At 64.8% G+C, this 57,671-nt stretch carries 36 protein-coding genes and 2 pseudogenes (1 of these 38 only partly in view); 14 read left to right on the forward strand and 24 right to left on the reverse strand.

The genetic code is table 11. The features are described 5' to 3' along the window. Positions 1 to 13 precede the first annotated feature (13 nt). On the forward strand, positions 14 to 343 hold the full coding sequence (locus tag F7R02_RS04210; protein ID WP_005924745.1) for a RebB family R body protein: 330 nt from the start codon (positions 14 to 16) through the stop codon (positions 341 to 343). 57 nt (positions 344 to 400) lie between these two features. Here the strand turns inward: F7R02_RS04210 and F7R02_RS04215 are convergent, their stop codons facing one another. Next, on the reverse strand, positions 401 to 601 hold the full coding sequence (locus F7R02_RS04215) for a hypothetical protein (protein WP_003482459.1): 201 nt from the start codon (positions 599 to 601) through the stop codon (positions 401 to 403). Between the two features lie 505 nt (positions 602 to 1,106). Here F7R02_RS04215 and xopK point away from each other — a divergent pair. Then, the gene (gene xopK, locus F7R02_RS04220; protein ID WP_268874986.1) at positions 1,107 to 3,758 is read left to right on the forward strand and encodes a type III secretion system effector XopK; all 2,652 of its coding nucleotides are present in this window, start codon (positions 1,107 to 1,109) and stop codon (positions 3,756 to 3,758) included. A 49-nt stretch (positions 3,759 to 3,807) separates the two neighbouring features. Here xopK and F7R02_RS04225 read toward each other — a convergent pair whose 3' ends face one another. The 14 genes from F7R02_RS04225 to F7R02_RS04290 all read right to left on the reverse strand — a co-directional run bounded on the left by F7R02_RS04225 (position 3,808) and on the right by F7R02_RS04290 (position 33,514). Continuing rightward, positions 3,808 to 5,649 carry a glycoside hydrolase family 35 protein gene (locus tag F7R02_RS04225; protein WP_078590230.1) on the reverse strand — a complete coding sequence of 614 codons (1,842 nt, stop codon included), beginning with the start codon at positions 5,647 to 5,649 and terminating at the stop codon, positions 3,808 to 3,810. A 293-nt stretch (positions 5,650 to 5,942) separates the two neighbouring features. Beyond that, positions 5,943 to 8,285, reverse strand: coding sequence for a GH92 family glycosyl hydrolase (locus F7R02_RS04230; protein WP_078590231.1), 2,343 nt, complete (start codon positions 8,283 to 8,285; stop codon positions 5,943 to 5,945). 86 nt (positions 8,286 to 8,371) lie between these two features. Then, positions 8,372 to 9,835: a glycoside hydrolase family 125 protein gene (locus F7R02_RS04235; RefSeq protein ID WP_078590232.1), complete on the reverse strand. Its 1,464-nt coding sequence runs from the start codon at positions 9,833 to 9,835 to the stop codon at positions 8,372 to 8,374. A 277-nt stretch (positions 9,836 to 10,112) separates the two neighbouring features. Then, positions 10,113 to 11,537, reverse strand: a complete 1,425-nt coding sequence (locus F7R02_RS04240; protein WP_078590233.1) for a family 4 glycosyl hydrolase — start codon at positions 11,535 to 11,537, stop codon at positions 10,113 to 10,115. Further along, on the reverse strand, positions 11,534 to 12,469 hold the full coding sequence (locus F7R02_RS04245; protein WP_235857429.1) for a carbohydrate kinase family protein: 936 nt from the start codon (positions 12,467 to 12,469) through the stop codon (positions 11,534 to 11,536). Before F7R02_RS04245 ends, F7R02_RS04240 begins: the two co-directional genes overlap by 4 nt. Then, complete coding sequence (locus F7R02_RS04250) at positions 12,448 to 13,815, reverse strand: APC family permease (protein ID WP_078590234.1); 1,368 nt, start codon at positions 13,813 to 13,815, stop codon at positions 12,448 to 12,450. Before F7R02_RS04250 ends, F7R02_RS04245 begins: the two co-directional genes overlap by 22 nt. Further along, a complete protein-coding gene (locus tag F7R02_RS04255; protein ID WP_078590235.1) occupies positions 13,809 to 15,722 on the reverse strand; it encodes a beta-galactosidase in 1,914 nt (637 codons plus the stop codon). Before F7R02_RS04255 ends, F7R02_RS04250 begins: the two co-directional genes overlap by 7 nt. Before the next feature lie 97 nt (positions 15,723 to 15,819). Beyond that, positions 15,820 to 18,708, reverse strand: a complete 2,889-nt coding sequence (locus F7R02_RS04260) for a TonB-dependent receptor (RefSeq protein ID WP_235857431.1) — start codon at positions 18,706 to 18,708, stop codon at positions 15,820 to 15,822. Positions 18,709 to 19,454: 746 nt separating this feature from the next. After that, positions 19,455 to 22,115, reverse strand: coding sequence for a glycoside hydrolase family 3 C-terminal domain-containing protein (locus F7R02_RS04265; RefSeq protein ID WP_078590236.1), 2,661 nt, complete (start codon positions 22,113 to 22,115; stop codon positions 19,455 to 19,457). Between the two features lie 286 nt (positions 22,116 to 22,401). Continuing rightward, the gene (locus F7R02_RS04270) at positions 22,402 to 25,092 is read right to left on the reverse strand and encodes a beta-mannosidase (protein ID WP_139371013.1); all 2,691 of its coding nucleotides are present in this window, start codon (positions 25,090 to 25,092) and stop codon (positions 22,402 to 22,404) included. Positions 25,093 to 25,113: 21 nt separating this feature from the next. Beyond that, entirely contained in the window at positions 25,114 to 27,564 is a 2,451-nt protein-coding gene (locus F7R02_RS04275; RefSeq protein ID WP_167520962.1) for a family 20 glycosylhydrolase, read from the reverse strand. Positions 27,565 to 27,821: 257 nt separating this feature from the next. Further along, positions 27,822 to 28,889 carry a glycosyl hydrolase family 18 protein gene (locus F7R02_RS04280; RefSeq protein ID WP_017155577.1) on the reverse strand — a complete coding sequence of 356 codons (1,068 nt, stop codon included), beginning with the start codon at positions 28,887 to 28,889 and terminating at the stop codon, positions 27,822 to 27,824. Positions 28,890 to 28,892: 3 nt separating this feature from the next. After that, the gene (locus F7R02_RS04285; RefSeq protein WP_078590238.1) at positions 28,893 to 30,578 is read right to left on the reverse strand and encodes an alpha-L-fucosidase; all 1,686 of its coding nucleotides are present in this window, start codon (positions 30,576 to 30,578) and stop codon (positions 28,893 to 28,895) included. 206 nt (positions 30,579 to 30,784) lie between these two features. Further along, positions 30,785 to 33,514, reverse strand: coding sequence for a TonB-dependent receptor (locus F7R02_RS04290; protein WP_078590239.1), 2,730 nt, complete (start codon positions 33,512 to 33,514; stop codon positions 30,785 to 30,787). Positions 33,515 to 34,234: 720 nt separating this feature from the next. Between F7R02_RS04290 and F7R02_RS04295 the strand changes: the two genes are divergently transcribed. Continuing rightward, on the forward strand, positions 34,235 to 35,233 hold the full coding sequence (locus F7R02_RS04295; protein ID WP_172397256.1) for a glucokinase family protein: 999 nt from the start codon (positions 34,235 to 34,237) through the stop codon (positions 35,231 to 35,233). Positions 35,234 to 35,375: 142 nt separating this feature from the next. On the opposite strand, the gene F7R02_RS04300 is transcribed toward F7R02_RS04295, so the two are convergent. Continuing rightward, positions 35,376 to 36,110 (reverse strand): 16S rRNA (uracil(1498)-N(3))-methyltransferase, encoded by a 735-nt coding sequence (locus F7R02_RS04300; protein ID WP_003482429.1) that lies wholly within the window; start codon positions 36,108 to 36,110, stop codon positions 35,376 to 35,378. Then, on the reverse strand, positions 36,101 to 37,519 hold the full coding sequence (bioA, locus tag F7R02_RS04305; RefSeq protein ID WP_078590241.1) for an adenosylmethionine--8-amino-7-oxononanoate transaminase: 1,419 nt from the start codon (positions 37,517 to 37,519) through the stop codon (positions 36,101 to 36,103). Before bioA ends, F7R02_RS04300 begins: the two co-directional genes overlap by 10 nt. Before the next feature lie 41 nt (positions 37,520 to 37,560). On the opposite strand from bioA, the gene nudE reads away from it, so the two are divergent. From nudE to gcvH, 8 genes and pseudogenes are all read left to right on the forward strand, one after another. Then, complete coding sequence (gene nudE / locus F7R02_RS04310) at positions 37,561 to 38,109, forward strand: ADP compounds hydrolase NudE (RefSeq protein WP_003482427.1); 549 nt, start codon at positions 37,561 to 37,563, stop codon at positions 38,107 to 38,109. Then, positions 38,106 to 38,906, forward strand: a complete 801-nt coding sequence (gene cysQ / locus F7R02_RS04315) for a 3'(2'),5'-bisphosphate nucleotidase CysQ (RefSeq protein WP_003482426.1) — start codon at positions 38,106 to 38,108, stop codon at positions 38,904 to 38,906. Before nudE ends, cysQ begins: the two co-directional genes overlap by 4 nt. A 187-nt stretch (positions 38,907 to 39,093) precedes the next feature. Further along, the gene (mazG, locus tag F7R02_RS04320; protein WP_078590242.1) at positions 39,094 to 40,113 is read left to right on the forward strand and encodes a nucleoside triphosphate pyrophosphohydrolase; all 1,020 of its coding nucleotides are present in this window, start codon (positions 39,094 to 39,096) and stop codon (positions 40,111 to 40,113) included. Further along, positions 40,110 to 40,445: a YnfA family protein gene (locus tag F7R02_RS04325; protein ID WP_008572067.1), complete on the forward strand. Its 336-nt coding sequence runs from the start codon at positions 40,110 to 40,112 to the stop codon at positions 40,443 to 40,445. Before mazG ends, F7R02_RS04325 begins: the two co-directional genes overlap by 4 nt. A gap of 153 nt (positions 40,446 to 40,598) precedes the next feature. Then, a pseudogene (locus F7R02_RS27475) lies at positions 40,599 to 41,371 on the forward strand (SPFH domain-containing protein). 3 nt (positions 41,372 to 41,374) lie between these two features. Continuing rightward, positions 41,375 to 41,817 (forward strand): annotated as a pseudogene (locus F7R02_RS04340) (NfeD family protein). 172 nt (positions 41,818 to 41,989) lie between these two features. Then, entirely contained in the window at positions 41,990 to 43,099 is a 1,110-nt protein-coding gene (gcvT, locus tag F7R02_RS04345) for a glycine cleavage system aminomethyltransferase GcvT (RefSeq protein WP_078590243.1), read from the forward strand. 143 nt (positions 43,100 to 43,242) lie between these two features. After that, positions 43,243 to 43,638 (forward strand): glycine cleavage system protein GcvH, encoded by a 396-nt coding sequence (gcvH, locus tag F7R02_RS04350; protein ID WP_078590244.1) that lies wholly within the window; start codon positions 43,243 to 43,245, stop codon positions 43,636 to 43,638. Here gcvH and F7R02_RS04355 read toward each other — a convergent pair. The 3 genes from F7R02_RS04355 to F7R02_RS04365 all read right to left on the reverse strand — a co-directional run bounded on the left by F7R02_RS04355 (position 43,632) and on the right by F7R02_RS04365 (position 47,130). Beyond that, positions 43,632 to 43,952 (reverse strand): hypothetical protein, encoded by a 321-nt coding sequence (locus F7R02_RS04355; protein ID WP_124632088.1) that lies wholly within the window; start codon positions 43,950 to 43,952, stop codon positions 43,632 to 43,634. The two genes, gcvH and F7R02_RS04355, sit on opposite strands and share 7 nt — an antisense overlap. 686 nt (positions 43,953 to 44,638) lie before the next feature. Continuing rightward, positions 44,639 to 45,058 carry a hypothetical protein gene (locus tag F7R02_RS26850; RefSeq protein ID WP_235857434.1) on the reverse strand — a complete coding sequence of 140 codons (420 nt, stop codon included), beginning with the start codon at positions 45,056 to 45,058 and terminating at the stop codon, positions 44,639 to 44,641. 692 nt (positions 45,059 to 45,750) lie between these two features. Beyond that, the gene (locus tag F7R02_RS04365) at positions 45,751 to 47,130 is read right to left on the reverse strand and encodes a serine hydrolase domain-containing protein (protein ID WP_033482753.1); all 1,380 of its coding nucleotides are present in this window, start codon (positions 47,128 to 47,130) and stop codon (positions 45,751 to 45,753) included. Positions 47,131 to 47,463: 333 nt separating this feature from the next. Between F7R02_RS04365 and F7R02_RS04370 the strand changes: the two genes are divergently transcribed. Continuing rightward, positions 47,464 to 48,825 (forward strand): NTP/NDP exchange transporter, encoded by a 1,362-nt coding sequence (locus F7R02_RS04370; protein ID WP_078590246.1) that lies wholly within the window; start codon positions 47,464 to 47,466, stop codon positions 48,823 to 48,825. 180 nt (positions 48,826 to 49,005) lie between these two features. After that, entirely contained in the window at positions 49,006 to 49,359 is a 354-nt protein-coding gene (locus tag F7R02_RS04375; protein WP_005933744.1) for a DUF1304 domain-containing protein, read from the forward strand. 318 nt (positions 49,360 to 49,677) lie between these two features. Here the strand turns inward: F7R02_RS04375 and F7R02_RS04380 are convergent, their stop codons facing one another. Beyond that, on the reverse strand, positions 49,678 to 52,152 hold the full coding sequence (locus tag F7R02_RS04380) for an acyl-CoA dehydrogenase (protein ID WP_005919044.1): 2,475 nt from the start codon (positions 52,150 to 52,152) through the stop codon (positions 49,678 to 49,680). Continuing rightward, entirely contained in the window at positions 52,149 to 53,072 is a 924-nt protein-coding gene (locus tag F7R02_RS04385) for an alpha/beta fold hydrolase (protein ID WP_016849240.1), read from the reverse strand. The genes F7R02_RS04380 and F7R02_RS04385 overlap by 4 nt, the downstream gene beginning before the upstream one ends. A gap of 136 nt (positions 53,073 to 53,208) precedes the next feature. Here F7R02_RS04385 and F7R02_RS04390 point away from each other — a divergent pair, with 136 nt between their 5' ends. Then, complete coding sequence (locus F7R02_RS04390; protein WP_003482399.1) at positions 53,209 to 53,817, forward strand: TetR/AcrR family transcriptional regulator; 609 nt, start codon at positions 53,209 to 53,211, stop codon at positions 53,815 to 53,817. A gap of 109 nt (positions 53,818 to 53,926) precedes the next feature. Here the strand turns inward: F7R02_RS04390 and F7R02_RS04395 are convergent, their stop codons facing one another. Both F7R02_RS04395 and F7R02_RS04400 read right to left on the reverse strand, forming a co-directional pair. Next, positions 53,927 to 56,827 (reverse strand): TonB-dependent receptor domain-containing protein, encoded by a 2,901-nt coding sequence (locus F7R02_RS04395; RefSeq protein WP_005919049.1) that lies wholly within the window; start codon positions 56,825 to 56,827, stop codon positions 53,927 to 53,929. A 243-nt stretch (positions 56,828 to 57,070) separates the two neighbouring features. Next, positions 57,071 to 57,671: the 3' portion of an XOO1806 family protein gene (locus F7R02_RS04400; protein WP_003482392.1), read on the reverse strand. Its footprint extends 233 nt past the window's final position; the window shows 601 of its 834 coding nt (coding positions 234-834); its start codon lies beyond the right edge, outside the window; the stop codon is at positions 57,071 to 57,073.

Consider the following 57,671-nt stretch of genomic DNA (forward strand, 5'->3'; position numbering starts at 1 on the left):
CAGGAGTGCATTGATGGCTTTTCCAACCGCAGTCAATCCGCAGATCACCGATGCCGTCACCCAGACCAACGTCAAGGTCGTTGGCGAAGCGCCAGCGGTTGCAATGAGTTCGATTTACCAAAGCATGGCCCATTCGAGCGGCATCCTGTTTCAGAATGCGGTCGCTGCACAACAGCAGCAAGACACCTTGGCGCAGGCGGCCACCAATCAGGGCGTGATCCAGACCTACGGTGTCGATACGGGCGCTTGCGCGGCAGATGTCGAGAACGTTGCGCAAGGTGGTGCCGCAGACAATCTGAACAGTCTGTTGACCGTGCTCAGGTCGTTCGACACTGCAAAGTAACCGCCTCTGGCGACAGCGTCACGGCTGTCGCCACGCTTGCTCGCGCAAACGCGTCGCTCAGGCGGCGTTGTCGTCGCGCATTTGCGGCGGCAGCAGCGTCTGCGGCTTCTTGGCCGATTCGGTCTGGCACAGGAACGTCATCAGGTGTGCGGCTTCGGCACTGCCCATGGGCTTGCTGTGGATCTGCTCGGCGAAGGCGTTTTGGGTGTGCTCGGCAACGGCGGAAACGGACTCTTGTGCAACGGTAGACGACGACATGCAACGCTCCTGGAACCTGCAATCAAGCCGTCTACGTCGCAAGCAAGCGCATCCGTAACGGAGTCAGCCGGTGATATTGCCTGGAATCTGTGCCGTCCGATACCTCGACGGTACGCGGGCGGCGCAGCGGCACCGGACGTTCTGATAACGGCGGCTGCGGCGAGGTCTAAAGCGCCATCGGCTGAAATCTGCTCCGTCGGTTATTTTTGATTGCCCAATAGGGCTGAAGGCGATGGGCGTCTTGCTAGAACGCGGGGGCTCAACAGCTGGATTGCTGTGCCGGCGCGTCCTGGCGCATCGCCAGCTCCGCCAGGCCATCCATGCGGCGGCTTGCATCTTGCCAATCCGGCGTGGAGGTAACCAATGGCGGGCTTTCTCCGGGATAAATCGCGTGACGCGTGGTTGGGCCGGAGCGTTCGTTTACGGAATCGCGTGTTCGTCCCAGCAAGACTGGATGGAAAGGACAGGCACACCATCGCCGCTTTGCACCGGTTGGAGTTTGCTCATGCGCGTCCAGCGATCCATTGCACAGCATCTTGTCACACGCGATTGTGCGGCCGTCGAAACGCCGCCCGCAGCGGAATCGCCGCAAGATCGACAGGGTTGGCCACTGGGGCTGAACGCGCTGCAGACGCGACCACTGCCCAGACGCACACATCGCGATGAGAGCGAGCGACGAGTGCACCACGGGGATGCCAACGCCCGAGTTGCCGAAGCGGAGACGGCCTATGACGTCTTCGTGCTCGCCAAGTACGTGGCCGACCCCTTGCACGGAACCGCGGACAAAACGGCCGAATTGATCAACGACATTCCCCGCCGCGGCGAACCCGAGCACTCCGCCGAAGCCGGGGAGTCAGCGCATCCGCCTGCGCACCCACCGGCCGACCATGCAGCGGCACCGGATGGCCACCCGTCACACCCACCGCAGACCGCACATCCCGCACAGCCGCACGCTGCCCATGCCCCGCATGCGCCGACGCCGGAGGGACACCAAGCGCCGCATGCCGGTGCCGGGCATCCGGCGGATCCGCAAGCGGTTGGGCATGCAAAGGAAGGCGTCCTGCACGCCCTTGCCGAGGAAGGCGCCCCGGCAGGCGCATTCGATCTGGCGATGAGCCTGGGCATCAGCGGCGCGATGCTGCCGCTGTCGAGTCTTGCGATCTATGCCGCGTACAAGGAAACCCGTGAAGTCGCCGAGCAGCGCACGCACTTGCGGCAGCGGGAACGCCGCCTGCGCTCGGAGCAGGCGGCACTGCAGTCTGCCTTGGGCACGGCAGCGCCTGCAGGCGCTGCAAATGCGCACGCGCATGCGCTGAGCGAGGCGATCGATACCAACGCCTATCTACAGCGGCGAAATGCGCGCGACGGTGCCATCGCCGCGACCTCCATGGCCTCGGCCGGGGTGATCTTCACCAAGGCAGCGAGCGAACTCGGCATCCAGGGCGGGCTGGCAATCGCCAGCAAGAGCGCAAATGCGGCGGGCCTGGTGGGCCACAGCGCCGCTGCCGCAGGTGCTGCCTCTGCGGCGGGCATCGCCGGCAGCTTCGTGCTCGCGCCGTTGGCGAGCGTGGCGGCGACCGCATTGGGGGGCACCTTCCTGCACCAGTCGCGTCGGGAAAGGGCGCGTGTTGCCGTGGATGTCGGCAGGGTCGAGCGCTTCCTGCAAGACCTCGAACCTAGCGAGCTCAGTCCTGGCGCACAGCGATACCAGTACTTTGTGAGCACCAAGTTGGGCAAGTACGACCGCTTTGCGCATCGGTTCAACCAGTGGAACAAGGGCTTTGTCGTGGGTGGAATCACCTACACCGCCAGTACGTTGACCAAGGTCGGCGTCAGCGCGGCCGTCGTTGCCGGCGCCACGGTGGCCGCACCGGTGGGCACCGGCCTGATCATCGGCGCAGGTCTGCTCGGTGCGGCCACGATGGGGGTCGGCAGCCATCAATTCCTACTGGCGCACGGCAAGCAGAAGCGCTACCGCAGGTACCAGACCGAGGACATGCCTGGCGTCGATCGCGCGCTACTGGCGGTGGCGGATCTATTGCCTGCACGCGAGGCGGAGAGTGCCGCAGTCCAGGAAACGCCCAGCGTCGCCGACCAGTTGCAGCCAACCGCGCTCGGCGTTGCACTGACGCCAGTGGCGGAGGAATCAGCGGGGAGCGATGAAGACGATATCGTTGCAGAAGCCGATCCCGGCCTGGAGCCGAAGCATCGCCAAGGCGCCTCTGCCGCAGGTGATGCTCAACCGGCAATGCCGCAACCCGATGCTTCGGCTGCCGACGCAAGAGCGGCAGGCAATGCTGTTCCCCAACACGGTTTCGAGTTGCGGAGCGCGCTTTACGCCTGCATCGACGGGCAGGAAAAGGCGTTGGACGCGTTTCTGCAGAGCGGCGCCGACGACCTGCAGAAACTGCATCCGGCCAAGCCGCGCTCGACAGATCAGAGCAAGGGCTCGGTTCGAGCGGCACATGCGGCGCCGCTGAGTCGGCGCGTCAATGCCGCCCTGCGCGCAGCCGCGAACTACGGACGCGCGGTAGTGACCGGTAAGCCGCATCAGGCGCGAGGCAAGGCGATGCGCAGCCATGCCAAGCACAGCGCGGTGCTGACCGAAACCGCGCTTGCGCAGTGGCTGCAAACGCCCGGCTCGGTGAAGTCGCAGATCGCCTACATGCAATGCTGCCTCGAACTGCAGACGAAGTATCTCGACGCCAAGCTCGGCGCGCAGGCGGACCTTCCGCAGCCCGACGTGCACGACGATCCGCATTCTCATGGCCAAACGCCTGTTGCGACGGTCGATCGGGCGCCGGCACGTCTGCTGGCGCAATTGCACCAGGTGCGCACGCGCGACGACACCCAGCAGCGAGCGGTCAGCCTGATGCTGCAGGAACTGGAGATGGCCGAGCAGGAACTGGCAAACCCCGATGCGCGAAGCCAGGCGCGCGCCGCCGCCAGGATGCCCGGTTTGCAGCAGCGCCTGATCCGGGTGCTGACTTCGAACGCGATCGCGCCGCAAGAGGGCGTTGCAGGGTTCGCCCGGTTCTGCATGAAACAGGCCCGTCAGCACACGACCCATGTGCGCGGCACGCTGTTGGCGACCGAAGTCCAGGCAGCACGCATCCGCGAACAGGCCGCTGCCGCGACGCCTGCGTCCACGACCTGATGGCGGCTGTGCGCGCGCACATGCGTCGGCCGCCGCCGCCTCGTGAGACTCACTCCTTCGGCTTGAGCCACACCTGCTGCTTCAGGCCGCGCACGCTGGGGGTGGCGACATCGTCCAGATCGAAGACCACCACCGTGTTGTCACCCTTGCGCTGGAACGGCGCGGGGAAATACAGCGCGGTCTGCGGGCCGATGTTCCATTGGCGGCCCAGGTTGACACCGTTGGCCCAGGCGAAGCCCTTGCCGAAGGCGCGCATGTCCAGATAGGTGTCGGTCGGCGTGCCGATGCGCAGGGTGCCGCGGTGGAACGCCGGGCCTTGCACGGCCTTGCGGGTCCAGCCGCGGATGCTGTCGGGCGTGCGCATGGGCAGCGGGAAGGCCTGCCAGCCGGTGAGTTGCCGGTTGTCCAGCACGACCGGGTCGACCAGGCCGGCGCGGCCGTCGGCCATGCGCGTGCCGTAATTGATGCGGCCGCTGTTTTCGACCAGGACATCCAGGGTGTGCTGGCCTGCAGGAATCTCTACATCGAGGGACACCTGCTGCAAACGCCGTTCGACGCTGCCGACCGGTCGTTGATCCACGTATACGCGCGCCACATCGCGCACATCGCCCAGATACAGCGGGCCCTTGCGCGGGCCAGTGACGGTGGTGCGGTAGAGGATGTAGCCGTAATCCTGGCCGAACTGCTCCATCGGCTGCGGGGTGTCGATGGCGATCGGTGCGGGCAGGTTGTCCCAGAGCGAGGCCGATTCGCGCAGCGGCGTGTCTGGCAGCGTGGTGGTCGCGATCGGCGCCGGTAATGCGGGCGGTTGCACGCCGGTCACGCGGGCGATGGCATCGCGCATCAACGCGAACTTGGGCGTAGGGTGCCCGGCTTCGTCGAGGATGGCGTCGTAGTCGTAGCTGGTGGTCTGCGGCGCGTAGTGGTCACTGGGATTGTTCTGGAAATTGGCGCCATTCATGAAGCCGAAACTGGTGCCGCCGATAAACATGTAGAGATTGGCCGAGTGACCCTGGCGCAGGATCCACTCGAACTCCTCGGCCTGTTGCCTGGCATCGGTGGCGGCGTGCGGCTTGCCCCAATGGTCGAACCACCCGGCCCAGTATTCGCCGACCATGCGCGGTTGATCGGGGCGGAACTTGATCAGTTTGTCGAATGCGCTCTTGGCCTCGCCGGGTGCGAAGTTCACCACCGCCAGGGTGTCGGGCAAGGTGCCGTTGGCGAGCATGTCGGCGCCATCGGAGGTGAACAGCAAGGCCTTGTCGAAGCCGGCCTTGACGTACATGGCGCGGTTGTCGGCCATGTACGCGTGGTCGTCGGCGTAAGAGCCGTATTCGTTCTCCACCTGCACGGCGATGATCGGCCCACCATTGTGGTTGAGCAGCGGCTGCACCTGGTTGGCCAGTGCGTCCAGATACGCCTGGCTGGCGGCGAGAAAGCGCGGGTCGCGGCTGCGGACGCGGATGTTGCCCTTGCCGAACAACCAGGCCGGGTAGCCGCCGGCTTCCCACTCTGCGCAGGCATAAGGGCCGGGCCGCAGGATGACGTTCAACCCCTGCGCGGCGGCTTCGCGCACGAACACGGCCACATCGTTGTGACCGGAAAAATCGAACTGGCCTTGCTGCGGTTCCACCAGATTCCAGAACACGTAGGTTTCCACCGTGTTCAAGCCCAGTGCACGCGCTTTTTGCAGGCGGTCTTTCCAGTAGGCGCGCGGAATGCGCTGGAAATGGATGGCGCCGGAAAGCAGTTGGTAGGGCTTGCCGTCGCGCACGAACTGCGTGCCCTGCGTGCCGAAGTTCGGCCAGCGTTCGGTCTCTGCGGCTGTGCCGGTGATAGGAAGCGCGAACGCGAGGGCCAGGACGAGCGGTGCAAGGGTGGTGCGCAGCATGAGCGATTCTCGGCGGTAACCAATGACGGGTGATGGCGGTGGATGAGGTTTTGGGTGGATCGGTGTTGATGGTGTCCCTCATCCGCCCTCCGGGCACCTTCTCCCGCTTGCGGGAGAAGGAAAGGCAGCGGGCGCCCGCTTGCGGGAGAAGGAAGGCAGTGGGCGCCCGCTTGCGGGAGAAGGAAGGCAGCGGGCTCCCGCTTGCGGGAGAAGTGAAGGCAGCGGGCTCCCGCTTGCGGGAGAAGGGAACTAGCGGGAGCTGTCATGGTCAAGCTGCCGCGGCTGTGCGTCCGCTAGGCGAACGAGGGCGGGAGATCCTTCTTGTTGGCACCGAAGCTCAGATTGGGCGTGGACCCCATCTCGAACTCCAGGGTGCCGCCTGCGGCAAGATCGGCATGACGCAGCCAGGCACGGTTGGTCGGTGCGCCGTTCCACTTCAGCGACTGCACGTAGACGTTCTTTTCGCTGCTGTTGTTGGCAACGATGCGCAGCGTGCGGCCGTTGCCCACATCCAGTGTGGCGCGCTTGAACAAGGGGCTGCCCACGATGTAGTTGCCGCTAACCGGATCCACCGCATACAGACCCAATGCGCTGAGCACGAACCATGCGCTCATCTGCCCGCAGTCTTCGTTGCCGGACAGGCCGTTGCGTGCGTCGTGATACTGCTCGCGCAGCAAGCGGCGCACCATCGCCTGGGTCTTGTACGGCTGGCCGGCATAGGCGAACAGATACGCCACGTGATGGCTGGGCTCGTTGCCATGCGCGTACTGGCCGACCATGCCGTCGATATCCGGCGGTGCATCGGCGGGCAGTTCGGAGCTGGTGGAAAACAGCTCGTCCAGCTTGGCGACGAAACCGTCGCGACCACCGTACAAGTCCATATACCCGTACAGATCGTGCTGATTGAGGAAGGTGGCCTGCCAGGCGTTGGATTCGGTGAAATCGCGCCATTTGGCGATGTGGCCCATGCCGCGCGGGTCGAACGGCGTGGCCCAGCTGCCGTCGGCGAGCCGCGCCTGTACAAAGCCGCTATCGCGATTGAACACGTTGCGGTAGTTGCGTGAGCGTTCGCGCAGCGCGCGCGCATCGTCGCTGGCGCCGGCGGCGTGCGCCAGATGTGCACAGGCCCAGTCGTCGTAAGCGTATTCGAGCGTGCGGCTGACTGCTTCGTCTACCTTGTCGGCGGGGATGTAACCGAGCTTGCGGTACTCGCCCAGGCCATGCGTGGTGTCGTCCATCGCGCGTTTGCGGTATGCCGGCCACGCGGCCTTGTAGTCGATCCCGGTAAAGCCCTTGGCATGCGCCTCGGCCAGCACCACGGCGGAGTGATAGCCGATCATGCAGCCGGTCTCCACGCCCTGCAGCGGCCAGATGCCCACCCCGTCCGGGCATTCGTTGGCGCCGCGCACCAGGCATTGCACCAGGTCGGGCACGCGCTCGGGTTGCACCAAGGTCAGCAAGGGGTGCAGTGCGCGATAGGTGTCCCACAACGAGTAGGTGCTGTAGTTGTGATAGCCGGTGGGCGCGCTGTGGATCTGCAGATCCATGCCGCGGTAGCGGTTGTCCACGTCGGAGAACAGCGTAGGCGCCAGCAGGCTGTGATACAGGCTGGTGTAGAAGATGCGCCGTTGCGCGTCGTCATCGCTGTCGATGCGCACGCGGGCCAGTTCCTTTTCCCAGGCGGCGACGGCTTGCGCATGCACGCGCGCGAAGTCGAAGTCCGGCAATTCGGCATCCAGGTTGGCCAGTGCATTGTCGGCGCTGACGGCCGAGATGCCGACCTTGATCAGCAGCGGGGCGTCGGCAGCATCGGGGTAATGCAACGCGGCCTTGAGGTGGGTGCCGTCGGCGCTGCGCGTGCCGGCGGCCAGCGGTTGGTCTTCGTCGTACAACTGCACCTGTTTGAAGGGGCGCGACAGGCGCATGGCGAAATAGATGTAGCGGCCCTTGGCCCATTGGTACACGCGGCGTCCGCCGGTGAGCGTGCGTTCGTCGACCACGCGCAACTGCGCATCGCTGATGCGGGTGGGAATGCCGGGTTTGTCCTGCATGCCGTGGCACAGGTCGAGCAACACATGCGCCGGTTTGCCCTTGGGAAAGTGGTAACGGTGCAGGCCTGCCCGCGCGGTGGCGGTGAGTTCGGCATGCACGCCGCTGTCCTTGAGGCGCACGCGGTAGTAACCCGGCGATGCGGCTTCATCGGCATGGTCGTAGCGCGAGCGGTAGCCGGCGTCCGGGTTGTCGAGCGGGCCGGGCACCAACTTGACCTCGCCGGTGGCGGGCACCAGCAGGAAGTCCAGCATGTCGCCGATACCGGTGCCGGACAGGTGCGTGTGCGAGAAGCCCATGATCGAGCCATCGGACTCGTGGTACCCCGAGCACGAATCCCACACTGCGTTATAGGTGTCCGGGCTGAGCTGCACCATGCCGAACGGCAACGTGGCGCCGGGGAAGGTATGGCCGTGGCCGCCGGTGCCGATGAACACATCCACATGCCGGGTGAGGTCGGCGCGGGTACGCGCATCGGCCGGTAGCGCGTAGTTGCCGGCGCGCGCGCGCGCCAGGCCGGGCAGGCCGACGCTGCCGAACAGGGCTGCGGCGATGGCGCCTTGGAGAAAACCGCGTCGTGTTGCCATGTGTGTGGTCTCGGAATGTTGCGGGCCGATGCCGGGGCACCCTCATCCGCCCTTCGGGCACCTTCTCCCAAAGGGAGAAGGAAAGGTCAGAGGCTACGCAGCAGCTGGGGTTTGCGTTGATGCAGGTCGATGATCAGTTCGCCGAACAAGGTGTTGGCCCAGGCGAACCAGTCGCGGGTGAAGGTGTTCGGGTTGTCCTTGTCGAAGGCTTCGTGCATGAAGCCGGTGCCGGCGTGGGTGGTTTTCAACCACTGCAGGCATTGGCGCAGTTGCGCGTCGTCGTCGCTGACCAGCGCGTACTGAATGATCGACATCGGCCAGATCGTGCCCATGCCGCTGTGCGGGCTGCCGACGCCTTCGGCCGCCTGGCCGCGCGAGAAATACGGGTTGCGCTCGCTCCAGGCCAGCTGGCGCGTGCGCAGGAACACCGGGTCGGCGCGGTCGCAGCAGCCCAGGTAGGCCAGGCTGAGCAGGCCCGGTGCATTAGCGTCGTCGATGAACAACTGGTTGCCGAAGCCATCCACTTCGAACGCCCAGTACGCCTGCCCGTCGGCATCGCGTTGCTGGCCGAACTGGCGGGTGGCGGTTTCCACTTCGTCTGCCAACGCGGTGCACTCGGCGGCAAAGGCGGTGTCGCAATGCAAGGCGGTGCTGATCGTGGCCAGCTGCCGCAGCGAGGTCACCGCGAACAGGTTGGCCGGCACGAACAATGGAAACACGCAGGCGTCGTCGGAGGGGCGGAACATCGAGTGGATCATGCCATTGGGCTTGGTCGGCTGGCCGTAGCCTTCCAGCACCAGGGTTTCGGTGGCCAGCGGCGAAGGCCGCTGGAACACGTACGGGCCGCGGTCGTTCTTGCGCTGCTGCTCGCGGAAGGTCTTGACCACCACGTGCATCGCCGCGCGCCAGTCGTCGTCGAACGGTGCGGCATCGCCGGTGGCGCGCCAGTATTCGTGCGCAATGCGAATGGGGTAGCACAGCGAATCGACTTCCCACTTGCGCTCGCCCACACCGGGCTTCATTTCGGTGATGTCGTTGAGCGACCATTTCAGGCGCTGGGTCTGGCCATCGGGCAGAAACGCGTTCGCATACGGGTCGAGCGCGATGCACGCGGCCTGGCGCTGGATCAGGCCATGGAACATGCGCCGCAACGCCGGGTCGCGCCTGGCCAGCGGCACGTACGGGTGCACCTGCGCGGAGGAATCGCGCAGCCACATCGCGTGGATGTCGCCGGTGATGACGAAGGTGTCCGGCTTGCCGTTGCGGGTGCCGGTTTCCACCGTGGTGTCGAGGGTGTTGGGGTAGCAGTTCTCGAACAGCCAGGCCAGTTCCGGATCGGCAATGCGCGCCTTGATCTGCGCGATTTGCTGTTCGACCGCCTTGCTGACGAAGCGGCGCTGCGCCTTGGGCGGGCGCTTGCTGACAAAGCCGCTGGCTACGCTGGACGCGCCGGTGGCGGGCGCGGCCGCAATGGCGGGCAGTGCGGCGGCGAGCAGGCCGGCACCGGCACTGGCGCCTAGGAGTTGAAGGATGTCGCGGCGGGTGTGCATGACCTGGAACTCCTTGGATTTCGACTGCCGGCCTGCACACCAGTGCCGCTCCAGCGCCGCGCTACCCGCCGGCTAAGGATGAGACCTATGCATGACCAATTCCCGATGACCATACAACGTGTGCGCCAAATGTGCATAGTGCGGCCGCACAATTCTCCGCCGTCTGCGTGGCGGATTGCGCTGGGTCTTCGTTGCCGGCGGCGTTGAAACGCGCCGACGACCGGCACGCCAGTGTCATGACCCCACCGGCAGCGACCGCACGGCATCAACCCCGGTATCAGCCCACCGCATGTCCACGCCACTGTGCCGGCCCCGCGCAGTGGCCATCGTCGTGTGCGTGGCCGAACAACTCGTCCAGCAACCGCCGCGCCGGGCTCCATTCGCCGATCGCCGGGTGGATCAGCATGGCCTTGCAGGCGTCCAGATGGCTGCCGCTGAGCGCCGCCTCGATGGCGGCGTACTCGTACGCCTTGAACGTGTGCACCAGCCCCTGCACGGCGCTGGGCAGCGGCGCAGCCGGGACCGGCACGATGCGGTCGCGATCGATGTCTGCGGCGATTTCCACGATGTCGTCGTCGGCCAGCTCGCCCATCGCGCCCTGGTTGCGCACATTGACGACATGCCGCGCGGGCCGGGCGCCGGTCAGCGCGCTCATCACGTCCACCGCGATGCGGTGATAGCCGGTGCTGGCGCGGAACGGGTCCGGCTGCGGCGCCAGGTCCGGCGCGAAGGCCGAGCCGGCCTCGGCCTCCAGCTTCATGTACGAGCCGGAGCGCTGCGCCAGATAGGCCGCATAGGTCTGTACCGCACCGGTGGTGTCGCCGGCGTCCAGCCGGCTGCGCAGGTCGCCGATGAGGGTGCGGTTGAGCCGCTCGATCTCGCCGCCACGGCTCGCGCCGCTGGCGCGCTGGTTCTCCAGGGCGCGGCGGCGCTCGTAGAAGAAATACAGGTATTCGGTGGGGATCAGCCGCAGTGCGCGCAGCATGTCGAAGTCGAACAAGGGCGCCAGGTAGAGCTGGCGGAGGATGGCGTCGTCGGCGAGCACGCGGTCGAGGATGTCTTCGCCGCGCAGGCGCACCGCGCGGATCCAGCCCAGATGATTGAGCCCGACGTAGTCGCATTCCACATCGGCAGCCGGCTCGCCGAGCGCGCGTGCGATGTTGTGGAACAACTCCACCGGCGTATCGCAGATACCGACCACGCGCGCGCGGGTATGCGCGCTGATGGCCTGGGTGATCAGCCCGGCGGGGTTGGTGAAGCTCACCAGCCAGGCGTCCGGGCTCAGGCGTTCGATCATGCGCGCCTGTTCGATCGCCACCGGTACCGTGCGCAGCGCCTTGGCCACGCCGCCCGGGCCGGTGGTCTCCTGGCCGGGATAGCCATGGCCGATGATGGTCTGCTCATCGGAGGCGCGCTGGGCGATACCGCCGACGCGGATGCTGTTGAGCACGAAATGCGCGCCCTCGATCGCCGCTTCCAGCGAGGGCGCCGCATGCACCTGCAACGCGCCGCCGGCGTCGGCCACGACGGCGCGGCCCATCGCCACCATCAGCGCCAGCCGCTCCTGGTCGGGGTCGTACAGCACGATCTCGCGCGCGCCCAGCGCCTCGGCGGCTTCGTTGACGCCGTACACCACCAAGGGTGTGCGGACGCCGCCGCCGCCGATCAGGGTGAGCTTGCGATTGTCGACAGAACTGCTCATGGAACGTCCTCGTGTGTGGGGGGAGATAGGAGAAACAGGCCGTCGAGCGCACCGAGCGCGCTGCAGCAGGCCGCGCCCGCGTGGCAGCCGTGCTGTGCGCTCTCATCCGGCGACAGGCCGCGCAGCTGGGCGGCGAGAAAGCCGGCATCGAAGGCGTCGCCGGCGCCGGTGGTGTCGCGCACCGGCACGATGGGTGCGGCGACCCGGCGTGCGCCGGCGTCATCGATCACCATCGCGCCGGCAGCGCCGCGCTTGATCACCGCCTGGCGCAGGCCGAGTGCGTGTGCCCATACCAGACACGCGTCGGCGCCATCGCCGCAGCCCATCAGCGCGGCTTCTTTCTGGTTGGGCAGAAACCAGGTCACCGCGCGGCAGGTGGCGTGGTTGGCAGGATCGGCCAGCCAGGCCGGGCTGAAGCCGACATCCAGCGAGGTGCTGCAGCCGGCACGCGCCAGCAGCGGCAGGAGGGGCTGCGCCACCGCAGCAGGCAGCGGCAGGGCGAAGTGCACGTGGGTGGCCGCAGACATCGCGGCGATGGAGGTTTCATCCAGCAGGAGCGCACTCAGGTCGGCATTGGCGCCGTGGTAGGTGAAGAACGAGCGGTCGTCCTGTAGCGACACGCTGGTGGTCACGCCGGTGCCGGCCGGTGAGTCGACCAAGCCATCGGCGGACACGCCGAACTCGCCCAGGCGCTGCGCGAACACCGGACGGTCCTGCGCACCGATCGCACCGAGCACGTGCACGCCGCAGCCCAGCCGTGCCAGCGCGCAGGCGGTGATCAGCGTGCCGCCACCCAACTCGCGCGCGTAGTGACGCGCAAGCGCTTCTTCGCCGGGTGCCGGCCAGCGTTCGAAACCGCTGAAGATGTGGTCGAGATACACCTCGCCGACCACCATGATCTGTGCGGCGCTCATTGCAGCTGGAACGGCCATGCGCGCTCCCTCCGTGCCTGGATCAGATACAGCACACTGCCCACGCACAGCGCCAGCACTGCCGCCAATACGCGATGGCCGGGGCTGGTGGCCAGCAGATACAGCCAACCGGCCACGCTGATCAGCAGCGGCCACGGATACAGCGGCATCGAAAATGCACGGCGGCGCCGCTTGCGTCGCAACAGCACCACGGCCAAGCACTGCGCCAGAAACTGGAACAGGATCTGGATGATCATCAAGGTGGCGATCAGATCGTCCAGCGACAGCAGGCAGGCCAGCACGGACGTTGCGCCGACGAACAGCAGCGATACGGTGGGAAAGCCGCCACGTGGATGCAGCCGCGCAAACACGCCGAAGAATTGCCCGGCCGCGGCGGCGGCATATGGCACCCGCGAATATCCCAGCAACACCACCAGTGCCGAGCCCCAGCTGGCCAGCACGATCAACGCCAGTGCCACGGTGCTGCCCGCCGGCCCGTAGATGGCCTGCATGAAGTCGGCCATCACCGCCTTGGATTGCGCCGCCTGCTGCCAAGGCAGCACGCCGAGCAAGGTGACGTTGAGGCCCAGATAGAGCAGCGCCACGATCGGGATCGAGACCAGCACCGCCCGCGGAATGGTGCGGCGTGGCTTGCGGATTTCGCCACCGAGCATGCACACGTTGTTGTAGCCGCCGTAGTCGTACACCGCGATCAATGCCACTGCGCCCAAGCCCAGCCAGAAGCCGTGCGGCGAAGCCGGGCGCGCATGCAGGAAATCCTCGGCGATGCCCAGATCGAAATGCAGCACGCCGCTGCAAATGATCCACACGCAGGCACCGATCACCGCTGCGCTCACCAGCAACGACAGCACTTGCACCGAACGCACCTTGCGATACAGCAGCAGTGTGTTGAACGCGCACAGCGCCATCGCAATGGCGGTGAGCCGGGCATGGCCCAGGCCGGGCAGCAGGAACGCGAGATATTGCACGCAGCCCACCGCCGCCGAGCCCACCGACAGCGGTGCGGTCAGCAGCGTTTGCCACAGATACAAAAACCCGAACAGGCGCCCCCAGCGTTCGCGCCCGTATGCCTCGCGCAGATAGTGGTACGGTCCGCCCGAGCGCGGAATCGCAGCGCCGAGTTCGGCCCACACCAGCCCATCGCACAGGCACAGCAGCGCACCGGCCACCCAGCCGATCAACACCGATGGGCCAGCCAACGCCGACAACGCCAGCGGAATGGTGATGAACGGGCCGATGCCGATCATGTTGAGCAGATTGGCCGACAGCGCGCTCCAGAAACCCAGCGTGCGCGGCGGGGCGCGTGCAGCTGTGGACGATGGCGGCACCACCGAGGGGCTCAGCATGCGCTGTACGCCGCATGCGTGCTGCGTGCTGTGGTGGCTGCGTCATGGGCAGCGCGCAGGCTGTCGGCGCAGTGGATCGCGGTGGCCTCCAGTTGATGCAGATCCAGCACCAGCACTGCATTGTTGCCTTTGCGCAGCCAAGCGCCGGGGCAGAACAGGCACTGTTGCGGGCCGATGTTCCAGTAACGCCCCAACAGGCGTCCGTTGACCCACAGATAGCCTTTGCGCCACTGGCGCATGTCCAGGTACACGTCGCCGACCGTTTGCAGTGCGATATCGGCGGCGAAGAACAGGCCGGGGCGCGCGGCTGGCGCTTGCAGCGGGCGCAACGTGGGCGCGGTGTCGCTGTCCAGCGCTACGCCGTGCACCTGCCAGCCGCGCAGCTCGCTGCCATCCAGTCGCACCGGGCCGAGCAGGCCTTTGGCATCGCCCAGTGCCGGGCCGAAATTGATATGGCCGAAACTGTCGACCAGCATGTCGAGCTGGCGTTCCTTCGCGGCGGCGTTCGGCAGGGCGAGTTGCGTTGCACTGTTGAGGTGCGCATGCCGCATGCGCGAGACATGGCCGATCTCGCGGCCATCCAGGTGGACTGCTGCGTAGTCGTGCACCAGGCCCAGGTCCAGTTGCGTGCCGGCGGCAATGCGGCGCCGATAGACCGCCAGGCCCAGGTTCTGCCTGAGCAGGGTCTGGTTGTCGGCAGGCTGGTCGCTAGGCACCGGCTGGTCGCCCAGGTTGTCCCACAGCGATGCGACCGGGTGTGCGATGACCGCGTCGAAGCGAGCGCGCGCTGGCGCCGCCGGAATCGCCGGCAGCGGGCCGCTGCTGTGTTGGGCGATGATGCTGCGCAGTGCCGTGTAGGCCGGCGTGGCGCAGCCGCGTTCGTCGATCGGTGCGCTGTAGTCGTAGCTGGTGAGCACCGGCTGGAATTGCGAACCGTCGTCTTCGGCATTGGCGCCAGCGCTCAGCCCGAAGTTGCTGCCGCCGTGCACCACATACAGGTTGAACGAATAGCCGGCTGCCATGAGGTGCTGCAGCATCGGCGCGTAGTCGCGGCGCGCCACATCGGCATCGCCCCAATGCGTCAACCAGCCCGGGTAGCCTTCGGCCACCCATACCGGTGCGTCACCTGCGATGGTTCTGGCCTGCTGTAACTCCTGCAGATCCGCACCATCCAGACCCAGCGCCGCGCCGGGCAGGTAGGCCTTGCGTCGGCGCAGGTCCTTCATGCCTTCGGCCAGCGAAAACGGGCCATCGATGCCGTGCTGGCGCCAAAGCGCAGCCAGCGCCTGCAGATAGCCCACGTCGCTGCCGTGCATGCTGTATTCGTTCTCGATCTGCAGCATCAGCACCGGCCCGCCGGCACCGGCCATCAGCGGTGCGAGGTGTGGCGCCACCGCGGCGATATAGCGCTGTACCGCTGCCATGTAACGTGCATCATTGGCGTCGCGTAACCGCATGCCCGGTTCGCGCAGCAGGTAGGGCGGCAGCCCGCCCAGCGTCCATTCGGCGCACACGTAAGGGCCGGGTCGCAGATACACCCACATGCCTTCCTGCTGGCAGAGCTTGATGAAGGCGACGAAATCCCGCTCGTCGGTCGCGAAATCGAACTGCCCCGGCTCGCGCTCGTAGGCATTCCACATCAGGTACAGCGCAATCGTGTTCAAGCCCATCGCCTTGGCCATGCGGATGCGCTGCAGCCAATCCGCACGGGCGATGCGCAACGGATGCATCTCGCCACTGCGCAACTGCCACGGCTGCTGGTCCAGCACGAACTGTCCGCGGTCGAAGCCGAATACATGCGGGCGACCATCCGGCACTGGCGCACGCAGCGACGACAGCAGCGCCGGCGCGGCCGCCAGGCCGAACGGCGCGAGCAGCCAAAACGTGCATAGACTCCTGCGTTTCATCGTCTCTCCAGCCAGGAAAGGAACTGCCGCGTTATATCGATCGCATTGCGGTGCGCCATGCCGCGCCGCCAGGTCTGCGGCGCAGCGCGGCCCACTGCTAGAACGCGTACTTGACAGTGAACAGCGCCGTGCTTCCGGCATCGACGATGTCGGAGATCGCCAGATTGCGGCGGCCTACATGCGCCCAATAGCTGTATTCCTTGGTCAGGTTGGAGATCGACAGATCCATGCTCACGCCATTGTCGAAGCGGTAGCCGGTGTGCAGATCCACACGTCGGGTGGGGCGTGCCCACAGGTCGTTCCACGGCGCGCCTTCGTGCAGGAAGTCGTAGCCCAGCAGGTACGAACTGCTGAAGTGGTAGCTCAGGTTCAGCGAGAACCCGTTGTGTTCGTAGAACACTTCCAGGTTGGCCATTGCCGCCGGCGCCGACTGCATGTGCTCGTTCTCGAAACCGTCCAGGCCCAGGTCCGCACGCGCGTGCTGGCGGGTGGCGTTGGCGCTCACGCCCAGGCCATCGAACGGGGCGGGCAGGTCCTGGAATTTTTGCCGGGCGCTGATTTCAACGCCGTAGATCTTGCCGTCGCCGCCATTGGTGGGCATGTGGTACAGCACCGTGCCGCTACCGGTGGTGCTGCCATTGGCCTGCGCCGAGCCGGCATCGTAGATGTAGTTGCGCAGTTGCTTGTAGAAGCCGGCCAGCGAAAAAAAGCGGCCGTGCTGCGTGGACCATTCGCCGGACAGGTCCAGGTTGGTCGATTCGATCGGCTTCAGGTCCGGGTTGCCCTGAGTGATGGTGGTGACGCCATTGGAGATGTCGATCTGGCTGCCGCCGCCCAGCTGCACGAAGGCCGGCCGGGTGTAGCTGGTCCACAGCGAGGCGCGATACGCCGTGCGCAGATCCGGTCGCCAGGTCAGGAACACACTGGGCAAGGGCTCGTTATAGGAGGTGTGGTTATGGTCGAAGTAGCCGGTAATGTCGTTGCCGTCGGCGTCCGTCGGGCTCACCCAGAAGGTGTTGTTGATCGCGGTGTGTTCCAAGCGCACGCCGGGCACGATGTCCAGGTTGCCCATGGTGAAGGTGGCGCTGGCGTAGGCGGCACCGACCGCCTCGGTGCCGCGCATGGTGTTGCAGTTGAAGTTGTTGACGTAGAACGCGTTGCCGCAGGTGTCCAGATCGTCGTCGGTGAGATGTTGCGTAATCACACCGGCCACCGCGGCTTCGCTCACGCGCGGGGTGTTCCAGTCGTATTTACCCGGGAAGATCGATGCATAGGTGCCGGTGAAGATACCCAGCTCGCCCAGCGTGGTGGTGCCATCCACGCCGCCGGTATACCAGTCGCGGTTGGTGTAGCGGCGACGGCTCTTGCTGTACTTGACGCCAAACTGCACCGAGCGCAGTGCGCCGTCCTCTTCGAAGTCGTAGCGGGTATCGCGTGCGCCGCCTTTCTTCTGGCCGGAGTAGATCTTGGTCAGCTCGCCATAGCTGCCAGCATAGAGTGAGGGGATGTTGTTGACCTGCGCCTGCAGCGCCGGAGTGAGCTGCGGGTATGGAAATGCACCGCCGCCATAGGCCACCAGGGTATTACCGGAATAGGCGTAGTTGTCCTGGGTGAACTTGTCTTCGCGTCCATCGATCTCGACATGGTCGGGGCGGTCGTTGTCGCCGAAGCTGTAGAACACGTTGGGCATGAAGGTCCAGCCGCCCACGGTCTTTTTTGCGCCGATCTGAAAGGTGGCCAGATCGGCGATTTCCGGGTTGGTTTCGTACCAGAAACGCGAGGCGATGCGGCCGATGTTGGGCGTATACACGCCAGGCGTGCCGGTTGGCACGTAGCGCACATCCTGCGGCAGTAGCTGCACGAAGGTGGTGCCCTGATCTGTTTTGGCATAGGCGTAGGTCATGCGCGCGTAGAGCGACAGGGTGTCGTCCACGTGCCAATCAAACGATGCATTGCCGCCGTAGCGGCGCTCCCAGCCTGCGGCAATCCCGACATTCATGCCGGTGCTGGTGAGGTTGTGTTGCGGATCGAAGCCGGCGGCGTTGCCGCCGTTGGCGTCGGTGTTCAAATATTCCCACGAGCCATCGTTGAGCGCGCTGGTGGCCGCGGCCACTTCGCTGTTGGTGGTGGTGCGGTAGTCGTAGTACGCGCTGGCATACACGCCAAACTGCTGCGCATCGCCGAATTTGTGCTGAAACTCGCCACCGAAGCCGCCACCCAGGCCATCGCCGTCGTAATCGCGCGCGCGGCTCTCCACCCGGCCGCTACCGGTGACGCTGCCGCTGGTGGTGTCCTTGAAGTCGTAGGCGGTGGGGGTGCGGAAATCCAACGTGCCGCCGATCGCATCGCCGTCCATGTCGGCAGTGGAGGTCTTGTTGGCGACGATGGTCTGCAGTCCGGTCGGCGGTAGCAGGCTGAGCTGCACGCTGCGGCTATACGGCATGCCCTGCGCCACGGTGACGCCGTCGATCATGTTGACGTTGTATTCGGAAGGTAGCCCGCGCACCGAGGCAAACATGCCTTCGCCGCGTGCTGCACCGTCGATGCCGCCGAAATAGCCCGAGCCGGTGCTGGTGATGTTGATGCCGGCGATCAGGCCCAGCGCTTCGGCCACGTTGTGCACGGCGGTGCGTTGCAGGTCGTTGGCCGACAGCACATCGACCGTGTTGGCCGCGTTGATCTTCAGGTCGCTGGCGTCGTAGCGGTTGCTCACCACGCTGATCGCCTTCATTTGCTTGACCTGTTCCAGCGCGATCGCCACCGACGCAGTACCGGTCTCGCCGACCTGGATGCTGGTTTCGGCCGCGCTGAAGCCGGGATACTCCAGATTCAGCGCGTACTGCCCTGCAGGCACGTCACGGATGACGAAATGCCCGCGCGCATCGGCGACCGCACTATAGGCGGTACCTGCGATACGCACCTTCGCATTCGCTGCCGGCTTGCCGCTGCTGGCTTCCTTCAGGTCGCCTTCCACCGTGCCGGCCATTGCCGTCGCCGCCGATGCCATGCCGGTGAGGGTCAGGATTGCCACGGCCCATTGCTTGCCATTCGAACGTTCACGCTTTTCCACGTGCCACCTCGCCAGATGCTGGGCAACGTTGCCGATGGCAACGCCCTCCAATGCCTTTGCTCTTGGGCAGACGGTTCGCACGATGGAGCACACACATGGCATCGCGCAGCACGCCGTCAAAGCGTGCGCGTATTACCGCATGGGATGCACGTCGAAGCGTCTGCCAGCTGGGACAGCTGTTGCAGGCGTCAGTGGCGGGGCGGGGAATAGCCGGCGATGCACTTGAAGCGCGATCGCATGGCGCTCAATTTATAGTGCTTGGTCATGCCGGCTGCACCAGTGCAACGAGCGCGCGCATGTGGGCAGGGCGAGGCAACGCGAGGGCGGCAACACGGAGACGCTGGTCGATACGACGATGCTGCATACAACCATCTCCCGGTGCGCGTGCTGCGTGGAAACGCTGTTGCTGTCGATCAGCCCACGGGCATCGCAATGACGTGTGTTGCCGGCTGAGGTGAGTGATAGACCGCGCTGTTGCGACTGTCAAGCAGGTGTGAAGTGTGTGCTCAGATCGTCGTGCCGGCTGCGCAATGAAGACGAATACAGCGTCGCGGCACGCCGATGGCGATGATTTCCGGTGCGGCGCAGCATTGCCGTGCGTCAACGCAACAGGCGCCGGCTGAAACAGCCGGCGCCTGTTGCGCGTCATGTGATTACAGGCATTACTTGGGCAACGGCGAGCGTCCCTGGATCGAAAACGACGCAGCATTGCCAGCGGCGCCGGTGCCGGGCTGCCCGCCGCCGACGAACAACGTATAGTCGCCGGCCTCCACTGCGCGCTGCCCACTGCGATCCACGTCGCTCAAGGCGCGTGCATCCAGATGGAAGGTCAGCGTGCGTTGCTCGCCCGCTGCAAGATGCACGCGCTGAAAACCGACCAGGCTGCGCAACGGCGACTGCGGGCGGTCCGGATATCGCAGATACACCTGCGCCACTTCGTCGCCGGCACGTGCACCGGTGTTGCGCACGGTAGCGGTCACCTGCAACGGATTGCCGGCTTGCAGCGTGGTGGTGGACAGCTGCGGCGCGTCGTAGGCAAAGCGGGTGTAGCTCAGGCCATAGCCGAACGGAAACAGCGGCTCGCCCTTGAAGTAGCGGTAGGTGCGGCCCTTCATGTCGTAGCTGACGTAGGCCGGCAGGTCCTTGGTGGAGCGATAGAAGGTCACCGGCAGGCGACCGCCGGGATTGTCGTCGCCGGCCAGCATGCGCGCGATCGCGGTACCGCCGGACTGGCCCGGGTACCACGCGGCCACGATCGCATCGGCATGCGTCTTGGCCCAGTTCAGGGCCACCGCGCTGCCGCTCATCAGCACCACCACCAGCGGTTTGCCCGACGCCTTTGCCCGTTCGAGCAAGGTTTGCTGCGGGGCGGACAGGGCGATGTCGTTGCGATCGCCGCCGTCGAAGCCGGGGACATCGATCCGCAACTCTTCGCCTTCCACATCCGGCGACAGGCCAACGAAAGCGACCACGGCGTCTGCCTGTGCCACGGCCTGCGCGGCTTCGGCCAGTTGCGCGGCGGCAGGAGCCAGCCATTCCAGGCGCACGCCCTGATCCTGGCCGCGATGCTCCATTTCCAGGCGGATCTTGCGTGGGCGGGTGTCGTCGAAATGCAGCACGGTTTCCACGCTGCGGCCGTCGGCGTTGTGCATGCCGGCCGGCACGTGCTTGTCTTCGGCGTTGCCGGCGACCACCAGCTTGTCGTCGATATACAGGCGTACCGGGTCGTGCCCGCTGCAATCGAAGCAACGCGCCACGCGCACCGCCAGGGTGTAATCGCCAGCGCTGGGCGGCAGCAGTTCGCCGCTCCAGCGTACTGCATAACGGTCGGCCGGTACCCCCTTGGCCGGGGCGACCTGATCCCAGTTGAAGCTCACCGTGCGGTCCTGCCGCACCACGCGCGCAGCACCGCTCATGTCGACATTGTCGAAATACTCGCCACGCAGTCCCGGCTTGCCATCGCTGCGCAATGCCGTTTCCGGGATCATGCCCGGCACGCCGGCGGCCAACGGTGCGCCTTGTGCGTAGCTCACCTGCTGCGCACCGAAGCGCTGACGCAGGCCCAGCAACGGCGTCACGGGCGCGGACGAAGTGCCCTGGTAATTGGCCTCCAATGCCGCCAGTGCGTCCGCATTCGGGCCGATCACCGCCAGCCGCGTGCCGGCTCTGAGCGGCAACGTGTTGGCATCGTTCTTCAGCAGCACGATCGACTCGGCAGCCGCCTGCAAGGCCAACGCACGATGCGCCGCGTTGTCCACGTCCTTCGCACCGAGCCGTGCGTACGGATCCTTGCGCGGGGCCTCCAGCTCGCCCAGGCGATAGCGCGCGGCAAACAGGCGCACCAGCGATTGGTCGAGCAAGGCTTCGTCCACGTCGCCGCGCGCGATCGCCATGCCGAGTTCGCGATAGGCATGCCCGCAATTGAGATCGTGCCCGGCCTTCAGCGCGGCGGCCGACGAGCCGGCGTTGTCGGGGCGGAAATAATGGAACTGGGTCATGTCGTCGACTGCATCGCAGTCGGACACCACAAAGCCCTTGAAGCCCCAGTCGCCGCGCACGCGGCCGTTGAGCAGCCAGTCCGCCGCGCAGACCGGGGTGCCGTGCAACGCGTTGTAGGCACACATCACCGAGCCGGCCTGGCCTTCGACCAGCGCGGCGCGGAACGCCGGCGTATAGGTCGCTTCCACATCGTGCGGCGACACATCCACATCGAAGCCATGCCGTCCCGGCTCGGGGCCGCTGTGCACTGCGATGTGTTTGGGCGTGGCGATCGTGCGTGGGTGGTTGAGATCCTCGCCCTGCAGGCCGCGGATAAAGCCCACCGCCATTTGCCCGGTGAGAAACGGATCTTCCCCGTAGGTTTCCATGCCACGGCCCCAGCGCGGGTCGCGGAAAATGTTGATATTGGGCGACCAGATGGTCAGACCGGCATAGCGCTGATGGTCCTTGCCCGGACCGCCGGCCTGGTTGAACTTGGCGCGCGCTTCGGTGGACACCACCGTGCCCACTTGCTGCATCAGGCTGGTATTCCAGCTCGCCGCCAGGCCGATCGACTGCGGAAACACCGTGGCGTAGCCGTTGCGCGCGATGCCGTGCAGGCCTTCGCTCCACCACTCGTAGGCGGGGATGCCCAGGCGCGGAATCGCCGGGGCATCGTTCATGGCCTGCGCCACCTTTTCTTCGCGGCTCATCTGCGCGACCAGCGCGGCGGCGCGCTGTTCGGGCGATCCGGCCGGTTTGGCGGGGGCAGCAAGGGCGAGGCAGGGCAGCGTCAGCCCAAGGCCCACTGCCATGGCAAGGCGCGATACAAACACGGACGACATGGATTCACTCCTGGGCAGCGGACAAGGCCGCTGGGCATTGTTCTAGTAGTGCCGCAGTGGCTGCGGTGAGGTGAAGGGTGGGGCGCGGCGGTGTCATGCGCGTCATGGGTGAAGGCTGGTGCTGGTCCTGCGGCGGGCCCTCATCCGCCCCTGCGGGGCACCTCCTCCCGCCAGCAGGAGAAGGGTACGCATGATCGAAGGAAGGCATTCATCGCAGGAAATCGCGTCCTTCTCCCGCTCCGCGGGAGAAGGTGCCCGAAGGGCGGATGAGGGGCCGCGCCGCTCTTCATTTCGCAGCCGCTGCCTCCTGCGGCTCCGGCGGCGCACCAGCCAGCGTGGCGGCCAGGTCGCGCACCTGTAGCGCCGATTGCAATTGCGCCAGCGCCGCCTTGCTGGTCACGCGTACGGTCAACGGCTCGCCCGGCAGCAGGTCGAAGGCGTTGTCCGAGAGCGTGGCATCCACATCGCCGAACGACAGCCATACCTCGCGCGCCAGCGTGTCGCTGGTCAGGGTGAGTGCGTAGCCATCGCCATCGGCACGCCACTGGCTGTCGATCTTCGCAGCCGGCAAGGCGAGCTGCTTGGCCGGCGCGAAGAACACCACCTCACGCGACAGCAACGTGTCGCCGTCCAGCAGCTCGAACACCGCGTAGGTGCGCTTGGGATCGGCGCTGCCCAGCAATTGCTTGTCGCTGAAGTTGCCCACCTGTTGGCTGCTCAGCGCGTTGACGCTGGCTTTTTCCTCGCGCTTGCTCAGCACCTTGCCATCCATGCCCATCACCCGCATGCGCCAGCGTGCCGCCAGCGGGGTGGTGCGGTCGGACACCAGCGACACCTCGGTCTGGCCCTTGTCGTTGCGCAACGCGGCGATCATTTCCGGCGCGTAGAAGCGGCGTGCATGGTAGTGCAGCGCCTTCCAGCGGCCGTAGTAATCCACGCTGGACCACGACGCACCCTGCCACACATCGTTGAGCTGCCAGTACAGCGAACCCATCGACTGCGGGCGCGAGGCGCGCAGATGAGAGGCCGCGATGTTGATGCCTTCGGCCTGCATCAGCTGGCTCAGGTAGACGAAGCTTTCGAAATCCTTGGGCTCGCCGAATTCGCGGCGGATGTAGAGCATCAGCCGCTTGTTGCCGTTGCCCTTGTCGAACTTCTGATGCACGCGCATCACCGGCGATTCCGGGTCCATGTCGCCGGGCTCGGCAAATGCACGCACGGTGCGCATATCGGGGAACGACTGCAGGCCGTACTCGGACATGAAGCGCGGGGTGACGTTGAGGTATTCGGTGACCGGCAGGGCAGGGCCGCCCCACACCTTCCAGTAATGCATGTCGCCATCGTTGGTCTGGTCGGCCGCGCCATCGAAATCGGTGCCGGGCGAGGTGGCCCAGTACGGCACATCGCTGTCGTAGGTGGCCACCACTTCGCGGAACACGGTGCCGAACAAGGTGGTCATGCCGCGTTCGATGCGGGTGCGTTCTTCCGGGTCCACCGACTGCTTGAACTTGACCCGGTCGCCCCAGTTTTCCCAACCGGTCTGCACTTCGTTGTTGCCGCACCACAACACGATACTGGGGTGATCGCGCAGCCGCTTGACCTGCTCGATCGCCTCCTGCCGGGTGTTCTCGCGGAACTCCACGTCGTATGGCGGTACCGCGCCGCCGAACATGAAGTCCTGCCAGATCATGATGCCAAGCTCGTCGGCGACGTCGTAAAAATAGTCGTCCTGGTAATGCCCGCCGCCCCACATGCGCAGCATGTTCATGTTGGCATCGCGCGCGTCCTGCAAGGTGCTGCGCATGCGCTCGTGCGTGACACGTGCGGGGAAGGCATCCAGCGGAATCAGGTTGGCCCCCTTGGCGAAGATCGGGATGCCGTTGATCACGATCTCCATGCTCTTGCCGAACCGGTCTTTTTCGCGACGCAGCTCCACCGAACGCAGGCCGGTGACGCGCTTGATCTGCTGGCTGTCGCCATCGGCATCGCGCACGCTAGCGACGAAGGTGTAGCGGTCCTGCGCGCCGTAACCGGCCGGAAACCAGCGCTTGGGATTGGCGATGCGCGCCGCCAGGTCGACGCGGTTCTGGCCGGGATCGACCACCGCGTCCTGGGTGAACTGGCCGACTTTTTGCCCATCCGGGCCCAGTACATCCAGCGTCACCTGCACCGGGCCGCTGCGGCCGGCCTGCAGGTCCAATTGCGCCTGCACTTGCGCACTGTGCGCATCCACCCGTTGCTGGGCGATATGCAGCCCGTCCACCCGCACGGCATCCCACGCTTCCACGCGCACATCCTTCCAGATGCCGGCGTTGACCATGCGCGGACCCCAGTCCCAACCGAAGTTGTACGGCGCCTTGCGCACATAGGTCGAGCTGTGCCGTGCCTCCGGCTCGTCCCCGAACGCCGAATCGTAGGCACCCGGCAGCGCATACGGCTGCTTGGCCAGCCACGGCTGGATTTTCTTGATCGGCGAATACAGCTTGACCTCCAGCAGGTTATCGCCGCGCTTGAGCAAGGATTTCGCGTCCACGCGCCACTGCCGGAACATGTTGTCGGCGCTGAGCAGCTGCTTGCCATTGAGGGTGACCTCGGCAAATGTGTCCAGGCCGTCGAACACCAACTCGACATGTTCGCGCTTGAGCGTGGCCGCATCGACAGTGAAGCGGGTCTGGTATTGCCAATCGCTCAGGCCGGCCCACTGGATCTTGCCTTCGTTGTCGCGATAGAACGGGTCGGGCACGATCTTGGCGGCGATCAGGTCGGTCTGCACCGCACCGGGCACCTGCGCCGGCAGCCACGCCGCTGCTTTCGGATACGTCTTGCCCTGCTCCTGACCCGGCACCAGCCGCACCCGCCAGCCGCCATCCAGCGTCACCGCCGTGGGCGGCGCTGCCCAGGCCTGCGAGATGGCCAAGGCCAGGGCAAGCCCGAGACGGGCGGGGGTGGGAACAACACGATGACGGGACAGGGGCATGCGTGACTCTCCTAGGGTGGCTCAGCGCGTGGCGGCGGGGGGCGCCTGCGCAGTGGTTTCAATCAATTGAACGGCGCCGATGGCGTACAGGGGGCCGCGAATCGGCGCGGTGAAGCGCAGGCACAGATCGTGGACGCCGGTGCGTGCAGGCAGTGCGGTTTCCAGGGTGAATTGCTCGCCCAGGGTGTCGCTGCGCGGCAGCTGCACGCTGGCGATCAGATCGCCGTCGCAGCCCAGACGCACTTCCAGCTCACCGCCGCGGGTTTTGGCCGGGTATTGCACGACCTTGGATTGCTCGTGCGCCAGGCCGAAGTTGTTGGGCAGGCGTGCGGCGTCGATGCGGATTGCGCCGATACCGTCCAGCCGTGCCTGCGGATACAGGCGGCAGGCATGGAACAGGTCGACGTTGTACACCGGCGTGTCGGCGCCGGTCATCTCCGGCAGCAGCGGCAGCCGCAAGCCGAGCGCGCCGGTTTCGACGCAGTGCTGCAGTCCCTGCGTATCCACCCGCAACAAACTGGCGCGATCGAAGGTACGGCTGCGCGTGGCCGCCAGCGGCGTGCCGTTCGCATCGAACGCCGTGGCCTTGACCGTGGTCGGCAAGCGAATCGTCAACGGCGCGCTGTAGCGCGGCGATGCCGGCGTGGGCTCGCTGCCGTCGATGGTGTAGTGCAGCGTGCCCGCGCCGGCTTGCGTGCTCAGTGTCACCTTGGCCGGCCCGCCGGCGAGCACCGGATTGGGTCCGCCTTCCAGCGCGATATCGGCAGCGAAGGCGCCGTCGCTGTAATCGATGCCCAGCGCCTTGTAGCGCTGCAGCTGCGCCGGCATGCGGGCCAGAAAGCTGTTCCAGTTGCGCGCTGCCGGCGGCGACCAGGTCACTTCCGCTATTGCAGATAAACGTGGGGACAAGGCGTGATCCACATGCCACTGCGAGGGGATGTATTCGGACCACAACGCGCCTTGTGCGCCCAGTACATGCCTGGCCTGTTCGGCGCTGAGCTCGGCCGGCACCGGGTCGAATGCGTAGACCTTCGACAGCGGCAACACCGTGAGGCGACCGTTCGGTTCGTCGCTGCGGGTGGTCTGCAGGTTGTCCAGATACAGCCAGTCGCCCGGCGCCAGCACCACATCGTGGCCTTGCTGTGCTGCAGTCACCGCGCCTTCGATGCCGCGCCACGACATCACCGACGCACTGGCCGGCACGCCGCCTTCCAGAATTTCATCCCAGCCGATCATGCGCCGGCCGTGCTGGGTGAGGTAGGCCGCCAGCTGTTCGTTGAACCAGCCCTGCATCGCATGCGCGTCCTTGACCCCGAGCTTGCGCATCTGCGCGCGCACCGCCGGCGAGGCTTCCCATTGATCCTTCACCGCCTCATCGCCACCGATGTGGATGTAGGTCGATGGGAACAAGGTCAGCACTTCGTCCAGCACGTTGGTGATGAAGGTCAGGCTACGTTCGCTGGTGTTGAACAGATACAGGTTGACGCCCCAGTCCACGCCCACCTGCGTGCGTGCGCCGGGTACGCCCACTTCTTCGGGGTAGGCGGCAACGGCTGCCTGTGCATGGCCGGGCATGTCCAGTTCCGGCAGCACCGTGATATGCAGGCGCGCCGCATAGGCGACGATCTCGCTGATCTGTTCCTGGATGTAGAAGCCGCCATAACGCTGCGGCGTGCCGTGCTGGCCGGCGCCGGGCGGTGTGCGCCATGCGCCTACCTCGGTGAGCTTGGGATAGCGCTTGATCTCGATGCGCCAGCCCTGGTCATCGGTGAGATGCCAATGCAGCACGTTGAGCTTGTGCAGGGCCATCGTATCGAGCACATGCTTGACCGTGTCCACGTCATGGAAATGCCGGGCCACATCCAGGTGCTGGCCGCGCCAGCTGAAACGCGGCCAGTCGCGAATCGCCACCGCCGGCAGCTGGACCTCGCCCTTGCGTGCATCCGGTGTCATCAATTGCCAGGCGCTGATTGCGCCGTACAACAAGCCGGCGCCATCGCGCGCGGCGATGCGCACGCCCCTGGCGTCGGCCTCCAGGCTGTAGCCTTCCTTGTGCGCTACCGGCGCCTGCGCGCTGCGCTCCAGGCGGATGCTGCCCGGCGATGCGCTGGTTTCGGCGCGCACTTCCAACCGCAGCCCGCGTGTGCGTTGCAGCAAATCGGCCAGATGTTCGGCACTGCGGCGTGCATCGGCATCGCCGGGTACGATCGAGATCACCGTGCCGGCGCCCACCGTGAAGCTGCCGCTACCGCGTTTGACCTCGACTGCTGCGGGAATCAGTGGCAACGGGGTACCCGCAGTGTCTGCGGTTGCGGCAGCAGGTGCGCCCGCGGTGGCAGCGGCCGGCGAGGTGCCTGGCGCACGTTGACCGCAGCCGGCCAGCGACACTGCTGCGAACGCAAGCGCAAGCAGGCGCGAGGAGAACGGCGCGACGGCTGTCAGGCGTGCGGTGGGTGCGGAGTTCGACGTCATGCAATCACATCCCGGTATGGCGGCGGTACACGGCAGCCACGCACAGTAGCAAAGCCGTGTCGGAAGACGCAGTGACTGGCGCACGCTTGGTCCCGCTGCGCAGCGTGGGCACCGCGTGGTCATGCGATCACGTCAGGGGCGTCGGTCGCTGCAAAACGGGCGCGGGCAACGCTGGAATCGGAATGCAGCCACGCAGTCCGATTCCTTGCACCAGCCGCGCCCGCCTGATCACTGTGCCATCGTAGCGTCGGCTGCGCTTAGCGCTGCGCGGTCGGTAGCTCGTCCCACACCTTCGGGTCTTCGGCGCCCAGCACCCAGCAGCTGAAGCCTTCCAGGCCGTATTGCTTGGTCAGCTCGTAACGTGCCTTGAAGCTGCGCGCGTCCGGGCGGAACACCCACTCGCGCATGTCGTCGCGATAGAAGTAGAACCACGATTCCTGCTCGACCGGATCCCACTGCACGGTGGCGTTCTGTTCCTGCGCCAGCGGGAATGACTCGTCTGCATCGATATACGTTGCGGAAATGTTCGATGCCTCGGTGCCGTCTTCCTTCACCGGGTTGCCGGTGTACCAGCGGTAGCCGTAGGTGGCGATGCCCAGCGATAGCTTGTCCTTCGGCACCTGGGTGATGGCGTAATCCAGGTGCTTCTTCATCCACACCATGCCATCGACCGGGCCCGGCGTGGTCCAGCGCGTGTGCTGGTCGTAGGTCATCAGGCTGACCAGATCCACCGCCTGGCCCAGCGCCTTGAGGTCGTACGCACCGCGCCAGTATTCCCACATCCACTTGGAGAACTGGCCGCCTTCGGCATAACCCGGTGCATTCGGCACCACGGCGACCGACATCTTGAAACCGGCCTTGTGCAGCGCATCTGCGGTCTGCTTGACCATCAGCGTGTAGGCGTCGCGGTCGGTCCAGGCGATGTTTTCGAAATCGAACTGGAAGCCGTAGTACTTGTGCTGCTTGCCGTGGATGAGCAGCGATTCGATCATGCGCTTCTTGGCGGCTTCGTCATGCATCAGCTTGTGGAAGCCTTCGCGACCGGTCGTCATCGACAGGATCGGCATCACCCGCAGCTTGTGCTGCTTGGCGATGTCGTACAGGTACATGTTGGGGGTGCCGTTGACCAGGCCGTTCTGGTCCACGCCGTACCAGGTGGGCACCACCACATCGATCTTGTCGACGTTGGCAATGAACGAGTTGGTCGATTTCTGCGTGTTCATCAGATAGAACAACGCCGTGGGGTTTTTGGCCAAGGCCGGGGCGCAGGCAAATGCCAGCGCGAGCAACATCCAGGTCAATCGCTTGCTCATGAAAGACAACATCCGTCAGGGAGTGGGGGAGGAGAGGTCGATGCGGAACACATAGGCACTTTCGCCAACCGGCTTGGCCGGCAGGCGCAGATGCAGGCCGTCGGCCCGTTGTTCGAACGGGATCTTCTTGCCGTTTGCCAGCAAGGTCACCGCGTGCACGCCGTCGGCGGCCTTGAGCGAGCGGATCACCGCCTCGCCGTTGCTGGGCCAGCCGAGTTCGATCGCATACAGCGCGCCATCGCGCGCAGTGAAGCGGAAATCCTCGGCCGTGTACGGCTTGGTCTTGATGTCCTGGAAAGTGCCGCCCACCACTTCGGTGGGGCCTTCGCCATACACGCGCCACGGCTTGCTGTCGTAGATCGCGCCGCCGTTGGTCTTGAGCCACTTGCCGATCGCCAGCAGGATGCCGCGCTCGGTCTCCGGAATCGAACCATCGGCGCGCGGGCCGATGTTGAGCATCAGGTTGCCGTTCTTGGCCACCACGTCGGCCAGCATGTGGATGATGAAGGTGGGCGACTTGTAGGTGTCGTTTTCGATATAGCCCCACGAGGCGTTGCTTACCGAGGTGTCGGTCTGCCAATGCGTGGGGTGGATGCCGGTGAGCTGGCCGCGCTCGATATCCAGCGTGCCTGCACCTTCGGGGAAGGCGCCCAGCTTGTAGTTCACCACCACGCCGCGGTCTGCTTCGGTACGCGCCGCGCCCTGGTTGTAGTAATACGCCAGCATCGTCGGCAGGCTGCGGCGGAAGGTGGGGTGGGCAATCCACCAATCGAAATAGATCAGGTCCGGTTGATAGGTGTCGATCAACTCGGTGGTGCGCGCCAGCCAATCGTCCAGCCAGGCCTGCGAGACCGGTGTCCAGTCGTTGGCCACATCGGCATCGTCCTTGCCCGGCAGGCGCACCTGCGCCGGACCATACAGCGCGGCGTAACGCGGATCGTTGACGTCCGAATCGAAGGTGCGCCCGCCATCGAAGAACCAGTTGTGTTCGGCGCGGTGCGATGACAGCCCGAAATGCAGCCCCTGTGCGCGGATGGCCTTGGACAACTCGCCCAGCAGGTCGCGCTTGGGCCCCATCTTCATTGCGGTCCAGTCGGACAATTTGGAATCGTACAGCGCAAAACCGTCGTGGTGCTCGGCCACCGGCACTACATAGCGCGCGCCGGATTGCCGGAACAGCTTGGCCCAGCCAGTCGGGTCGAACTTGGGCGCGGTGAACTTGGGAATCAGATCCTTGTAGCCGGAACTCGCCTGCGGCCCGTAGGTCGCCACGTGATGGGCAAATTCCTTGGAGCCTTGCAGATACATGTTGCGCGAATACCACTCGCTGCCGAACGCCGGCACCGAGAACACGCCCCAGTGGATGAAGATGCCGAACTTGGCGTTGTCGTACCACGCCGGCGATTGATAGGCCTTCAGTGCGGCCCAGTCGGGACGGAACGGGCCCTTGCGTGCGCCGGCTTCGGCTTCGCGCACCAGACGTTCGCGTTCGGGCGCATAGGCAGCGGTGGCATCGAGCCACTGCTGGTCGATCGCCTCGGGGCTGAGCGTGGTGGCGGTAGGGGCGGTCGGCGATTGCGCCGCGTTGACGTGCAGCGCGGGCAGCGCGAGCAACAGAGCGAACGCGAGCATTCGGCTCCTGGGTGCAGCTCCGGCGTGGCGGCGGGATGGAGCCGCGAACTGGCGGCTATCGGTCGTCATGGGAACTGCACTCCTGTAAGCGAAACGCGTCGGTCATGCTGCGGCCGCGCGTAGATGGCGAAAGCGGGCCTGGCCACGCCCCCTCGGCGGCGAAGGGCGTGGCCAGTACCACTCCTTGTTGCGACATCGACCTGCCGCTGCGGACAGCGACAGGTCCAAAAAAAAAGCGCGCCACCGTGGAGGGTCGGTGGCGCGCCGGGACTACATCAGAACTTGAAGTTCAGCTGGGCCTGGTAGCCGCGGCCGTTCTTGTAGAACGCTGTCGGGGTGTCCCTGGTTCCGCTGTACAAGCGGTAGGTGGAATCCAGCAGGTTGGTGGCGCCGAAGGTGAGGCCCATGTAGTCGGTGATCTGATACGAGGCGGTCAAATCCAGCTGCTTGTAGCTGTCTGCGAAGTCTTCCGAGCCCAGGCGTCCGATCTGGGTGAAGTACTTCGAGCGGTAGCTGTAGTTCACACGCACCGTCCAGTCGCCGTGTTCCCAATACGGGATCACGTTGTAGGTGTCGCGCGACAGGTAGGGCAGGTTCAAGCCGGTGCTCGCATCGGATTTGGCAAACGTGTAGTTCGCCTGCAATCCGAAGCCGAGGCCGAACGCCTGCTGATAGTTGATCGATGCGCCCTTGACCTTTGCATCGGAAACGTTGACCGGCGTGGTCACCTGGTAGACGCCCGCCACCGCCGGCGGCGCCGGATTGAGCTGCTGGCTGACCGTGGTATTGACGATGTAGGAGCTGATATCGCGATAGAAGACTTCACCGGACAACATGCTGGACGGCGCGAAATACCATTCGGCAGCCAGATCGTAGTTGGTGGATTCGTACGGTTTCAGATCCGGGTTGCCACCGTTGGCGGTCAGGTTGCCGTTGCCGCTGTTGATGGTGAACGAACCGGCCAGATCGGCATAACGCGGACGTGCGATGACCTTGGCAGCCGAGAAGCGCAGCACGGTGTCGTCGGTGACGTCATAGGCGATGTTGAAGCTCGGCAGCGCCTTGCGGTAGTCGTTGGTTTCGGCAACACGGCTGAAGGTGGTGCCACCGTCCTGGCTCTGCCAGTACTCGGACTTGTCGGTGGTGTCGACCAGGCGCACGCCAACGTTACCGCGCCACTTGCCGGTCTCGTAGTTCAATTGCGTGTAGAAGTTCTGCGTGATTTCCTTCACGTCGAACGAGGAGCCGAAGTCGGTACGGTACGGGCCCTGCGGCTGCGACAGCAGATAGTTGCGGATCGAGCTCAGGCTGGCGGTCGGCCAGGTGGTCAGATCGCCGCTGGCGCCTAGGCCGTCATACAGGCTGCTCGGCGTGCTACCGGGGTTGAACTGCGTCAGCGACACCGCGTCAGTGGAGTTGATACGGTTGCCGCGCGCATCCACGCCGTTGTTGTGGTTGATGTACTTGTAGCCGAACTGCAGCTTGGTGAACGGGCCCCTTTCCAGGTCGCGCGAAGCATCCCACTGGAAGTACTTCTCGTCGTCCTTGCTCTTCTGGTAGGCGATACCGCCTGCCTGCATGATCGGCGTGCTAGTGCCGGGAACGTTTCCCTGCTGCCCGGGAGCCAAACCTGCCGGATTACCTGGCAAGACCCAGTTCGCTGCTCCGCCGTTGTCGTAGTTGACCGCGGTGTTGCGACCATCAAACGCGTAGTTGTAACCGCCGTCCTGCATCAGGAACTTCATCAGGTATTCGGGGTTCTTTCCGCCGGTCGCTTCGGTGTAACCGGCCTGGGTGGTGAACACCCACTTTTCGCCGGACCAGTCATGACGCAGGTTCAGGCTCTTGGTAGTGACGGTGCTTTCACGGTAGTTTGCGTCCAGCTGGGAATATGGTTGCGCGAGTCCGCTATCTGCGAAATTCGCGGAGGTGACCACTCCATTTTGCACTGTCGCCCTGTCTATCAGTCGCATGTTGCTGATTTGGACAGCATTCCCGTTTTCATCGACAGAGCCATCCGCTGCCGGTGAACTGCAGTTTGGGCACACATAACGCGCCTGGCTGAAGTTGTTGTACTTGCCCTTGATGTACAGACCGGTCAGGTTGAACTCGTTCTGCTCGTCGGGTTTCCACTGCAACGCGCCCTGCAGGCCACTGCGCTCACGGGTCTGCTGGAAGAACGCGCTGCTGATGCCGGCGGGCACACGTGCGGTGGCCACATCGCTGCCGTCGCCGGTGATGGTGGCGGTCGGCGGAATGTTGGCACCGGTGGTGTAGCCGAAGTATTCGATACCGGCGCGCGCCAGGTCCTGCTTGTCGTGCGTGGCGGAGATCAACGCGCCGAAGGTTTCGTCGTCGTTCTTCCAGTTCCACAGCGCCGAACCGCGCGGATTGCCCTCTTCGGAGCGGTCGTTGTAGTTGTAGCCGACCGAGCCGCGGATGGTGTTCTTGGGCAGGTCCAGCGGCTTGCGGGTGTGCACGATCACCGTGCCGCCGATCGAGCCTTCGTCGATGCGCGCTTCAGGGGTCTTGTAGACCTCCATCAGGCCGATGATTTCCGGCGACAGCAGCGTGTAGTTGAAGGTACGGCCGCTGGTATCGGTCGGGTTGCCGCCCCAGTCGCCCGAGGCGATGGTCTGGCCATTGAGCAGCACGCGGTTCAAGGCCGGGTCGGTGCCGTTGATGCTGACCTTTTCGCCTTCGCCGAACTGGCGGTCGACGCTGATACCCGGAAGATGCGACAGCGATTCGGCCGCATTGACGTCCGGGAACTTGCCGATGTCTTCGGCGCTGATCGCATCGACGATGGAGTTGGCCGAGCGCTTGACCGCCTGGCTCTTCTCCAGCGACGCGCGGTAGCCGGTGACGGTGATGGTATCCAGCTCGGTGGTGGCCGACGGCGTGCTGGCCGGGGCTTGTTGTTCTTGTCCGGCAGCCATTGCAGAGCCGGAGCAGTACAGAGCGGCGGTGATACAGAGTGCTAACGTCGTGGTGCGGCTGTGCATGGCTAAACCTCATTGGTTAGTGCTGTGAGCGTGCTGCCCTGCAATAGGACGCAACGCGCTCGGCGTGGCCGGCAAAACAACACGCCCTGACCGATCGCGATAATTGCGCTGGCACGCTTGTTTCGAAGCAGGGTGCAGGCGATTCGCGCGGTGAAGGAGGTGTCCCCCGTGTGGTGAAGCGGTGGAGCTAAACGCACATCAGCGAGCGGGAACGTCGGGCGACGCACGACTCGCGAATCTGGAATGCCAGGCGAGGGAATGCCCGTTCTTCAGTACCGAACAGTCCATGGCCCCTCCTGCCAGAACTCCGATTTGAATCGAGTCTCGCGTAGCCCTGACAGCGTTGTCAACACGTCGTCACAGATCTCTGATGTGGCTGCGATTGCGCTGCAATGCAGCATTTTCAGGCGAAAGCCGACTTTGCCTCGCAGCAGTTTGCGCAATACGCTTTGCGAGCGCGACTGCTACCATCGGCGCGTACGATCGAAAATGTCGCAGCTGCCCCGGTTCGCCCTGGGGTTGTGCAGGAATCGCCGTTGCGCCTGCGTATTTTTGGCGAATGACGCGCGCCGTCCCGTCCGGGACGCGTCGCGGTTGCCACGGTTGCGTTACAGGGCGATTGCTGACAACGTTGTCTACCCGTTGGCCGTTCGTCGGACAACGCGCGACGACGCCAGCCGCCGCCACTGATCAGGAGAATGCGTGAGCGCAAGCAGTCCAATGGAAGCGGTGGCCTTTCCGCGCCCCGAAACCTTCGTTGCCGCCGATGTGGGCGGCACGCACGTGCGCCTGGCGCTGGTATGCGAGAGCAATGACGCGGGCAAGCCGATCACGGTGCTGGACTATCGCAAGTACCGCTGCGCCGACTATCCGGGCCTTGCCGACATCATGGCCGCGTTCTTCGCGGAACTGGGTTGTGCACCAGTACGCCGGGGCGTGATCGCCAGCGCCGGCTACGCGCTGGAAGACGGTAGCGTGATCACCACCAATCTGCCCTGGGTACTGGCGCCGGAGCAGATTCGCCGCCAGCTCGGCATGCAGGCCCTGCATCTGGTCAACGATTTCGAAGCGGTCGCCTATGCGGCCAATTACATGAGCGGCAACCAGGTCATGCAGTTGTCTGGCCCGGTGCAGGGTGCCGCAGGCCCGGCGTTGGTGCTTGGTCCGGGCACGGGCCTGGGCGCGGCGCTGTGGATCCCCAACGGTGGTCATCCGGTGGTGCTGCCCACCGAAGCCGGCCACGCTGCACTGGCGCCGGCCAGCGATCTGGAAATGGCGTTGCTGCAGGAACTGCGGCGCACGCGCACCCACGTGGGGACCGAAACGCTGTTGTCCGGCCCGGGCCTGTTGAATCTGTACACCGCGCTGGCGGCCTTGCGTGGGGACACCGTGGTGCACGCCAGCCCGGCCGATATCACCGCGGCCGCAATGGCCGGCAACGATGGATTGGCGCACGACGCCTTGCAGGCGTTTTGCGGATTTATGGGCAGCGTGGTCGGCGACCTGATGCTGCTGTATGGCGTGCGCAGTGGCGTTTATCTGGCTGGCGGTTTCCTGCCGCAAATCGCCACCTTTATCGCCGATAGCGACTTCGTCGCGCGCCTGCTCGACAAGGGCGCATTGCGTCCCGCGCTGGAGCAGGTGCCGGTGAGCATCGTCGAGCACGGCCAGCTTGGCGTCATGGGTGCTGCCAGCTGGTTCCTGCAGCGCGGCCGCTGAGCGCTCGCATACGGCAGGTGCAGCGAGCCGGCTGCACCAGATCGATCAACTCCGCATTCCGGTAGGAGCGCAGCCAGGCGCGACGCGGCGTTGCCGATAAATGCCTGGTCGCGCCCGGGTGCGCTCCTACGGCGTCATGGCGCTATAGGTCCCCGAACCGCGACTGCAGCGCCGCAATCGCCGCCAGCCCCGCCGTTTCGGTGCGCAGAATGCGCGGCCCCAGCTGCAGTCCGCTGAAACCCGCCTCGGCAAGCAGTGCGCGATCGCGTGGCGACCAGCCGCCTTCCGGCCCGATCGCCACGACGATGTGTTGCTGAATGCTCGATGCCAACGTGCCCAGGCGATGCTCGCCCTGTGGGTCCAGCGTCAGCCGTAGCGCATGCGCGTCGCTGGCCTGCGCCGCGTCCTGCAGGCCCTGCGGCGCGGCCACGCTGGGAAGACGTGCACGCCCGGATTGCTCGCAGGCCGACACCACCACGCTGCGCCAGTGCGCCACGCGTTTTTCGGTGCGCGCCGCATCGAGCTTGACCTCGGTGCGCTCGGCGATCACCGGCACGATCGCCGCAACGCCCAATTCGGTGGCCTTCTGCAGGATCAGATCCATCTTCTCGCCGCGCGCGATGCCTTGCATCAAGGTGATACGCAACGGCGATTCGTTGGAGAGCGGCTCGGCGCGTTCCACCCGCGCACGTGCATCGCGCTTGCCCGCCACGGTGATGCGTGCGTGGTAGTCGCTGCCGTCGCCGTTGAACAGGATGCAGGCATCGCCCTCGCGCAGCCGCAGTACCCGCAGCAGGTGATTGGCCGACTCTTCCGGCAATGTCACTTCCTGGTCGCAGTGCAGCGGCAGCGCGACATGCGAACGGGTCAGGCGCATGCGACCGCTTCCGTGATGGCATGGCGGGTGGTGTCGGCCAACAACGCAAGCTGCGCCTCGTCCACGCAATACGGCGGCATCCAGTACAGCACGTCGCCAAGCGGGCGCAGCACCACGCCTTTTTCGAGCGCCGCGCGATACGCCTTCAGGCCGACGCGTGCGGCAGACGCAAACGGCGTGCGCTTGTTACCGCCCTGGGTCAGCTCGAAGGCCACGATCATGCCGGCCTGGCGCACGTCCGCCACGGACGGGTGTTCGCCGATCTGCGCAGCGAGCGCGCGCATGCGCGCGGCGATGGGTTGGTTACGCGCAATCACGTGGTCGTCTGCGAAGATCTTCAAGGTCGCCAGCGCCGCGGCACATGCCAGCGGGTTGCCGGTGTAACTGTGCGAATGCAGAAACGCACGCTCGCGCGAATCGTCCAGGAACGCGTCGTACAACTGCTGCGTGGCCAACACCGCCGACAGCGGCAGGAAGCCGCCGGTCAGTCCCTTCGACAGGCACAACAGGTCGGGCATCACGCCGGCCTGTTCGCAGGCAAACAGGGTGCCGGTACGGCCGAAGCCGGTGGCGATCTCGTCGGCGATCAAGAATGCACCATGGGCATCGCATAATTCGCGCGCGCGGCGCAGATACGCCGGGTGGTACATGCGCATCCCGCCCGCGCATTGCACGCGCGGCTCCAGGATCAGTGCACAGATTTCGCCGGGCGAGTGTTCGAACAGTGCCTGCAACGCATCGGCTGCCTGCAGCGCATGGTCTTCGGCGCTTTGCCCCGGTTCGGCCAGGTAGGCATCGGGCGAGGGCGTGAACATCGCCTCCAGCAACAGCGGCGCATACACGCGCCGGTACAGCGGAATATCGCCAACCGATAGCGCGCCGATGGTTTCGCCGTGGTAACCATTCTCCAGTGCGATGAACCGCGTCCGCCGGTGGTCGCCGCGATTGTGGAAGTAATGAAAGGCCATCTTCAGCGCCACCTCCACGCCGGCCGATCCGTTGTCGGCATAGAACACCTTGGACAGCGGCGCGCGCCCGGCCTGGCGTGGCGCGATCGCCAGCAACTGCTCGGCCAGCTGCACGGCCGGCGTATGCGTGAAGCCGGCCAGCATCACCTGCTCCAGTTCGCCGGCCTGGCGCGCGATGGCCGCGCCGATGCGCGGTTCGGTATGACCGAACAGGTTGGTCCACCAGCTGCTCACCGCGTCCAGATAGCGGCGGCCGTCATGGCCGACCAGCCATGCGCCTTCGCCACCCGCGATCGGCACCAGCGGCAGCGTGTGCGGGTGCTCACGCATCTGCGTGCAGGGGTGCCACACCACGGCAAGATCGCGTTGCCGCCAATGTTCGGCAGTTTGTGCGGCTGCAGGGTCTGCTAGGATTTCGGGTTCATGGACATGTCGATGCATCCGCCTATTCTATCGGCCCGCTTTGCGGCTGCGTGCGACGCATGAGCTCGCGCCTGCCGATCATCCACAAGATCACCGATCTGGGCGACGGGCCGTTCCGTCGGCAGCAGCTGGATCTGGAGTTTTCCAACGGGCAGCGTCGCATCTACGAACGCCAACTCAGCCAGGGCCATGGCGCCGTGGTGGTGGTACCGATGCTCGATGCGCAAACCGTGCTGCTGGTGCGCGAATACGCCGCCGGCGTGCATCGCTACGAACTCGGTCTGGTCAAGGGCCGCATCGACGCCGGCGAAACACCCGAGCAGGCCGCCGACCGCGAGCTCAAGGAAGAAGCCGGCTATGGCGCACGCCAGGTACAGGTGCTGCGCGCGATGACGCTCGCTCCTACTTATATGAGTCACCAATCCTGGTTGGTGCTGGCACGCGACCTCTATCCCGAGCGCCTGGTCGGCGACGAGCCGGAAGAGATGGACGTGGTGCCGTGGCCAATCGCACGTCTGGACGAATTGATGCTGCGCGAAGATTTTTCCGAAGGCCGTTCGCTGGCCGCCTTGTTCATTGCGCGCGAGTGGCTGGAGCGCAATCCATGATCCGCATCCCGATGGAGCTGCGCGAAACCGTGATCGCCATCGCGCGCGACGCCGGCGACGCAATCATGGAGGTCTACGCCCAGGACTTTTCGGTGGAGATCAAGGACGACGCCAGCCCGCTGACCCAGGCCGACCTGGCGGCCAACCGCGTCATCGTCGAAGGCCTGCGCCGTGTCACCCCGGATGTGCCGGTGCTGTCGGAAGAGTCTGCGCACGTGGCCTGGGAGCAACGCCAGTACTGGACCAGTTACTGGCTGGTCGATCCGCTCGATGGCACCCGCGAATTCGTCAAGCGCAACGGCGAGTTCAGCGTCAACATCGCACTCATCCATATGGGCGCGCCGGTGCTCGGGGTGGTGCAGGCGCCGGTCGACGGACGGGTCTGGTATGCCGCGCGTGGCGAGAACGCCTTCCGCCGCGATGGCGACCGCGATGAGATGCTGCACACGCGCACCCCGGCCGCCATGCCGTTGCGGGTGGCAGCCAGCCGTTCGCATCGCGACGCGCGGACTGCCGCCGCGCTGGAGCGGATGGGCGAGATCGACGTGGTCGCGCAAGGCTCGTCGTTGAAGTTCTGCCGCATCGCCGAAGGCGATCTGGACGTGTATCCACGCTTCGGCCCCACCTCCGAGTGGGACACCGCCGCCGGCCAGTGCGTGCTGCATGCGGCCGGTGGCGTGTTGCTGGCCGGCGCCAGTGGCAAACCGTTCCGCTACAACCGCCGCGACACCTTGCTCAACGGCGACTTCATCGCACTGGGCGACCCCAATCTGCCCTGGCGCGATTGGCTGGCCTGAGCGGCATGCGCGCCGTCCTGACGACGGCATGGCTGCGCAAGGTCCTGACGCTCTGGAAGGTACACTCCGGTATCTCCGCACGCGCTTGCGTGCCGCGTCTATTGCGGGTGCAACGGCCGCTTACGTCGCTTACGTCGCGTGGGAATGCGCCGGCGGCGCACCCACTCACAGGTTCCAGGAATACACGATGCCTCAGACCCCATCCATCGGCGATATCCAGCAGCTGTTGCACGTGATGGCGCGTCTGCGCGATCGCGAACACGGCTGTCCCTGGGATGTGCAGCAGACCTTCGCCAGCATCGCGCCATACACCATCGAAGAAGCCTACGAGGTGGCCGATGCGATCGATCGCAACGACCTGGCTGGCCTGCGCGACGAGTTGGGCGACCTGTTGCTGCAGGTGGTCTTCCATTCGCAAATGGCGGCCGAGCAGGGGGCGTTTACATTCGCCGACGTGGTCGCCACGCTTCGCGACAAGCTCATACGCCGCCACCCGCATGTGTTCGCCGCCCAACCGGCGGCCGATGCGCAGGCGGTGAGCGCCAACTGGGAGCAGATCAAGCGCGAAGAACGTCGTGTTGCCGGCAACCAAGACGACTCCGCACTTGCCGGCATCGCGCGCGGGCTGCCCGAATGGCAGCGCTCCACCAAACTGCAGTCGCGTGCGGCGCGCGTGGGTTTCGATTGGCCCGGCCCGGCGCCGGTGCTGGAAAAACTGCAGGAAGAAATCGAAGAGTTGCGCTTGGAATTCGCGCGCGGCCCGGTGGCCGACAATCAGGCCCGGCTGGAAGACGAACTGGGCGATGTGTTGTTCGTCTGCGCCAATCTGGCGCGCCATGCCAAGGTGGATGTCGGCGCCGCGTTGCGGCACGCCAACCTGAAATTCGAACGTCGCTTTCGTGCGATGGAAGCGCAGGCGCGTACTGCCGGCACCTCGTTGAACGCGTTGTCGCTGGGCGAGCAGGAAGCGTTGTGGCAACAGGCCAAGCGTGAGGAGCGCAGCGGCGATGTGCCGGTCGTCGACAGTCCGGCCATCGACGGTTCCGCGGGCGATGCATCGGCCTTGCACGCCCCGGTGTCCCACGCGCCGCCCGTGGACAGCCCTGTCAGCAGTCACCCGTCCGTTGGCGGTGAGGTTTTCCGCAGCGCAATGGGGTATCAAACCGGCGTCGATGGCCCCGATTCCGAAACGCCGCGCCCCGCATGACGATCGCGCCGACCACGCTGCTGTTGTTCGCCGCGACGGCGCTCGCCGAGTTGGTGGGTTGCTACCTTCCTTATCTCTGGCTGCGCAAAGGTGGCAGCGTGTGGTTGCTGCTGCCCACTGCGCTGAGCCTCGCCGTCTTCGTCTGGCTGTTGAGCTTGCATCCGGAAGCGAGCGGTCGCGTGTACGCGGCCTATGGCGGCGTCTACATCGCCAGCGCGCTGTTGTGGCTGTGGTGGGTGGACGGCGTGACGCCGACGCGCTGGGATCTGCTCGGCGCCGCCTGTTGCCTGCTCGGCATGGCGGTCATCATGTTCTCGCCGCGTAGCGCCTGACCGCGTTTGCAGGAGCGCGCTTGTTGGCTGTCTTACGACAGCCGCCGGGTGCGGCTGCGCCCGGGCCCGCTCCGCGCGTGGCCGGCGTAAGCCGCCGGGAGCGCCGAGGCATACTCACGCAGGGATAGATCCACTACCTGCAAGGGGCCGCACCTGTTTCCGGCTTCATGTCTCGCCATCGCCGTGCTGGTTGCCGGCGTCGTTGTCCTGTTCAAAACCGTGCGCATGGTGCCGCCACACCATGAGTCCGGGGCTGCACTTCCTGGTGCCGGTGGTCGACGGCGTGGGTCGGCGCGCCACAGGACGCTTCCCGGAGGGGGGGCCGTCAGCGGCACGGCGAGGGCGCCGCGCGGCTTGCCTTGGCGCCAGCCAAGGCAAGCCGCGCAGCACCCGCTTGGCACCGCTGACGGCCAACGCATCTCATCTCGACGCCCATAACACGCTCTATATCCGCGACATCCAGCCGCCGCGCGACCTGATCGATTCGATGGCGGGGCAGATGAAGGCCGAGCGCAGAGCGTGCGCAGATCCTCGAAGCCGAAGGCTCGCGTCAATCGGAAATCTTGCGCGCCGATGGCGAGAAGCAGGCCGCCGTGCTCGAGGCCGAAGGCCGCAAGGAAGCCGCCTTCCGCGATGCCGAGGCGCGCGAACGTCTGGCCGAGGCCGAGGCACGCGCGACGCAGATGGTGTCCGACGCCATCGCCAACGGCAGCGTGCAGGCGATCAACTGTTTCGTCGCACGGAAGTATGTGGAAGCATTCAAGGCGCTGGCCACCGCGCCCAACCAGAAATTCGTGCTGATGCCGATGGAATCCAGCGGCATCATCGGTTCGATCGCCGGCATTGCCGAGCTGGCCAAGCAGGCGGCCGGCAAACCCGACGCGCCCATGCGCGTCCCGCCGATGCCGCCGCGCGCGGGAGACTGAGCCATGCGCTGGGACGTGGCGGTCTGGGGCAGTGCTGGCGCTGCTGCTGATTGCGGCCCAGACCCTGGTGCGTGTGCGTTCCTGCTGTGGATGGGGATCGCTGCCGCAGCGGTGTGCTTATTGGTGCCGGTGTTGCCGGACATCGCGTTGCTGTGGCAGATCGTGGCGCTTGTGCTGCTCAGCTTCGTCTTGGTGCAGGTGTATCGCACCTGGTTTCGCGGCAAGGGCTCCCAGAGCGATCGCCCGCTACTCGATCGGCGTGCCGAGCAGTTGATCGGCCGTTGCGTGCCGCTCGATCAGGCCATCCACGATGGTCGCGTCCGCGCCAAGGTCGATGATGCGTTCTGGGTGGTGGCCGGCCCGGACCTGCCGGCTGGCACTTCGGCACGCCGGTGCGCATCGTCGGCGTCGATGGCATGACCTTGCTGGTGCAGCCGGCCGCTTGATGTACGCGGGCAGGGCATGCAGTGCGGTGCCCGCCTGAGCATTGTTGCAGCGCGGCGTAGCGTCGCGCTGCGTTACTGCCCGCAGGCAGCGCAACCACACAGCGGCGTGTCTGCCGTTCCCCCAAGCGTGACAGGATGGCGATAATGGCCGTCTTTCCTCGGAACGGCGCACATGACCCAGAAGACCATCCTCAACGACACCCATCGTGCGCTTGGCGCCAAGATGGTCGACTTCGGCAGCTGGGACATGCCGATCCACTACGGCTCGCAACTGGACGAGCACCACCAGGTGCGTCGCGACGCCGGCATGTTCGACGTCAGCCACATGACGGTGGTCGACCTGCACGGCGCGCGCGTGCGCGAGTTTCTGCGCTACTTGCTCGCCAACTCGGTGGACAAGCTCAAGGTCTCCGGCAAGGCGCTGTACACCTGCATGCTCAATCCGCAGGGTGGGGTGATCGACGACCTCATCGTCTATTACATGACAGAAAACTTCTTCCGTCTGGTGGTCAACGCCGCCACCCGCGAAAAGGACCTGCAGTGGATCGGCGAGCAGGCCGCGCGCTTCGACGTGCGCGTCGAAGAGCGCAGCGACTTCGCCATGATTGCCGTGCAAGGTCCCAGCGCGCGTACCAAGGTCATCGACCTGCTCGACCCTGCCGACACTGCAGCGGCGAGCAAGCTCGGCCGGTTCGCCGCGCTGCAGACGCGTTCGCGCGATGGCATCGAGTTGTTCCTTGCGCGCACCGGCTACACCGGCGAAGACGGTTTCGAAATCGTGTTGCCGCAGCAGGCCGCCGTCGCATTCTGGAATGCGTTGCTCGCGCAGGGCGTCAAACCGGCCGGCCTGGGCGCACGCGACACCCTGCGTCTGGAAGCGGGCATGAATCTTTACGGGCAGGACATGGACGATGGCGTCACCCCTTACGAGGCAGGGCTGGCCTGGACGATCGCCCTGGACGAAGGACGCGACTTCATCGGTCGCAGCGTGCTCGAATCGCAAAAGGCGCAGGGCGCACCGCGTCAGCTGATCGGTGTGGTGATGGACGAGAAGGGCGTGTTACGGCATGGCCAGACCGTGCTCACCGCCAACGGCGAAGGCGAGATCCTGTCCGGCACGTTCTCGCCGACGCTGGGCAAGGCGATCGCCTTCGCGCGCGTGCCGGCCGGTAGCATCGAGCAGCTGCGCGTGGACATCCGCGGCAAACAGGTGCCGTTGAGAGCGGTGAAGTTTCCGTTCGTGCGCGACGGCCAGGCACAGCCCGGCGTGCTCGGCGACTGAATCGTGTAGCGCCATGTATGCCGCGCGCGGCGCTGCGCCCGCGTCCGGATCGCCATCGCCACACCGCCGTGCGTGCACCTGTCTTGTCGCGCGGTCTAAACTAGCCATCTGTCCCCAATCATCATCTTTCCCGGAGCACACCCATGAGCGAGATCCCTGGCGACCTCAAGTTCCTCAAATCCCACGAGTGGGCCCGCGTCGAGAGCAACGGTCGCGTGACCGTCGGCATTTCCGACCACGCGCAGGGCTTGCTGGGTGACCTGGTTTACGTCGAATTGCCGGGTGTCGGCGACACCGTACAGGTCGGAAACGGCGCTGCGGTGGTGGAATCGGTCAAGGCCGCCTCCGACGTCTATAGCCCGGTCAGCGGCACCGTCGTCGAGGTCAACAGCGCGTTGAGCGACAAGCCGGAAACCATCAACGAAGACGCCTACGGCGAAGGCTGGATCTTCGTCGTCGAGATCGACGACAAGGAACAGCTCAACGACCTGTTGGACCCGGACGACTATGCCGAGCTGCTCGAAGAAGACGATCACTGATCAGGTGTCGTTGACGCCGGCATCCGATGGCCGCTCATAGAGCGGCCATTTTTTTGAGCACGCCTTCTGTCGGTGACGCGTATCTTGGTGCAGCGATGCCGCGCAAGCCGCCAGCGAAATCGGAGAAAGGGGAACGTCGGTCGGGGATCGCGATGCCGCTGGTGCATGTCGATGCGGTACGTCGACAGCAACGGTCCGACGCGCGTCCACTGCTCGCCCACCTGCACTGCGCCGGATTTCTGACGTGAGTCGTTCGTGAGGGTTTGGCGTGCGCCCGGTGAAAAAATTTTGTGCATGTCGCCTTGCTCGATCATCCGTCAGTGCACGCGATGGATGCCGCAGTCGGTGCGCGCGGCTGCATGCATGACGCTCCAGGCGCTCAATAAGTTTGCGCATTTCTGCTCATGCGACGTCGGAAGTGCAGCCGTTGGATAAAAAATTTTCAGCTGGCGGACAGGCGGCAAGCCATGCCGTCGCATCGGCTTCGCTGCCGTGCGGACGAAGTGTTCGGGCAGGCGTGCAAGCGCGCGACTTAAAAAAAACAGCGGAAAAGAGGTGCTTTTTCGAAAACGCTGTTGGGCGAGCGCGCTTCTCGGTTGGACGGGTACGCCCGCGCGCGGGGCGATTCGCTGGCGCGGACATGGCGCGCAGCGACGGTGGGTAGAAAAAAAATTGCAAAAGAGTGTTGACAGTAAAAAAAAGCGTGATTAGGTTTCGCCCAGCAGACATTGCTGCGGAAGAGAGTGAGCAGAATCGACATCACGCCGACAAGCTTGTTCCGGATGTCCACCGAAGCGCTAACCACGGTGGAGTCGGGTCCGCTTCTCTCCAAGAAAGCAGTTGTCGTTCCGACTACGCACCCGTGTCGCCGTTCGATGCGGGTGTTTCTGTATCCGTTCCGTCGCGCATCATCTGCGGACGGTCCCCGACGACGGCATGCCGTCGCGGGGTTTGGTTCAACTGGGCGTTTCACCTCCATAGTTCACTGACGAGGAGCCAATTACATGGCCACTGCAAAAGCTGCGAAAAAGAAACCCACTGCCAAAAAGGCAGTGAAGAAGACTGCCGCCAAGAAGGCAGTCAAGAAGGTCGCCAAAAAGGCGACCGCCAAGAAGGCAGTAAAGAAGACTGCTGCCAAGAAGGCCGTCAAGAAGACTGCAAAGAAGGCAACCGCCAAGAAGGCAGTAAAGAAGACTGCGAAGAAGGCAACCAAGAAGACGGCCGCCAAGAAGGCAGTGAAGAAGACTGCAAAGAAGGCGACCAAGAAGACTGCCGCCAAGAAGACGGCCAAGAAAGCCGTCAAGAAGACCACCAAAAAGGCAGTAGCGAAGAAGGCGACCAAGAAGTCCGCCACCAAGAAGACCGCTACCAAGAAGCCTGCCGTGAAGAAGGTCGCCAAGAAGAAGCCGGCCGTTCGCAAGAAGAAGGCCGCTCCGGTCGCGCTGCCCGCAACCCCGGCACCGCTGATCTGATCTTGTAATACCCGATCGCCGTAAACATCGAGCTCTCTCCCCGACGCCCAGCGGGGAGGGAGCTTTTTTATGTGCCTGGCGCTAGCGCGGTCGGTGCGAGGCTGCGCGTTGCCAGTCCGCAAACGGCGTAGGTGTTGCCGGCCGAGCAACCTCGCTCATTTCAAGTTTGCGGCATTGTGCCGCCAGGCGCGCATGCCGGTCGGCAGTGCAGATGTCGCCGCGGGATCATTCTGACTTTGCCCGCCAACTTGGACAGTTGTCGATGCCTTCGCACGATGGCTCGAGGGCAGACAGCACGACAGCACGCCGCCGCTGCCTGACCTGAGGGCGTGCCGGAAATGCAGCAGGTCGGAAGGCAGAGACCTTTGGGAGACCCAAGCCGCGAGACTCCAGAGCCGGCCGCCGGTGCTTCCACTTCGGGACACCGAACAGATCGGCTCAGCCGCAACGTTGGTGGCAAGGGGTGTTTACGGCAGCCAGACAATGCCGGCGTATTGCGCATTCACGGCCTTGCTCTTGCGCGCCCGGCAGTCATGCCTTCGGCGAGCCGAGCAACGCGCGTCGGAGACACAGAAACAACGAAGGCGGCCGAAGCCGCCTTTGCCCACGTCACCGACCCGAGGTCAGTGCACGACTCCACTCAGCGCGGCGAGGCCACCGACTTGCCGGAAGACGCACCCTTGCCAGCCGGGTCGGGTTTTTCTGCCAGCATGTTCTCGCTGCCGAAGTCGCCGTCCACGTCGATGTCCAGCCAGCGCTTGGCCGGCAGGCCGAGCGCGCGATCCAGGATGGTCGGCAGCATGCCCGAGGGCAGGCCACTTTCGCCGTTCCACAGGATCGCAACACCCAGGTCGCGCTCCGGCAGCAGTGCGACCAAACCGCGATAACCTTGCACCGCGCCGGCATGGAACACCACTTGATGGCCGGCGTAATCGAACACGCGCCAGCCCAGCGCATAGCTGGCCGCGTCCACGCGCTCGTGGCGCCAGCCCGAACGCATTTCGCCCGGCGTGGAGATCAACGGCGCGTGCAGCGTCGCCAACAGCGGCGCAGGCAGCACATCGGTGCGATGGCCGGTGTGCGCGAGCAGCCACTGCGCCATATCGCTGGCGCTGGCGTTGACGCCCGCAGCGGGCGCCAGACGGTAGTAGGTGGGCTTGGGCGTCAGCGAGACCCAGCCATTGCGGCTGCGCACATGCGGACGTGCCCAGTGCGGGCTCGCCTGGATACCGGCCAGCCCCATGCTGGCGTCGTTCATGCCCAGCGGCTTGAAGATGCGGCGCTCTACCGATTGCTCGTAGAAGCTGCCCGATGCGGCGAACACCACATCGCCAACCAGGCTGAAGGCGACGTTTTGATATGCGTAGCAATCGCCCGGTGCGCAACGCAGCGGCGCAGCCGCCAGCTTATGGCTGAGCGAGTAGTAGTCGGCGTTGGATTCGATATCGCGGTCGTAGGCGTTGCGGGTCAGGCCGACGCGATGGCTGAGCACTTCGGCCACGGTGAGTTGCCGGGTGGCCGCGTTGTCGCTGAGCTGGAAGCCCGGCACATAGTCGACCACTTTGCTGTCCCAGCGCAGCACGCCATCGTTGACCAGCAGGCCGGCCATGGTGCCGGCGAAGGCTTTGGACAGCGAGGCCAGGCGAAACACCGTGTGGCCATCGACCGGCTGCGGATGATTGACGTCGGTGACGCCATAGCCGCGCGCGCTGAGCACCTTGCCGCCCTGCACGATGGCCATCGCCATCCCGGGCACCCGGTTGCCGTAGGTCAGCTGGTCGGCCATCGATTCGAATGCCGCCACATCGAAACCGGCAGCAGGTGCCAACACCTGGTTGGCCGGCAGCGAGGTGCGATAGGGCAGCGGTGCGGTGGGCGACTGAGCCACAGTGGCCGCCTGCAACGCAGCGGCGGTGGGCGCGGGTGTCTGCGCGGTGGATGATAGGGCCAGGGGCAATAACGCCCCGAACAGCCCGATAGCCAACGGTCGGAACCGTCGGCGCGTGCGCATTTCTGTCATGGTTGTCCCGCCTGTTCCGCTGCCTCCGGCGATTCTAGCGCCGCGCTTTGCAATAGCACAAACTGCCGGAAGATGAATGGGCATCGCATTGATCCTATTGATGATTTTAGATTCAGCATTCGAGTATTCCGGTGCCGCCGACGCGTTGCCACGCTTTGGTGCAATACGAGTTGCAAGCAGCGTGCCGGCGTGGAGGGCACCCGGGCCGCAGTGTCCTGCGACTGGTCGCTGGTGGCGCTGCCTCGCATCGGCTAACTTGCGCGCTTCTTTCACAGGTGCTGCCGTTGTCATGTTTTTTCTGTCGGGCCCGCTTGTGCGAGCGGCCGTTACCTCATGACCAGCCCCTCTGCGCCGCGATCTGCGGCTGGCCGTTTGCGCGCGGCACTGCGTAGCTCGCCGCCACTGGCGTGGTCGTTTCTTTACTTCTTTTGTCTGCTCAGCGGTTACTACGTGTTGCGTCCGGTGCGCGAAGCGATGGGTGCCTCGGCCGATGTAGAGGCACTCTTTCCCACTGGCATGATCGCGTTCTTCGCCGCGCACGGTGTGCCGCTGAAGGACTTCACGCTGCAGGTGCTGTTTACCTGCACCTTCCTGATCATGGTGCTGCTGCAACCGGTCTACGGCGCTCTGGTCAGCCGTTATCCGCGGCGGGTGTTCCTGCCGGGGGTGTACGGCTTCTTCATCGCGACCCTGCTGCTGTTCTATGTGCTGTTCGACAGCGGCGTGCCGGGCCGTGGCATGGCGTTCTTTTTGTGGGTGACCGTCTTCAACCTGTTTGCGGTGGCGGTGTTCTGGAGTTTCATGGCCGATGTCTTCAGCAATGCCCAAGCGCGTAGTTACTACGGCTATATCGGCGCGGCAGGCACGCTGGGCGCGTTTCTGGGCCCGGTCCTGACGCGCGTACTGGTCGAACGTATCGGCATCGCGCATCTGATGTTGGTGTCGGCCGGGTTTTTGGCGGTCTGCGTGGTTTGCGTGCTGCGCCTGCGGCTGTGGGCCGTTGCGCGCGAACAGGAGGGCCAGCTCAGTTCTGGCGAATTGCCAATGGGCGGCGATGTACTCGGCGGCCTCAAGCTGATCGTGCATGAACCGCTGTTGCGCTGGCTGGCCTTCATGGTGTTGTTTGGCGTGGGCGTGGGGACCTTGCTCTACAACGAGCAGGCGGCGCTGGTGCGGCGGCTTTACACCGATGCAGCGACGGCCACCGCCTATTACTCCAGCATCGACCTGGCGATCAATGCGCTGGCGCTGGTGCTGCAGCTGCTGGTGACGCGCGCGTTGCTGTCGCGCTTTGGCATCGCGCCGGCGTTGTTGATCCCGGGCGTTGCAATCATGCTGGGCTACGCGGCTTTGGCGGCGTCGCCGTTGCCGATGATGATTGCGATCGTGCAGGTGATTACCCGCTCCAGCGAATTCGCACTGGCCAAGCCTGCGCGCGAAACGCTGTACACGCGGGTAAATCGCGAGTGGCGCTACAAGGCTGGCGCCGCCATCGACACGGTGGTCTATCGCGGTGGCGATCTCACCTTCGTTTGGGTGCACAAGCTGGTCTCCGCGTTCGGCTCCAGCGCGGTGTTCGGCGTCGGCCTGCTCGTGGCGACCGGCATGACGGTCGGCGCGTTCGGCCTGTTGCGCCAAGCGCGCAAGCTACCCGCCGAGCGCGACGTGGAGACGGACAAGCGCGTTTCCGAGTAAGCACCGCCACAGCACACGTGGCAGATGCAGCTTGGCGCTTGGCATCGACCACGCAGACGGACTGCTTCTCACTCTGGCAGCGCCAGAAGCGCACTCACCAGCTCGGTAGTGCAGGTGTGCCGAACAGAGCGACCGCAATCGCGGCTATGCTGGCGGCACCATTTGTCGAGGCGGTCTGCCATGTCCCTGTTCGCCATCGTTGCCGGCGTGTGCATCGCACTGCTGCACGTCTACATCCTGGTATTGGAAATGGTGCTGTGGACGCATCCGCTGGGCTTGAAGACCTTCCGCAATAGCCTTGAGAAGGCGCAGGCCACCCGCGTGCTGGCGGCCAACCAGGGGCTCTACAACGGCTTCCTTGCCGCGGGCCTGCTCTGGGGCGCACTGGCCGCCCGCCCCGACGTGCTGAGCTTCTTCCTGGTCTGCGTGGTTGTGGCAGGTTGCTACGGCGCCTACAGCGTCAATCGCCGCATCTTCTTCGTGCAGGCGCTGCCGGCGTTGATCGCCTTGGCGCTGGTGTGGTTGCCGTTCTGATCCAGCTGCGGCAGCTGTTCGCTGCACGCAGGTTCGCCGCACGCAGGAGTGGGGAATGGCTGCGATGCGCTCTTGTTCTGTAGCCTCAGCGCCTGGCTGCTGCCAGCGTGTGACGTGCGCGACTCTCCCACGCGTTCGCCCCTGGCACGTGCTCATTCGATAGCCGGCCAGCAGATTGCGCCGCCGGTGCATGCGTTCTGCCGCGAAGACCGCAGCCGATGAAGCTGCGGGCAGCATGCTGGTGACAAGACCCCATCTCCACAAACAACCACGGCGGGCCGAAGCCCGCCGTGGTCTATTCTCGCCCAAGCTTATGCCTTACGCGGCTTCGCGTGGCTGTTGCACCTGCGGCTTGTCGTAGAAGCTGGCCGCACGCAACTCATGCGGATCGAAGTCGTCCACGGTGATGGTGTCCATCATGATCTCGCGCAGCTCTTCCAGCAGTTTGCGCTCTTCCATGCTGATCACGCCTTCTGCCACGGCTTCGTCCAGCTGCGCCGGGAAATCCAGCGCTTCGATGCCCTTGGTCTTGAGCGCCTTCAGGAACTTGCGCTCCACCGGTTCGGCCATCACCGCCTTGGTCAGGTAGCTGGCGATACGGCCGCCCGGATTGTTGGCGCACGGCGTGAGGAACACGCCCTTGGCCAGACGGTCGCGCGCCTCGTTGGGCGTCATCAACAGCGAAGCCACACGATGGCCGAGGCGGTCGCCAGGCGCTTCGGCGCGACGGCCCAACGGGAAGATCAGCACCCACATCAACCAGCCCACCGGGCGGATCGGGAAGTTGCGCAGCGCCGCCGACAGCGCGGTTTCGATCTTGTGCACGCTGTCGTGGAAGGCCCAGGCCAGCAGCGGCTGGTCGCTCGCCGGTGCGCCCTCGTCGTGATAACGCTTGAGGATCGCGCTGGTCATGTAGATATGGCTCAGCACATCGCCCAAGCGACCGGACAGCGACTCCTTGAACTTCAACTTGCCGCCCAGCATCAGCATCGAGACGTCGGCCATCAAGGCCAGGTTGGCCGAATAGCGATCCAGCTTGCGGAAGAACCGACGGGTATACGCATCGCCCGGCGCCGCACCGAGACGCGCACCGGTCAGGCCGAACCAGAACGAGCGCACCGCGTTGGAAATGCCGAAGCGGATATGACCGAACAGGCTCTGGTCGAACTGCTCCAGACCACGACGGGTATCGGGATCCTGCGCGGCCTGCATTTCCTTCAACACCCACGGATGGCACAGGATGGCGCCCTGGCCGAAGATCAGCAGGCTGCGGGTCATGATGTTGGCGCCTTCCACGGTCACGCCGATCGGCGCGGCCTGCCAGGCGCGGCCGGCGAAGTTGCGGGGCCCCAGGATGATGCCCTTGCCGCCGATCACGTCCATCATGTCGCTGACCACTTCGCGGCCCATGGTGGTGCAGTGGTACTTGGCAATCGCCGACGGCACCGACGGCACATCGCCGCGATCCACCGCTGCGGCCGTGGCCTGCGACAGCGCACTGATCGCATAGGCCTTGCCGCCGATACGGGCCAGCGCTTCTTCCACGCCCTCGAAACGGCCGACCGACAGGCCGAATTGCTTGCGGATACGCGCATACGCACCGGTGACCACCGCCGCGGCCTTGCTGCCGCCGCTAGCAGTGGAGGGCAGGGTGATCGAACGGCCAACAGCCAGACACTCGTTGAGCATGTTCCAGCCCTTGCCGACCATCTCCACGCCACCGATCAGCTGGCTCAGCGGGATGAACACCTCTTCGCCATGGATCGGGCCGTTCTGGAACGGCGAATTCAACGGGAAATGGCGGCGGCCGATTTCCACGCCCGGGGTTTCGCGCGGCAGCAGCGCCAGGGTGATGCCGATGTCCTTCTTGTCGCCAATCAGACCATCCGGATCGTAGGCGCGGAACGCCAGGCCGATCAGCGAGGCGACCGGTGCCAGGGTGATGTAGCGCTTGTCGAAGGTGAGCTTGACGCCCAGCACGTTGGCGCCATTCCACTCGCCCTTGCAAACGATGCCGTAATCCGGAATCGAGGTGGCATCGGAGCCGGCGAACGGACCGGTCAGGCCGAAGCACGGCACTTCCGCACCGACCGCCAGCCGCGGCAGGTAGTAGTCCTTCTGCTCGGGGGTGCCGTAATGCAGCAGCAGCTCACCGGGGCCGAGCGAGTTGGGCACGCCGACGGTGGAGCTGACCACGCTGGAGATCGAGGACAGCTTCTGGATCACCTTGTGGTGCGCCAGCGCGCTGAAACCCAGGCCGCCATACTGCTTGGGAATGATCATGCCGAAGAACTTGTTCTTCTTGATGAAGTCCCACAGCTCCGGCGGCAGGTCGGCGTGGACGTGGGTGATTTCCCAGTCGTTGATCATCTTGCATAGCTCTTCCACCGGGCCATCCAGGAAGGCCTGCTCTTCGGCGGTGAGTTGCGGCTTGGGATAGTTCAACAGCTTCTGCCAATCCGGATCGCCGGTGAACAGCTCGCCTTCGAAACCGACCGAGCCGGTTTCCAGTGCGATGCGCTCGGTCTGCGACAGCGGCGGCAGCACCTTGCGGAAGAAGCCCATCAGTGGCGTGGTCAGCAGCGGCTTGCGCAGGAACGGCAGCAGCACTGGTGCGGAGATCAGCACCACCAGCGCGGCGGCCACGATGGTGGCGGTGAGATTGGCACCCAGCAGCCAGCACGCCACCAGCACACAGGCGCTGATCGCAACCCACGTGGCAAGGCGCATCCGGTGATAGGCAGCGATACCCGCCGCCAGGATGACGAGGAGGAACGGTGCAATGATGCTCATGGTCTTGCTCCAGTGACATGCTCGGTAGTGTTGGACGCTGCGATGGTGCAAGCCGCCGGCAGTGCGTCCAGATAATGCAACACGGTGGCGGTAAACGTGGTGTTGTCGTCGCCTGCCAGCATGTGCGTGGCATGGGGCAGATGCACATGCTGCGCATGCGGCGCGATGGAGAGGAATTCGGCGATGTTGGCTGGCGTCACCAGATCGCTGCGTCCGCCGCTGATGAGCAGCATCGGGCAACGCACCTGTGCTGCCGCCTCCAGCAATGCATGCTGCTGGAGCTGGGCATCCTGGCCGGCCAGTTCGTCGACCAGGCGTGGATCCCAGTGCCAGCGCCAACGCCCATCGGCACGCTGCCGCAGCAATGCCTGCAGTTGGCCCGGCGTCTTGCGCGGCCGATGCGGCAGGTAGACGGCAATCGCATCGGCAGCCGCATCCAGCGATACAAAACCGTCCGGATGCGCGGTCATGAAACGCAGGATGCGCTCCACACCCGTGGTATCCCAGCGTGGTGTGATGTCGACCAGCACGATGGCACGAAACAGGCCTGGCCACCGCGCTTCGGCCAGTAGCCCGAACAAGCCCCCCATCGACGCAGCAACCAGCACTGGCGGCTCGGGCTGCTCGCCGGCCAGCACGATCAGATCGTCGGTGAACTGCGTTGCCGAGTAGGGAAGGCCCACCGCATTGGCGCTGGAATCGCCATGCCCGCGCGCGTCGTACGACAAGGTGCGGTAGCCCCTGTCAGCCAGCGTCGTGGCGGTCGCTTCCCAGGCATGTCGGGTCTGTCCAAAGCCATGCGCGAATACTACCGACGGCGCGTGTTCGCTACCCCGCATCGACACCGCGAGCACTGCATCGCCAGCGTTGACGCTGGACACGGACGCAGCGGAGGCAAGGCTAGCGGGCGAGATGACCATACTTAATGGTATGGATGCACGATGACTGCTGTCAATACTCAATCGTATGGACGGTTAGGCCACGGAATCATGGCGCTGATATGTCAATTTCGTGATGCATACTGCAACTGACACAAGCGTATGGTTAAATCGCGGCATGAACGACACCATCGACTCCAGCCTCACCACGCCCCGCGCCAGTTCCGGTCGCGGCAATCGCCTCAGCGCGGACGATTGGGCACAGGCCGCGCTCGACCTGATCGCCGAACAAGGGGTGGGCGCGGTTGCAGTCGAGCCGTTGGCGCGCCGGCTCGGCGTCACCAAAGGCAGCTTTTACTGGCACTTCCCCTCGCGCGATGCCCTGCTGCAGGCCGCCCTCGAGCGCTGGGAAATCTTCGAGCAAAAGGAAGTGTTCGGCAGCCTGGAAGACGTGCCCGACCCCAGCGCCCGCTTGCGCGCCTTGTTCCAGCTGGTTGCCCACGAAGTCAAACCGCACGTCATCTATAGCGAACTGCTCAAGGCACTCGATCACCCGGCCGTACGCCCGGTCATCGACCGCGTTTCGCAACGTCGCCTCGATTACCTCATCGCCTCGTTCCGCCAGGCCGGCCTTACCCGTACCGATGCCCAGCACCGCGCCCGCCTGGCCTACGCCGCCTATGTCGGCTTCCTGCAACTCTCACTGCAATTGCAACAGCCCAAGCCGGCCCGGGAAGATTTCGAAGCCTACGTCGAGCATGTGATCCAGACGTTGATTCCGGGGTGAGCAGACCATTGTAAGGCAAACGGATTTTCTGTTCGAATCTTGGCGCTCGCCAACAAAAAACGGCCCCTTGGGGCCGTTTTTTCATAACTTACTTTATTCCAATTTTAAATCAGAAACGCTGCTGATACTTCATGTACATGAAGCGACCAATGTCGTAGCCACCGTAATAGGAGTAGCCGGAGTTGGGCTGGCCATAAGCGGGTGCCGAATAGTGTTCGAAGATGTTGTTCGCACCGACGGCAACTGTTGCGTTCCACGGAAGGGCATAAGCCACTTGCAGATCGTGGAAGGTGTTGGAGCCGAGCTCGTTCATGCCAACAGTTGCGCCCTGGAACTCGGGAGCAGTGAAGTCAGGCAGGCTGCAGCGATCGGCGGCGAAGCAACGCTCCTTGGTACGCGAGTAGTAACGCGCGCTCCAGGTCACGGACCAATCGTCCCACTGCCAGTTCACCGAAAGGTTGGAGCGGACGCGGAAGTTGCCGCCGAATCCGTTCTGCTGGCTTGGCGGATTGCTGGTGTTGTCGGCCTTCAGTTCGTTCTTGGACACATAGGTGTTCAACAGCGAGGTGGTGAAGTTGCCCCACTGCGTCTCGAAGCGATAATTCAGATCGAAGTCGAAGCCTTCGGTCTCAACATAGCCCGCATTGCGCAGGCCGAACGACAGGCTGGTGATGTTGCCCGCTGCGTTACGGGTAAAGCCCACGCAACGCGACTCGATACCGCGCAGGTAGCAATCGTCCAGCAGGTCGGTCGGCGTGTCGCCAACGATGGTGTTTTCGATGCGGATATTCCACCAATCCAGCGAGGCGTTGAGGCCGGTGATGAAACCGGGGCTCCACACCAGGCCAAGCGTCTTGGAGGTCGAGGTTTCCGGGGTCAGCGTAGGAGTCGAGCCGGAAACGAACGGCACATTCGTCTGTTCGCCAGGGCCCGGTGCGGGAGCGACGCCCGACGCATTGAGCTGACGGAAACCAGCCGGCACATCAGCCAGGCAGCGTGCATTGCCGGCAGCCGGGCCGAACGAGGTATCGCACGGATCGGTGTAGTTCTCGAAGCTCTGCGACAGGCCGCCGAACAAGTCTGCAACGGTCGGCGCGCGGAAACCTTCCGACCATGTACCACGCACCAGCACGGACTCGAACGGCTTCCACTTGAATCCGAACTTGCTGTTGGTCGTATTGCCAAAGGTGTCGTAATCCGAATAACGCGTTGCCAACGTGACGCTCAATTCCTTGGCGCCGGGAAGGTCCGCCAGCAACGGAACCTGCAACTCGGCATAGACTTCGTTGAGGTTGTAGCCACCGCGGGTCGGGCCGGCGGCCAGATCCGTCGAGATACCCGTCTGTGCGAGTGCATCTGGCGAGAACGAGCCGGTTTCTTCGCGACGTTCCACGCCAACCGCTACGCCCAGGTCGCCAGCTGGCAGCGAGGCCAGGATGCCGGAAACGCTTGCGAAGTAGTTCTTGGTGGTGGTTTCGGACAGCGCCTGGCCGGGCTGATACAGGTAAGCCTGGACGTTGGGGTCGTTCAAGCCATTCGGCGCGTTGTAGCCGAACGGAACCAGCGGATTCCAGGGCGTGCATGCCCCGGGGCCGGAGCCGAGGGTAATCGGGTTCGCGGCGGTGCCGCACTGTGCCACACCCTCGGAATTGATGAAGGACGGACCGGTGGCCTGGCCGACGGCATAGGTATTGAGATTACCAGTGCTGATCTGCGTGCCTTTATTCTGGTTGTAAAGGAAGCCCGCTTCCCAATCCCAGTATTTCTCGCCGAAATTGAAATTACCGCTAAACTTGCCCGTGAATCGCGAGGTGGTCAAATTGTTCTGAACTTCGCGCGGAACTTCCCAGCCACGCCGGACATATTGAACAGCCTGCGGGGCGACGCCTGCAGGCAGAGTGCCGGTCGCCTGATTACCCAGCGGATTGAAGACGCTGTCGATGGACAGGCCGCCGCTGCTCAGGTCGAAATTGGCGCTCTGCATCGGATAGCCGGCGTTCTGTGCGAACGACTCGCGGTCGGTGTACAGAACGCTGGTGTCGAACGCGACATTGTCGGTGAAATCGAAGTGCCCATTGAGGAACGCCGATTTGCGCTTGATGCCGCTGTAAACCGTGGATGCCAGCGAGGGATTGGAGGTGTCGGTGCCGTTGAGCGCGCGATAGCTGGAAAAGTCAGCCGGATCCAGCCCAGCAACGTCGCGGCGCAGCGTGCGCGTCGAGGTGCCGCCTGCAGCATTGGTATAAGCAAAACGACCAAATTCAGTGGTTCCCGAAAGACCGCCCGGACGCGGATCGGTCTTTTCCCCAGTCGGGAATCGGGCGCGGCTGAACCAGCGGTTGCGTGCCCAGACCGGGTCTTCGTTGGTGTATTCGACGCCGGCGGTCAGCGAGCCGCGATCACCACGGAAGCCCATCGTGAAGTCGTACACGTCGCGCTGACCGTCGCCCTGGCCCCACTGGCCAATGTAGACGTTCGCTTCGGCGCCTTCGAAATCCTTGCGGGTGATGATGTTGATCACGCCTGCAATCGCGTCGGAACCGTAGATCGTGGATGCGCCGTCCTTCAGGACTTCGATGCGCTCAACCATGACGGCCGGGATCGAGGCAACGTCCTGCAGGCCGCCGTTGGTGATGCCGAGGCGGTGGCCGTCAACCAGGACCAAGGTACGGTTGGCACCCAGGTTGCGCAGGTCGATGTAGTAACCACCGACGTTTTCGCCGGAGCTCAGCGGCGAGGTGCGGCTGATGGCCGGCGAGCCCGCGGTCGGAATGTTCTGCAGGATGTCCGCAACCGACTTGAAGCCCTGCTTTTCGATCTGATCCCTGCTGATTAGCAGCACCGGCTGGGCTGTCTCGCTATCGACCTGGCGGATACGCGAACCCGTCACCTCGATCTTGTCGAGATTCGTAGTGCCGGCTTCCTGGGCGATGGCGGTGCCGGTACCGCCCACACCCACGACGAGCGCGAGGACAACTGCATCGCGCAGCTTGTTGGACTTGCAATTCATTAGCTCTCTCTCCAAGTGATCTTGGGTACTGCCAAGGGTTGTTTTGCCTGCCGGGGGTTCCGAAAAAAGCGGATCCAAAACGTCAGGGTGAACCGATGGTATATGCGTTGCGAGAGAAATTAAAGTCCCGTTAACGAAAAAGAAGAAGGTTGTGAAAGTGGCAGCCTGGCGCTCTATCCACAACGAAAAACGCCACCGACTGTGGGCCGATGGCGTCTAGATAAATGCTTTGGAATCAGTCGGTTACAGGTCTTGCTCGTATCTGACGTACGGAACCGTACCGTCGCTGTTGCTCTCGTTGCTTGGCGCGAACGGGTTCTTACCGCGGGAAATGACGTTCTCGGCGCCAACGGTGAGCTGGCCGCTCCAGGGAGTGCGCCAGGTCAGGCCCAGGCCCAGGCCTTCCCATTTTTCGGGCTGGCCGGGGACGTCGACAACGCGGCCGATGACGTTGGCGCTGAAAGCGCCATAGCCGCCGCCAACGCTCAAGGTCTTGCTGTCCCACTGATCGGCAATGGCCGGGGACACGTCGGCCAGCGGCACCAGGCGTGCGCGCGCATACGTGCCGCCGATCGAAACAAAGCCTTCGCGACCGATGTTCTTCTGCCCAAAAACGGTGAGGTCGTTTTGCTCGACACGCGTCAACGGGGCCTTGCCGGCACCGATCAGCCAGGCGGGCAGGGTGTCGCGGCCGGTGCCGGCGGTGACGCCAACCCGGCCACCGCCGCGATTGAAGCCCAGCGTGCCGGACACGCGGCGCGAGGCAGCCGCGCTGTCTTCTTCGTCATCGCCGATGCCTGCAAGCAGGCAATGGCTGGCAAGACCGCTGATATTGGTGCCGCGG

The organism is Xanthomonas cissicola, from assembly GCF_008801575.1.
GTDB lineage: Bacteria > Pseudomonadota > Gammaproteobacteria > Xanthomonadales > Xanthomonadaceae > Xanthomonas > Xanthomonas cissicola.

Excerpts from the sequence above, each read along its gene's own strand:
- F7R02_RS04210 (WP_005924745.1), top strand. The coding sequence starts at position 14 with ATGGCTTTTCCAACCGCAGTCAATCCGCAGATCACCGATGCCGTCACC.
- F7R02_RS04215 (WP_003482459.1), bottom strand. The coding sequence starts at position 601 with ATGTCGTCGTCTACCGTTGCACAAGAGTCCGTTTCCGCCGTTGCCGAG.
- xopK (WP_268874986.1), top strand. The coding sequence starts at position 1,107 with ATGCGCGTCCAGCGATCCATTGCACAGCATCTTGTCACACGCGATTGT.
- F7R02_RS04225 (WP_078590230.1), bottom strand. The coding sequence starts at position 5,649 with ATGCTGCGCACCACCCTTGCACCGCTCGTCCTGGCCCTCGCGTTCGCG.
- F7R02_RS04230 (WP_078590231.1), bottom strand. The coding sequence starts at position 8,285 with ATGGCAACACGACGCGGTTTTCTCCAAGGCGCCATCGCCGCAGCCCTG.
- F7R02_RS04235 (WP_078590232.1), bottom strand. The coding sequence starts at position 9,835 with ATGCACACCCGCCGCGACATCCTTCAACTCCTAGGCGCCAGTGCCGGT.
- F7R02_RS04240 (WP_078590233.1), bottom strand. The coding sequence starts at position 11,537 with ATGAGCAGTTCTGTCGACAATCGCAAGCTCACCCTGATCGGCGGCGGC.
- F7R02_RS04245 (WP_235857429.1), bottom strand. The coding sequence starts at position 12,469 with ATGGCCGTTCCAGCTGCAATGAGCGCCGCACAGATCATGGTGGTCGGC.
- F7R02_RS04250 (WP_078590234.1), bottom strand. The coding sequence starts at position 13,815 with ATGCTGAGCCCCTCGGTGGTGCCGCCATCGTCCACAGCTGCACGCGCC.
- F7R02_RS04255 (WP_078590235.1), bottom strand. The coding sequence starts at position 15,722 with ATGAAACGCAGGAGTCTATGCACGTTTTGGCTGCTCGCGCCGTTCGGC.
- F7R02_RS04260 (WP_235857431.1), bottom strand. The coding sequence starts at position 18,708 with ATGGCCGGCACGGTGGAAGGCGACCTGAAGGAAGCCAGCAGCGGCAAG.
- F7R02_RS04265 (WP_078590236.1), bottom strand. The coding sequence starts at position 22,115 with ATGTCGTCCGTGTTTGTATCGCGCCTTGCCATGGCAGTGGGCCTTGGG.
- F7R02_RS04270 (WP_139371013.1), bottom strand. The coding sequence starts at position 25,092 with ATGCCCCTGTCCCGTCATCGTGTTGTTCCCACCCCCGCCCGTCTCGGG.
- F7R02_RS04275 (WP_167520962.1), bottom strand. The coding sequence starts at position 27,564 with ATGACGTCGAACTCCGCACCCACCGCACGCCTGACAGCCGTCGCGCCG.
- F7R02_RS04280 (WP_017155577.1), bottom strand. The coding sequence starts at position 28,889 with ATGTTGTCTTTCATGAGCAAGCGATTGACCTGGATGTTGCTCGCGCTG.
- F7R02_RS04285 (WP_078590238.1), bottom strand. The coding sequence starts at position 30,578 with ATGACGACCGATAGCCGCCAGTTCGCGGCTCCATCCCGCCGCCACGCC.
- F7R02_RS04290 (WP_078590239.1), bottom strand. The coding sequence starts at position 33,514 with ATGCACAGCCGCACCACGACGTTAGCACTCTGTATCACCGCCGCTCTG.
- F7R02_RS04295 (WP_172397256.1), top strand. The coding sequence starts at position 34,235 with ATGGAAGCGGTGGCCTTTCCGCGCCCCGAAACCTTCGTTGCCGCCGAT.
- F7R02_RS04300 (WP_003482429.1), bottom strand. The coding sequence starts at position 36,110 with ATGCGCCTGACCCGTTCGCATGTCGCGCTGCCGCTGCACTGCGACCAG.
- bioA (WP_078590241.1), bottom strand. The coding sequence starts at position 37,519 with ATGCATCGACATGTCCATGAACCCGAAATCCTAGCAGACCCTGCAGCC.
- nudE (WP_003482427.1), top strand. The coding sequence starts at position 37,561 with ATGAGCTCGCGCCTGCCGATCATCCACAAGATCACCGATCTGGGCGAC.
- cysQ (WP_003482426.1), top strand. The coding sequence starts at position 38,106 with ATGATCCGCATCCCGATGGAGCTGCGCGAAACCGTGATCGCCATCGCG.
- mazG (WP_078590242.1), top strand. The coding sequence starts at position 39,094 with ATGCCTCAGACCCCATCCATCGGCGATATCCAGCAGCTGTTGCACGTG.
- F7R02_RS04325 (WP_008572067.1), top strand. The coding sequence starts at position 40,110 with ATGACGATCGCGCCGACCACGCTGCTGTTGTTCGCCGCGACGGCGCTC.
- gcvT (WP_078590243.1), top strand. The coding sequence starts at position 41,990 with ATGACCCAGAAGACCATCCTCAACGACACCCATCGTGCGCTTGGCGCC.
- gcvH (WP_078590244.1), top strand. The coding sequence starts at position 43,243 with ATGAGCGAGATCCCTGGCGACCTCAAGTTCCTCAAATCCCACGAGTGG.
- F7R02_RS04355 (WP_124632088.1), bottom strand. The coding sequence starts at position 43,952 with ATGATCGAGCAAGGCGACATGCACAAAATTTTTTCACCGGGCGCACGC.
- F7R02_RS04365 (WP_033482753.1), bottom strand. The coding sequence starts at position 47,130 with ATGACAGAAATGCGCACGCGCCGACGGTTCCGACCGTTGGCTATCGGG.
- F7R02_RS04370 (WP_078590246.1), top strand. The coding sequence starts at position 47,464 with ATGACCAGCCCCTCTGCGCCGCGATCTGCGGCTGGCCGTTTGCGCGCG.
- F7R02_RS04375 (WP_005933744.1), top strand. The coding sequence starts at position 49,006 with ATGTCCCTGTTCGCCATCGTTGCCGGCGTGTGCATCGCACTGCTGCAC.
- F7R02_RS04380 (WP_005919044.1), bottom strand. The coding sequence starts at position 52,152 with ATGAGCATCATTGCACCGTTCCTCCTCGTCATCCTGGCGGCGGGTATC.
- F7R02_RS04385 (WP_016849240.1), bottom strand. The coding sequence starts at position 53,072 with ATGGTCATCTCGCCCGCTAGCCTTGCCTCCGCTGCGTCCGTGTCCAGC.
- F7R02_RS04390 (WP_003482399.1), top strand. The coding sequence starts at position 53,209 with ATGAACGACACCATCGACTCCAGCCTCACCACGCCCCGCGCCAGTTCC.
- F7R02_RS04395 (WP_005919049.1), bottom strand. The coding sequence starts at position 56,827 with ATGAATTGCAAGTCCAACAAGCTGCGCGATGCAGTTGTCCTCGCGCTC.